This is a genomic window from Calorimonas adulescens, assembly GCF_008274215.1.
GTDB lineage: Bacteria > Bacillota > Thermoanaerobacteria > Thermoanaerobacterales > UBA4877 > Calorimonas > Calorimonas adulescens.
Genome location: NZ_VTPS01000002.1, coordinates 115,343 through 173,013 on the forward strand (window position 1 = coordinate 115,343; position 57,671 = coordinate 173,013).

The following is a 57,671-nucleotide window of genomic DNA, read 5'->3' on the forward strand; positions in this document are numbered from 1 at the left end:
AGTAATTTTGATAAACTTACCCTCTTTTCTTAAGGTCTCGATATCTTTAGTGCCGCAGTACCCCATACCCGAGCGGAGACCGCCTACCATTTGAAATATTATATCCTTTAGTGGTCCCTTGTAGGGTACCCTGCCCTCTATGCCTTCAGGTACATACTTATTTGCTTCTTCTTGAAAATATCTGTCACTGCTGCCGGATTGCATGGCAGACAGAGAACCCATGCCTCTATAGGTCTTGAATCTTCTTCCCTGGTATATCTCTACTTGTCCAGGACTCTCTTCCGCTCCCGCAAACAAGCTCCCAATCATCACAACCCTTGCCCCAGCAGCAATAGCCTTTGTTATATCACCCGAATATTTTATACCGCCATCCGCAATTACTGATATTCCATACTTGTCAGCCTCTTCAGCACACTCCATTATTGCTGTAATTTGCGGCACACCCACGCCTGCCACTACCCTTGTTGTACAGATAGAGCCTGGCCCAATGCCGACCTTTACCGCATCAGCTCCAGCCTCAATCAGGTCTTTTGTACCCTCTGCTGTAGCGACATTTCCTGCAATTAACTCAATCTCAGGAAACAACTCTTTTATCTTTCTTACCGTCTCAATAACCCTACTCGAGTGACCATGAGCTGTATCAACGACAATAACATCCACATGGGCATCATGAAGTGCTTTCACCCTATCAATGGTATCTTTTCCAGTACCTACTGCCGCACCGGCAAGCAGTCTTCCTCTTCTATCCTTAGCAGAGTTTGGATATTGTATGGTTTTCTCTATATCTTTAATGGTAATTAACCCTCTTAAATACCCCTCACTGTCCACCAGTGGGAGCTTTTCAATCTTATGCTGTTTTAAAATCTTTTGGGCTTCATCTAAAGTCGTCCCAACTGGTGCTGTTACTAAGTTTTCCTTTGTCATCACCTCTCCTATAGTCTTTAAATAATTATTTTCAAACCTGATATCCCTGTTTGTAATTATACCCACTAATTTCCCCTTGACAGTCACAGGAACACCGGAGATATGGTATCTTTCCATAACCTCCAGCACATCGCTTATAGTATTGTCCGGAGAAAGAGATATAGGGTCTACTATTACACCGTTCTCAGAACGTTTTACCCTGTCTACCTCCATTGCCTGCCTCTCAATGCTCATATTCTTGTGGATTATGCCTATCCCGCCTTCCCTGGCCATGGCAATAGCTAATTCTGCCTCAGTGACGGTGTCCATTGCAGCACTCATAATAGGTATATTCAGCTTTATCCTCTCTGTTAACTTTGTGCTTAAATTTACATCTTTTGGTAAAATCTCAGATCTGGCTGGAATGAGAAGCACATCATCAAATGTAAGTCCCTCATTCATTACTTTTTTATCCATTCTTTCACCTCATAATAAAAATGATAGGGCTAACCCTATCTACCTAATAAAGGGTTCACCCATAGTTGGAGATTTACGGTCATCCAGTAGATACTCCCGAACCATATTATCAGGATTATACGGAGAACACTTAAGTTTGTAAACAATATATCAGATTTTTGTATATGATGTCAATAGATATAAAAAGGCAGGGACTAAATTTAATCCCTGCCTTTTCATATCTTAATTTAGTAATCCATGTCTGGGTTCGGCATAGCAGGTGTAGGCGGATTCTTTTCAGGTTTTTCCACGACAAGGGCCTCAGTTGTAAGTATCATTGATGCAATACTTGCAGCATTCTGTAGAGCAGAACGTGTAACCTTGGTCGGGTCAATAATACCCGCAGCTATCATATCAGTGAACTCTTCCTTGTACGCATCATATCCATACCCAGGCTGACTATTCTTAATCTTTTCAACTATAACAGAGCCCTCAACACCTGCATTAAAGGCAATCTGTCTTAAGGGTTCCTCAAGTGCCCTCTTAACAATCATTGCACCTGTTTTTTCGTCGCCATCCAGCTTACCCATTATTTCATCCACCGCAGATACACAGTTTACCAATGCAACGCCGCCTCCAGGTACTATACCCTCTTCTACAGCAGCCCTTGTAGCTGATAATGCATCTTCAATGCGGTGTTTTCTTTCTTTTAGTTCTGTCTCAGTAGCAGCACCTGCTTGAATCACGGCAACGCCGCCTGACAGCTTAGCAAGCCTCTCCTGAAGTTTCTCTCTATCATAATCAGAAGTAGTTTCTTCTATTTGGACCTTAATCTGCTGAATCCTGTTCTTTATCTGCTCTTTACTGCCATAACCGTCTACTATTGTGGTGTTCTCTTTGTCAACCTTAACCTGTCTTGCCCTGCCAAGCAGACTTATGTCGGCCGTTTTAAGGTCATAACCCAACTCTTCGGATATAACCTGGCCACCAGTAAGTATGGCTATGTCCTGAAGCATTTCTTTTCTTCTGTCGCCAAAGCCAGGAGCCTTGACAGCAACACATGTAAATGTACCCCTGAGTTTGTTCACAACCAGTGTGGCTAACGCCTCACCTTCAACATCGTCAGCAATAATCAGGAGTTTCTTACCCTGCTGTACAACCTTCTCAAGCAGTGGTAAAATCTCCTGCACATTGGATAACTTCTTGTCAGTAATTAAAATGAGCGGTTCATCTAATGTGGCTTCCATCTTTTCCGTGTCTGTCACCATGTATGGGGATATGTAACCCCTGTCGAACTGCATACCTTCAACGACCTCAAGGTTGGTCTTAAGGGACTTTGACTCTTCTACTGTAATAACACCATCTTTCCCAACTTTATCCATTGCATCGGCTATAAGCTGCCCTATTTCATCATCAGCAGCAGAAATAGAAGCAACCTGTGCAATTGATTCCTTACTCTCTATAGTCTTTGAAATCTTTTTCAGTTCCTCAACCACGGCGTCTACAGCTTTAGCAATACCTCTTCTTAAAATCATTGGGTTTGCACCCGCAGCTACATTCTTTAGTCCCTCACGGACCATGGCCTGAGCCAGTACTGTCGCTGTTGTTGTACCATCACCTGCTACATCGTTGGTCTTGCTGGCAACCTCTTTTACAAGCTGAGCACCCTGATTTTCAAAGGGATCCTCCAGCTCTATCTCTCTTGCAATCGTAACACCATCATTTGTAATTGTAGGTGCACCATACTTTTTATCCAAAACCACATTACGTCCTCTTGGGCCCAGTGTAACCTTTACGGTGTCCGCTACCTTATTTACACCTCTCTCCAGAGCCTTACGGGCCTCTTCACCATATAAAATCTCTTTAGCAGCCATCCTTGATCCCTCCTCTTTATTCTATAATTGCCAGTATGTCATTCTGTCTTAAAATTAGGTATTCTTGATCGTCGAGTTTAACCTCAGTCCCTGCATATTTAGAATAAATAACCTTATCTCCTACTTTTACCTCCAGATCTACCTTTTTCCCATCAATGTACTCACCGCTTCCGACAGCCATTACCTCACCCTGCTGCGGTTTTTCTTTTGCGGTGCCAGGAAGAACTATACCACTTTTCGTAACCTCTTCTGCCTCTATAGGCTTTACTACAACCCTATCACCCAGTGGTTTGATATTCATATTTATCCCTCCTCCAGTATATTGTTAGCACTCATTAATGTTGAGTGCTAATCACATTATATATAATAAAAAATGAAGGATTGGATATCAAACATCATTATGGTCAGTATAACAAACTTATATCCATATTACTCCATATATCACAGGATTACTATTTTTTTCTTATAAAATTCAATTTATCTATTATTATAAAGAAACTATGGCCATCTTCTCTACAATATCAATAAAAACAAAAAAAGGATGTCAATCATCCTTAAAATATTTTTCTTATCAGTATTACCATAAGTAATAAGATAAAAATCCCATAGAAATCAAGAGACCGGGTATCTGTTTTAGAAATATCTGCCAAACCATTTTCCCCCAATGCCTCGTCACTTATGTCATCATTTAGCTTCTCATCAGCGCCATAGTTCTTATATATGTTATAATCCATTCTCTACACCACCTTGCTGATTATTGAATTTGTTCAACTCATCCTGTGCTTTTAATACACTCATGTATGTATAATATTGTTTAAATGTATCTACAGTTTTCTGTCTCTTCGGCTTTAGGAACGGCTTTATGGCATTTAAAAGATTAACCCTTGGGTCATTGTTTTCATTGGTCGTAGCATCCATTATCTTTTTCATGGTAACTAAAAGCCGCTGTTTTTCAGGATCCTCTAACATCTTTTGGATACTTTCCATCAAATCTTTAAGATTTAAATTATTGGGTAACACGTTCTGGTTTTCAGAACCCTCTGTGTTTTTTTCGTTATCTGGCAAAATCAGCACCTCCCTTTTTAGTTGATAGTCGCACATAGTTATGTAAGGGCCCATAGGGGCCCCATTCTTTATATGCAGCCTCCGGAGAGGAGAAGAAAGAGAAGGATAACTAACAGCTGATTCCAATTGCCACTGCCGAATAGTCCTCCGCTTGCACTGGTGTCACTCTTGCTAAAGAGGCCAATCCCTGGTGAAAATAACCAGACAAGGAACAATATTAAGAGTAAGTCTTCCCTGGAGAGCCCAAAAGCTCCTCCGCCCTTAACATCTGCCATAATAATCCTCCTTTCAGATATTGAAGATTAATAAGGGTTAGAATATTAATAGGAAAAGGAGAATAACTAATTGTCTTGGGTCATCAAATTCATCTTTATACATCCCGTATAGAAACAGGAGCAATAGCTGGTCTTGCGGGGTTACTTTTTGTGGTTTCATTGTGTTTTCTCCTTTTCTACTACATAATATGTAGTTGCAGTAGTTTTTGTTAATATAATTCGTCATTGGACTTTATAAGCAGTATCAAAATTAAAAGGCAGAGGATGTTCTTATCTAACGTCTCTCCAAACAGCAGAAATATCAAAAACAGCAGAAGGATATCCTCAGCCTCTACAAACTCTAGAAATGGCATAACATCAACTCCTTTCAACGTTCCTGCTACCATCATATGATTGACTGGTTCCATTGGTTACAGGCAAAATAAAAAAGCACACCCTTTTGAGGTATGCCAGCGTAAAAGTAAGGCCATGTAGGTTTGCCTGTATTAAAAAATAAGAAAATATACCACAGGTACAAATATGGCCGGCAGTAAATTGGCCACCTTTATCTTTGTTATTCCCAGTATATTCAGTGAAATTCCAAAGATAAGCAGTCCACCAACCGCTGTCATTTCATTTATCAGTACATCATTTACAAATGAACTCAAGAGACTGGACAGCAGTACAATAGTTCCCTGATAAATTAAAACAGATATTGAAGACAGGAGTACACCTGCACCAAAGGTAGAACTCAATATAATTGATGTAATACCATCAAGACCGGATTTGGTAATAAGTATAGTATTATCACCACTAAGGCCGCTCTGTATAGAACCTACTATAGCCATAGCACCAACGCAAAATATAAGTGTAGCTGTTACAAAACCCTCTGATACGCTGCCATAATGTTTCAATTTTTGTTCAAATCTCTGGCCTATATTGTTTAAAAATCCATCTATATCAATTATCTCACCCAGTACGCCACCCAGTGCTATGCTCAAAATCATAACGATTGAATTAGTAGATTTTAAAGCAAAAGACATGCCTAACATTGCAGTAACAAGCCCAATGCCCTTCATCACAGTATCACGCACCCTTTCGGGTATCCCTGTCTTTAAAAAAAGTCCAGCTATACTTCCTGCAGCTACAGCAAAAGAATTAATCAACACACCCAGCATCAAATACCCCCCCCTTTTCTGTTTCTATAATAGTAAAAAAGATACAACTGCGCAAATCCGGCCAGTTCTTTAAATCTTTCCCTGGCATACTCACCTATTTTTTTAAAGCTGATCTTTTGATGTATATATATCTCTGTCATAACCCTGTTTACCCATACATCTACAGGAAACGCTTCATATTTTTGTAATGAATAGAGCAGGATGCAGTCTGCAACCTTTTCGCCAATACCTTTAACTTTCATCAACTCAGATTTAGCGGCAAAATAGTCCATCTTTTTGAGCACAGACAGGTCCAAATCACCCCATGCAACCCGCTTTGCGGCATCACATATGTATTCAGCCCTAAAGCCGCAGCGACTCTCCTGAATTTCACAAACCTCCGCATCAGCCAGTACATCAGGAGATGGAAACGTATAATAGGTATCACCATTATACTCTATTGGTTTACCGTACATCCTAGACAGGTTCTCAATGATTCGTTTAATCTGCGGTATGCGGTTATTAGAAGAGACAATATATGAAATCAGGCATTCAAAGGGTTCCTGGTTTAATATGCGCAGGCCGTATCCATACTCCATAGCTTCCTTCATGTAGCCATCAAATTGCAGCCTCCTTTTGATTTCATTATAATCTCTTTCTAGATCAAAGTAGTATATAATATCATCCATATCCTCTTCTGTTACATTGTCAATCAAAATATCCCCATTTAATTTTTTAACCTTGATAACCTTATTCTTTACTACGCCAACAAAACCATCATCCTTACATTCCCAGCGAAAACATTGGCCACTTTCAAAAACCTGGTATGGTTCAAAATTATCGATATATTTTATAAGTATTCCATTATCGGTTCTTATGTAATTCATTTGACAAATGTTTCCCCCTTTTAGCAGCAATCATTAATGACATTGTTACAAATTACTAACATGACATATAGCATCCAGATGCAACATTAAAATGAGTCAATTAAGCTCACAAATTTTAGAGTATCCAGGGTGTCATTAGGTGCCAGGATGTTATTGACCTGCTGTTATGAATTTACTACCATGATTTATACTATCTATTGATAATAACATAAAAGACCTCATAAAAAAAGAGCCCATGTAGGGCTCATTTAAATCAATACCAGCCTTTAACCTTCATTGCTTCAGCAACCCTCTTAACAGAGAGCATATAAGCAGCAGTCCTAAGGTTTACATTGTGTTCTTTGCTAAGCTTATATACAGCATCAAAAGCATCTACCATCATAAGTTCCTCTTTTTGCGATACCTCTTCCTCTGTCCAGTAATACCCATACAGGTTCTGTACCCATTCAAAATAGGATACAGTGACACCGCCTGCGTTAGCAAGTATGTCAGGGATAACCACTACGTCTTTTTCTGTAAGTATCTCATCAGCCTCCGGAGTCGTCGGCCCATTAGCGCCTTCACCTATTATCCTTGCTTTTATCCTGTCTGCATTTTCAGATGTTATTACATTCTCCAGTGCTGCCGGTACAAGGATATCCACGTCAAGATACAGTATCTCATCTTTATCCATAGTGGTACTACCCGGGAATCCGTCAACATTCCTGTGTTCAGTGTTGTACTTTTCAAGAGCCTCTATATCAAGTCCATCCTTATTATATATAGTTACCCTGCTGTTAGAAACCGCAACAATCTTTGCCCCATACTGGCTGAGGAATTTAGCCGCAAAACTGCCTACATTCCCGAACCCCTGGACGGCAACCTTTGCCTTTTTCAGGTCTATTCCCATATTTTTAGCCGCTTCCCTGACTGTAATAGCAACTCCAAGCCCAGTAGCCGCAGTCCTGCCTTTAGACCCACCTATAGATAAAGGTTTGCCTGTAATAACTGCAGGAGAATCTTTTCTAACTATTTTATTGTATTCGTCAAGCATCCATGCCATTATCTGGCCATTCGTGTTCACATCAGGTGCAGGGACGTCAACCTGAGGACCAATAAAGTCTGCAATAGCACTTATGTAGCCTCTGGAAAGTCTCTCCAGTTCACCCTGTGACAGAGTTTTAGGGTCAACTATCACGCCACCCTTACCACCGCCATATGGAAGACCTAATAGCGAGGACTTAAATGTCATCCAGATAGAGAGTGCCTTTACCTCATCTGCGCTTACATTCTGATGGAATCTTATACCACCCTTTGTTGGCCCCAATGCCCTGTTGTGCTGGGAACGATATCCTGTAAACACTCTTACAGATCCATCGTCCATTTTAACAGGAATAGCCACCTCTAAAAACCTCTGCGGTTTTGATAGAATTTCATATACCGCCTCCTCAAGACCCAACCTGTCACAAGCCTCTTTCACCTGTTCTTTTGCTATTTCATACGGATTTAATACCTCTCCCATCCATATTCCTCCTTAAAATTTTTTCCAATATTATTTTAACACACTTAAAATATTAGGTAAATGACATTTTGCATAAGAAAATTTATATTTTGAACTTGATGCATAAATTTCAATACTTTTGCATAATGCAATTTAAAAGTCATAATGAAACGCTTTCATTCGGCTACTTATAATAGCATTTATTTTAATTTTTTGTTATAATTATAAAAAAGCTGAAGGGGGAATCAGCAGTGATAGAATATAGTTTAAAATATGGAAAGGAATATGTGAATATCAGTGTACCAGAAAAGTCAGACATTACTGTTCTTGAGCCGGAAGCCTCATCACCAATTCCTGACATCGAGAGTGCGCTTATCTATAGTATTAATAATCCAATTGAGTCCCCACCATTACCCAATCTTTTAAGTCCAACTGACAAAATAACCATTGTCATAAGTGATGCTACGCGAAGCTGGATCGGAATTAATAATATATTGCCGCCTCTTGTAAATAGTCTAAACTCTTCTGGCATAAAAGATGAAGATATCGTTATATTAGTTGCCCTTGGAACCCATAGATTTCAGACAGAAGAAGAAATTGCAAGTTTGGTGGGGAAAGAAATATATGGAAGGATAAATATAGTACAGCATGACTGTGATGATTACAGCAATTTGCAATATATAGGAACAACCAGTCTTGGCACAGAGGTAGAGGTTAATAAACTGCTTTTAAATAGAAAAGTCATAATTACCGGGGGAATTGTCCACCATGACATGGCAGGGTTTGGTGGAGGGCGAAAGTCTATACTTCCTGGGTGTGTCAGTCGAAAGACTATATTTCAAAACCATGTCCATACAATGAAACCTGATGGTCAGGGGATTGATCCAAGAGTCGGTACGGGAAAACTGGAAGATAATCCCTTAAATATGGATATGGTTGAGGCTATGAATATGGTAGCCCCCATTTTCCTCATCAATCTCGTTGTTGATGGTGACGGCAAAACAATCGGTATCTTCTGTGGCGACCCCTATGCGGCATGGTATGAAGGGTGCAAATTTGCCGACGACGCCTTTTCAATAAATATAGATAAACCATCTGACCTTACAATCGTTTCGTGCGGCGGTTATCCCAAGGATATAAATCTGTACCAGGCTACCAAGTCACTTTTCAATGCGGCAGCGGCTACTAAAGATGGGGGAAATATAGTATTTCTGGCGGAGTGTATAGAAGGCGGCGGCAGTGATAAATTTTATGGATGGGGCAAATATCTTCCTTTTGATAACCTTGAGAAAGAATTACGCAAACACTTTACTATAGAGGGCTATATATTTTACTATGCGGTTTATATAGCCCAAAAATACAGTGTTTATCTCATGTCAAAAGATCCGGATGAAACAGTAAAAGACATGGGGTTCATAACAGTGGACAATATAAACGATACGATTTGTAATATAGTCAATAAAAAGCCTATAAACAGCATATATATTATGCCTTATGGTTCCACAACCATACCCAAAATAACAGATAAATGATACCACCTTGAAAATAAAAAAGATACATGCTGCACCTTTATAAAAAATCTGGTATAGCTGTTGCTATACCAGATTTTTTATTGATACCTGTTCTCTTAACTCTTCTGCCTTATCTGTCTTTTCCCATGAGAGGTCAAGATCTGTCCTACCAAAATGGCCATAGGCTGCCGTCTGTCTGTAAATTGGTTTTCTTAAGTCAAGTTTATCTATAATTGCTGCTGGTCTGAGGTCAAAATTATTATTTATCAGTTCAATAATTTTATCATCCGGTATTCTTCCCGTGCCAAAGGTATCGACCCTTATGGATATTGGCCTGGCCACACCTATTGCATACGCCAGTTCCACCTCGCACTTATCTGCTATACCTGCAGCGACAATATTCTTAGCCACATATCTGGCCGCATAACTGGCTGACCTGTCTACCTTTGTGGGGTCTTTCCCGGAGAAGGCCCCGCCGCCATGTCTTGCATATCCACCATAGGTGTCTACAATAATCTTACGCCCGGTAAGTCCTGAGTCACCTTGAGGGCCACCCACGGTAAACCTGCCCGTTGGATTTATATAGTATTTTGTGTTATCGTCTAAGAACTCCGCCGGAATGACAGGTTTTATGACATATTCTATGATATCTTTTTCTATAGTATCATGGTCCACCTCTGGATGATGCTGTGCCGAAACCACAATAGTATCAACCCTCACTGGTTTATCACCATCATACTCAATGGTCACCTGAGTTTTGCCATCCGGCCTGAGATATGGAATAGTCCCATCCTTTCTAACCTCCGCCAATCTCTTCGCCAGCTTATTGGCAAAGGAAATTGGCATGGGCATGAGTTCCGGGGTCTCATTACATGCATAGCCAAACATCATCCCCTGGTCGCCTGCACCAATCAGATCATATGTACTGCCCGAATATCCCCTCTTCACTTCCAGAGACTGATTTACCCCCAATGCTATATCTGGTGACTGTTCATCAATTGATGTTATTATGGCACAGGTATCACCGTCAAATCCAAATTTTGCCCTTGTGTATCCAATCTCTCTTATTGTCTGGCGAGCTATCTTAGGTATATCAACATAACACTGGGTTGTTATCTCCCCCATAACCAGCACCAGCCCTGTTATAGTAGCCACTTCACAGGCAACTCTGGCATCGGGGTCTTGAGCTATAATCGCATCCAGCACAGCATCAGCTATCTGATCGCATATTTTATCCGGATGCCCTTCTGTAACTGACTCAGAAGTGAATAATTTTTTCATCTTTTTCCTCCTTTAAAATTACATAATAAAACCTCTTCCAAAAGAAGAGGCATATTTCCTTTTCCCCCATCTTTCAGAATTATCCATTCTGCAGGAATTAGCACCATGCAAAGCTGGTTGCCGGGTTTCACAGGGCCTGTCCCTCCGCCACTCTTGATAAGAGAATCTTATCTATTCAATTTACTATGTAATGATAGCATAAATTACTCTTTAAGTCAAACATAAACAATAAAAAGCCTCTGCAGGCTTTTGTATGGTGGAGGGAGATGGATTCGAACCATCGAAGGCCGCGCCAACAGATTTACAGTCTGCCCCCTTTAGCCACTTGGGTATCCCTCCACATTATTCAACTGGAGCTGGCGATAGGACTTGAACCTACAACCCGCTGATTACAAATCAGCTGCTCTGCCGATTGAGCTACGCCAGCATATATATGGTGGGCGCAACAGGGCTCGAACCTGTGACCCCCTGCTTGTAAGGCAGGTGCTCTCCCAGCTGAGCTATGTGCCCATACTACTGGTGACCCCGAGGGGATTCGAACCCCTGTTACCGCCGTGAAAGGGCGATGTCTTAACCACTTGACCACGGGGTCTCTCTTCACACTGGTCGGGGCGGCGGGACTTGAACCCACGGCCTCATGGTCCCAAACCACGCGCGCTACCAACTGCGCTACGCCCCGCTCACACGGCGTTCATATGACATTGTTTATTATACTTGCATTCCAGAATATGTACAATCATGAAATTTAGCCATATTTCATGATTATGTAGCATTAGCTTAATATATCTAATTAAAACTCATTAAATCTTCGTAAAACATTAAACTGAAATTTGTAACCTAATTGTAATATTAATTTAACCCTTTTTAAACTATCTATGGTTATAATAGTTATATGACAACAGTTTATGAGGTGATGGGATGAAATTCTACAAAAAAATTTATGCCATAATGGTCTCTGTATTATTATTGAATTCCTTTACATCCATAGTGTACGCAAGTGACTATCAAATTATCAATGAAAAGACTCAAAGTGAGGTGCTTTCCGAGGGTGTAACTCATACCACTATAGAAAGATTTACCACCTCTGGTTGGCTTGATATAAATATTCTTGAGGTGGAACTTAATAATAAGGATATAGACATCGATGCCTTATATGGGTCGGAAGGGTTGTCTCAGCCGTCCACTGTGTCTTCTATGGCCAGTGAAGCTGGCAGCGTAGCTGCTATAAACGGCGACTTCTTTGATACAAAATCTGGAAGCCCTATAGGTCAGATTGTATCAGATGGTGTACTTATTTCAGGCCCCCCAGATAAGAGTTTGTATGGTAAATTGAGCAGTTTTAATATCGACAGGGACGGGAACATCTTCTTTGAATATTGGACATATAACTTTAGCGTTTCCTTACCTGACGGTACCTCATTACCCATTGCGTCTTTTAATAAAGCCTCCAGTGGACAATATCTAAGCCTTTATGATTACCACTGGGGCAATACACCCGGAGCCAATGGTAATCCAAACCATACTGAGGTTATTGTCGACAAGGATGGAACAGTGCTGGATGTCAGGCCAAATCAGCCTTCAGTGAAAATCCCGGAAGGAGCGTATGCCCTGGTAAGTAATGGTGATACTTCTCAGCAGCTTTCAATGCTGGTTCCTGGAGATAAACTTGTGATTAACCTTGATACTACCCCTGAATACCACAATCTGAAACTGTCTGTGAGCGGTGGCACAATGCTTGTAAAGGATGGCACCATAGCCCCGATAACCCATGATCCCGTACCAAAGCCGACAGCTCGAACGTCAATTGGTATAAATAGAGAGGGAAATAAATTGTTCCTCGTCACTGTTGATGGCAGAAACGGGAGCTCTATGGGCTTACTGGAGAGTGAAATGGCCCAGCTCATGCTGGATATAGGGGCGTATAATGCGATAAATCTTGATGGCGGCGGTTCTACAACTATGGTGATAAGGCCTTTAGGAGAAAAAAATTATGTTACCGCAAATAAACCTTCAGACGGAAAAGAGAGGCGTGTTGCTGATGCCATAGGTGTATTTAACAATGCTGAAGCCGGAGATGTCAGGGGACTAAAAATCAAGGCTGACAATAACGTGTTCGTCGGTACCCGTGCAAAGATAGGGGTATTTGCCTACGACGAGAAATATAATCCTGTAGATGTGGACATGGCCCGTGTTACATTCAATGTAAGTAATGTAAAGGGCAAGTTTGAGGACAACAGTTTTATTCCGCAATCGCCTGGCCAGGCCGTCATCACTGTGAAATATAAAGGTGTTTCTGAAGAATTTAATATAAACGTCCTGGACAAGCCAATAATCTTAAAGTCAAATATATCAACAATAACCACAGACTATAATACAAAGACAGAGATTAAGATATACGGCAAGGATAAAGACGGTTATACAGCAACCATAGACCCTGCTGATATTGAATGGACTATCTATGGCAACGTCGGAAAAATAGAAGATGGCATTTTTACTTCAGGTACTTTAAATGCTTCAGGATATATAAGAGCCGAGTTTGATGGGACATATATCAATATACCGGTAACAGTCGGCAATGCACCACAGACTACTGATGTACCAGACAATATCCGTCTTGAGGATGTGGACCCATATAACAAAAAGATCAATGTAAATAATGACATGAACTCTTACAACATATTTGTTTATGGCGATACCAGCACCAGCACTTTGCTCCAAACCCTGATGCTTTCAAAGGCTGTAGATAAAGCTAACGAGACATCATCTTTTGCCGTGTTTATGGGGAAGAACGCTAAAAAGTTTAACAACTTAAAAATCCCATATATAGCAATAGACAGTCCTGGCCTGTATGAATTCAGAAACTCCAGTTTCATAGTCATGGATTCATCAAAAGGAGGACTGAGAGCAACTGATGCCAGCCAGTGGTTTGCTCTAAAGGACTATTTAAAGAACGCAAATGGTGAAAATATATTTCTTGTTTTAAATACACCTGTTTGGGGAAGCAGTGGATTTACAGACCAAAGAGAGGCAGCTCTACTAGAAAACACTCTTAAGGACTTTAAAAACTCAACAGGCAAAAATGTATGGATTCTATATCAAGGTGGACAAAATTTTTATACTGCTTTAAACGATGAAATAAGGTATCTTGGCCTCAGTGGTACTAAAAATGCCGTAAAGAGTGATGTTTCAACAATGCCCTATGCCCTGATTGAGGTAAATGGCAATGAGGTCTACTATCAAAAGAACAGCCTGTTTGAATAACCTTTGATAGAGCGGAGAGAAATATCTCCGCTCTATTTTACACCAGTTTTTTGTTTGACATAGCTCTCCTCTGCAATTTTCATTATCTTCTCATAATCCTCTGATGAAAGGGCATTTCTAAGTACTTCCCTTACTGCTTTTTCTTCATCCTTCGTAACCCCATCCTCGTAAGTCTTCAATATAAAAGCAATGTCTTCTTTTTTCAATTTAGTCAATATCATCATGCTTTCATATTTTTCCTGCGCAGGTATACTTTTAATCATCTCATTTAGTTCTATAAAATTTATATCCATGTCCTGTGTGTTTTTACCATCTATGTTATTTCCCTCCACCCTTTTTTGTACCTCTTCCCATTTTGGCCATGGAATCTCAGTAAGAGGAAACTGTTCTCTAATGCCACTGACAATATCACTATCCCTTACCCTCTGAGGTGGAATATCTTCCATTGAACTGTTACATAAACTATCTTCATCCTTCTGTAATTCCTCTTTGTCGGACTCGTCAGAACCTGCTGTATCAATCAATTTTACGTTGTCTTGGACAACAACACATGGGTCCTCTCTTCTTTCTGTCAAATGCACTGATGTACTTGTGTCACCTATCCTCATATCCAGCATAAATATAATAGAGACACAGGTTATTAGCACCAGAGCTGGTGCGCTGTATCTTTCGGTAACCATTATAACATCCACCTCAAGATAAAGTATTGATAAATATTGCTCATATTATACATTACAAGGGGTGATTTTAACTTGGAAGTCAGAGTAAATTATAGGAATAGAGACTCCAGTACCATGATATCAAAGTTTCTTAAAAATTATGTGGACACAAGGACTATAATACTGTGTATAGGTACTGACAAATGGATAGGTGACTCATTAGGACCGTTTGTTGGATATTTCTTGAAAAAAAACCTTTATCCTGGCCCGGTATATGGCACTTTAGAAAATCCAGTACATGCCATAAACCTGTATGATACACTAAAAGAGATAAAAAAAAGGCATCCCTATAGCAATCTTGTCGCTGTGGATGCCTGTCTTGGCGAACCTATTAACGTCGGTAAAATAGTATTAAACAATAGACCTATTTATCCTGGCAAAGGAGTTGGCAAAATGATGCCAGCTGTAGGAGATATTTCAATAGTCGGTATAGTAGATGAATACAATTCTTACAACCTCCACAATATAAGATTAGATTTAATCGTAAATATGGCTGAGACTATATGTAATGGCATACTGCAATCCATAGATGCGAACAATTATCTCAGTTATTTGTAAGCCGTTATTAAAATTTAGAATGAACGCAGTGCTTCAAAAATCTTATTGATACCAGCGATCTGATCTTTTATGTTATTAATCTGCTCGTCCAGTTTCTTCATGGTGACATCATTGTTGCTAAGAACTTTTTCTAAGATGCTGGTAACCTCTTCAGAGGAGGATAGGATCTCCTCAATTTGAGCCGAAACCTCCTCGCTGGCTGCTACAACCTGCTCTGTCTCATGTTGAGTATTAAGCGAACTCTTTTCGTTCTCCTTGGCCACCACTGAAATTTCTGTAAACGCACTTTTAATGTCTTCAAATACCTCTGAGACTCTTCTGAACAAATCTTTAACCGCATTTACCTCCATACAGGCAGCCTCAGACTCTCCAACGCTTTTTTGTATGCTCTCAGTTGTATTGTTGGCAAATAGAATTATATCATTTATTATATTACCTATCTTTTCGACGCTTTCACTGGACCTCGCTGCCAGTTTTCTTATCTCATCTGCGACTACCGCAAAACCCTTGCCAGCTTCTCCCGCCCTTGCAGCCTCAATAGCAGCATTTAGAGAGAGCAGGTTGGTCTGATCAGCAATTTCCTCAATCACTGTTAAAATTCCTCTAACATCATTGACCTTGTTCTCCAATTGTGTAAGTGTACTGGACTTTTCCTTTGTATCCTTAATGCTGGAATTCAATATGTCAATCAAAGAAACTATCTTCTCTCCATCTTGCGATAACATGTCAATCTCCGTATTCATCTTGTCCCGGGATCTACTTACAGTAGACAGGACTCTTTCCGATGAGGCTGATAGTTCATCGTTTATCTTAGAAATGCTTGTCATGGAATTAGATACATCGGTTATGGCCTGGCTTATTTGGTCAATGCTTTCACAAAGTGTCCTGACATTTTCTGTAGCCTGGCTTAATCCTTCTGTACTCTCCCTGGCAGCTTTTTCTACATCTTCTATGGTCGACGTCACTTTCTCTACCTTACTTTCCACATCACCAGCATTCTCCTTTATGTTTTTAACTGACCTAGAAAGGTTTAAATATACCATGAGACTACCAGCCATTGCCACCAGCGTACCTATCAATACTACCACCAATGTGATTTTTGAGATACCATCTACATCTCTATCTACTCTGTCAAACTCAGGCAAAAAGCTCTGAGTGATCATGTAGTTGATGTTAGCAGCATCTGTTGCTATCTTGTCTGCTTCTGTCCTCATAAGGCTTGTGCTTATAACATCAGTCTCAGGATTATAATAGGTGCTGACCCGTCCAACATTGTTTTTCAGCTCATTTAAATTATTTTTCAGGTCATCCAAAAGGGCTTTTATGTCCTTATTATTCAATTTGGATACAAGGGCATCAATATTTTTAACGTTTCCTTCTACATACTCGATGGATTTATTAATTTCCTGAGATGTCGCACTATGAGATTGATATCTGTAGACCGACGATGAAAGCAGCTGGGTGTTCAAGGTAAGGTCAATTGTAACTTTTGACTGGCTGGTTATGGTTTCTTTAATTGCGTCCACATTCTGTCTTATCCCCTGGGTTGCAAAATAGTTGAAAACTGATATCCCAACAATAATGAGAAATAATAAGACCAGAATCAAAGATATTTCTCTTCTCAAGTTCATTTTAAACATAAAATCCCCCCCTCAAGTATCATTATAATTCAAGGGGGAAATTTTAACAACAATAATCTTCTTTTTTATATCTTTTTTATATATTATTCGACATTTTTACTGTGGATTCCCTTTCTACAAGCTTGTGTGGGAGTAAGATCATTTTTTCCACTTGTTCCCCGGCAATTTGTTTTATCACCATTCTCGTTGCTACTGCTCCCATATCATACGTTGGCTGATTAATAGATGTCAGAGACGGTTGATAGTAAGCAGAAAAGCTGATGTCATCAAAACCCATTATAGAAATATCTTCTGGAACCCTATAGCCCATTTCTGTTGCGGCCTTCATGGCTCCTATTGCAGCAACATCATTGGTAAGAAGCAATGCATCAACCTTTTTATTATTTAGCAATTCTTTTGTCTTTACATAACCGCTCTCTATGCTAAAACGGCATTCTGACACTACATCCTCATCAAACTCATGGCCATGATTTTTCAATGCTTCTTTGTATGCCCTCAGCCTCTCTTCCTGAAGTAAATCATCCACATCCGGTGCATATAGCATACCTATTTTTACATGACCATTGCTTATAAGATAGTTTATTGCCTCAGTGACAGCATTGTAATTGTCTATACTTACCATTGGGATGTCCAGTTCCCTTGAATATAGATTAATAAAACACGTTTTAATCTCTGCATTCTTAAACCAATCAACATGCTCAGACTTCAATTTTCCTGTCATAAACACGAGCCCATCTGCCTGTTTATCTGCCATAAGATTCAGATATTCGATTTCCTTGTCCAGCTCGCCGTGAGTGTTACATAAAAGCAATGTATACCCATACATATTGGCAATCTCTTCTGCCCCTTCAACTATTGCGGCATAATAAGGATTTGCAATATCTGGTATTATCATGCCTATTATGTTGGATTTACGCAGCACAAGGCCCCTTGCCAGTTGATTCGGCCTGTACCCCGTTTCCTTTATTGCATCCAGCACCCTCTGTTTTGCTTCATCAGAAACAGGCTTACTGTCATTAATGACCCGTGAAACGGTTGATATTGAAACTCCAGCTCTTTTGGCCACGTCTTTTATTGTTATTTTAATGTTGATCATCCCCCTTCGTACTCTTACTATAATTATAGGAAAAGTTTTTCCTTGTGTAAAGTATTTTTTAAAAAAATTAATTAAAAAAATAACCCCTTGCAGGGATCACTTATCTTGCCGTTCTCCTTCTTTATTTTTATCATACATAAGGGGTAAAAAGGCAAATACAGCATATAAAAAACCGGTAGCTATGACAAAAAGAGCAACAATGGCCATTATTCCCGTACTCATATAACCCACCCCAATCCTGATACATTATATGAGACGAGAGACCATCTTATCACAAAAATTATGAACTGAATCTATATAACATAATTTCCGATTACTTCCATAGACCTGTTGACTATGTCACGGTTAACTCTATGTCATATGTGATGGTAAAATGCAAGCAAGAAAAGAGGGGTTTTCTCGCCCGTCTTAGATACAACATATGGCTTTTATTGTCTTCTCATGGCTATGCTAAGGCAAACTCCCAAGCCACCGTATAGAATCAAACATATAATAATCAACATAACAATAGAACTAATGCTCATTATTTGCTCCCTCCCCGCTTTGGGGTAAAATACTTAATCAAGATGTCCCACCATGTGCCAACCTGAAAATCTGAAATGGGATTAAAATGGTCTCTCAATTTCTTAGTACCAAAATAGTACCCAAGGAATATCGTTTCAGACAATCCTGCCAGCACAACCCCATAAGCATTTACAAAATGGTCCACAATCTGTCACCTTTTGTCCTATCTATCACTCCTGATGCAAAAGCCTCTACCATTGACATGCTGGATGTAAGGCCTCCAAAGAATAAACATCCGAAAAACAAAAGCCCAAAAAAACATGGAGCAAAAGGCATCATAGCTATACCCTTTGGAAACACTACAAATGCAAGGCCCATGCTCTGGGTAACCACTTCTTCAAATGGAACACCTTGGACTGTAGACATATAGCCTAATATAGAAAATACGGCTAAACCTGAAATAAAAGCAAATCCCGTATCTGCAAATGCAGTGATAAATGCGTTCTAATGTAACACCTCTCATCATTAATATTACCATCATTGCAAACAACAGTGGCATCAAGATCTTGGAAGCACGCTCTAAAGGGATACCCGCTGGAAGTACAGCTATAAGGTACGGTATCAGAAACGCTCATCCACCATTTTCATATGCAAGATATGGAAAGCGCCATATATTTCCAAGCCCTATTGCCGGGCCAATAGCGGCAAGCACAAATCCAATCCTTGAACCCCATTCTCTCCTGGCTTCATTGTTCATAACCTTCCTCCACTTCTTTAAATATTTTTAACCCATACTGTAACTGAATCTGCATGACTAAATCATTTAACTATTGCCATCCACCAACGCCCCATCCTTGTCAGGCCTCGCTGTGCGCATTTGCCAGCCGCCCTTTAACCCGTTTAGCCCCTTCACCAGCTTGTTTGCATCAATTTTATTATCAAATACTCCAATAATTGAAGAACCAGAGCCGCTCAGGAAATAACCAAGGCAGCCAGAGGCTTTGAACATATCCATTATTTTACGTGCTTCAGGAATAATAGGTAACCTGTATGGTTGATGCAACCTGTCATTAAAGGCCTCCTTCATCAGTGAAAAGTCTGATGTGACAAAGCTCTTTATTAACAAGGAGGCCCTGCTTATATTATAGACAGCATCGGCATAGGAGATTGATCTGGGTAAAACTGCTCTGGCTCTTTCCGTACTCAAAGGAAACTCAGGGACCATGATGGCAAATATCAGGTTGTCCGGTACGGGTACCTGTGTGGATTTTATCTTTCCTCCGTCCAAATAGGATATATGGAATCCCCCCTTCAGAGCCGGTACTACATTGTCAGGATGCCCTTCTATCTCACAGGCTATACTCAATATTTCATCCTCGCTCAAGGTATCATCCATATATTTATTTGCCAGTATGAGTCCCCCTATAATACACGCTGCACTGCTGCCAAGTCCTCTGGATGCTGGTATATCTCCATATATGCTGCATCTTAACCCTGTAGGTATCTCCATTCCCTTGTACTCGAGTGCTTTCCTGAAAGCTAAATATGCAAGATTATCTTCAGGCTCTCCGTACCTGAGTTCTACAAAATCATATATGTCCAAGGCCAGGCCAAAGCAGTCAAAACCGGGTCCAAGGTTTGCAGTGCTTGCTGGCACTCTCACCCTCATATCATGCCCTCCAAATCCTCAATAATCTCTTTCCCGCTTCCAGATACATGCCTAATATGCAAAGATAACCCGGTGGCTGTGTCTGGGTCCTTAAGGCCGTTACCCGTCAAAATGCAGACTACCGTAGAGCCCTGTGACACACGTCCCTGCTCAACCTTTTTAATAAGTCCTGCAAGAGAAGCTGCAGAAGCCGGTTCAGCAAATATCCCTTCTGCTGAGGCCATATATCTGTAAGCCTTAAGTATATCCTCATCAGTCACGCTGTCAATCTCTCCTCCTGATTCACCTGCTGCATTTATAGCCTTATCCCAGCTTACAGGATTTCCTATCCTTATGGCTGTAGCTATGGTCTCAGGTTTTTCTATCACCCTTCCCTCCACGATAGGAGCCGCACCTGCCGCCTGAAATCCCATCATGTGTGGCAGTTTGTCTATTTTACCATTATTGAAATATTCCTTAAATCCCATCCAGTAAGCAGATATATTCCCTGCATTTCCGACCGGGATAAATACATATTCAGGGCATCCTATACAGTCACATATTTCAAATGCAGCCGATTTCTGTCCGATCAATCTATATGGATTTAATGAGTTTACTATGGTCAGTTTAAAACGATCAGCCATGTCCCTCACCAGCCTCAAGGCTGAATCAAAATTACCATCAATGGCAAAAATATTGGCCCCATAGGCTATAGCCTGGGCCAATTTCCCCTTGGCTATTTTCCCGTCTGGTATAAGTACAATGGCCTTAAGGCCTGCCCTGGCAGCATATGCTGCGCAAGACGCTGATGTGTTGCCTGTAGATGCGCACACAACTGCCCTTGCGCCGTCTTCCATCGCTTTGCTGATAGCAAGGGTCATCCCGCGATCCTTGAAAGACCCTGTAGGGTTTAATCCATCATATTTGAAGTATAGGTTTATTCCAAAATCTTTTGATATGTTTTCAGCGTATATAAGTGGGGTATTCCCCTCCAGCATAGTAATAATTCTGGTCTTCTCATTCACCGGCATATATTCCCTGTATTCCTCTATTATCCCCTTCCACATTATGTTATTGCATCCCCTTCTAAAATAATGTTAAGTCAAATTATAACAATGAATTAATATAATATGTCAGTAGTATCCCGGCATCTAATACTCATCTTGAACCTTTAATATTCACGTCTGTATTTTACCGTATAAACCTCCAGTCGGCATCCATTCATCAGCCCATTTCAGTGATGCCTACAGATTTTTATACACCATGCAGTAGATTTGCATCTCATATACAGGCTCAAGAATACCTATTAATCCAGCACAGGTAGATATTTGTCTATGCTGGATACAGAGTCCATGAACCCCATATTATTCAAATATATTCTCAGTTTCTCTTCTGTCATCCTCTTTGTTATAAATGCTATATCACTGCTTTCAGGAAGGCACGACATCCTTATATCGTCGAATATTACCGAAATATCCTCCATGGCCTGGCCGCTGTCCCCTGCTTTAATCCTTACATAAAACCTCGTCTCCATCTCAGAATATGGTCTTACACTGCAATCCTCAAACCGTGAAAATTTAACCTTATGTCCCTTCAATATATCCATGATATCACCTATAACAGCCGTGGCAGTAGGGAACTTACCCGCACCAGCTCCTGTAAACATAAGCTCCCCTAAAGAATCACCTTTAATCTTTATACCATTAATTACGCCACGCACATTATTTAGAAAATTGTCTCTTTCAACCAGCATAGGGGCCACCATACTGTATATAAAATTCCCAGCTATACGGCTCACCGCCACAGGTTTTATCGAATAACCCAAAAGCCCGGCCAGCTTAAAATCTCCAATATCTATATCCGTTATCCCTCTTGCCGGAATGTCCTCCACATTTATCTTTCTCCTATATGCTAAAGAGGAAAGGATAGTTATCTTCCTCCTTGCATCAAAACCTTCCACATCATTGGTAGGATCACTTTCAGCATATCCTTTTTCCCTTGCCTCCGCAAGGGCTCTATCATAGTCAATACCCTCTTCCATGCGAGACATAATATAGTTGGATGTACCATTTAATATCCCGCATATCTCATATACCATGTCATTGGATATATAGTCAATCATAGGCTTGATTATAGGTATCCCGCCTCCAACACTGGCTTCAAAAGCTATCTCCACTCCATTTTCTTTAGCCTTGAAATATAGCTCACTTCCTTTTACAGAAATCATGTCCTTGTTTGCCGTAACCACATTTTTACTTCTCTCAATGGCCCTTTCCACATAGGTATAGGTGGGTTCGATTCCCCCCATCACCTCTACCACCAACCTGATGTCCCCGTCCTCCAGTATTTCTTCAGGATCGTCTGTAATTAAAGGATACGCCTCATCCATCCTGTGTTTATTTATGTCTTTAACCAATATCTTTTTTACTTTTAATTCCTCGCCAAGCAACGAACTCATCAGCGCTCTGTTCTTATTCAGCAACTCATATACACCCTTGCCAACTGTACCAAATCCCAAAAGACCTATTTCCATACTCCCACCCCTATTGTTCAGCAATTATTTCATTTCTGATTACACCAGGTATCTCTGCAAGCTTTGAAATCAGCTCATTGAGCTTTATCTTCATGTTCTTAGTATCAAATGAAATGGTAACATTAGCAATCTGATTTAGTGGTATGTTTTGATTAATCGTCAGTATATTGCCACCTGCCGAAGCCAATATATTGAGGACATTGGAAAGTATGCCAGGCTTATGTTCCAACGTTAAAGATAAGGTTATAATCTTTGCAACCCTTGCATCAAAAAACGGAAATATAGAATCCTTGTATTTGTAATACGCACTTCTGCTTATGCCAATTTCATTTACAGCATCTTTGATTGTCTCAGCCTTTCCTGATGCCAGCAGGTTTTTTGCCGCCATTACCTTTTTAAAAACTTCAGGAAGAGCATCGGCTTCAACAATGTAATACTCTGCATCCTGTTTCATAAAAAATCCCCCAGTCTTTTATATAAATACATTTGTGCTTTATATATGGATATAGTATAGCATTATATAGACAAGAATACAAATTCTAATATCTTTATTGACATTATTCATATTTACTATCTTCTTTATTTCTAACATTAGCTTATAATTACTTTATCTCTCTGGAAAACTAAAAATACAAACATATAATATAAGTCCACCTCCCGAATAATACATAATTCTAAGGAAAAGATAATAACGGGTGATACAATGGGTACTATAGAAGAACTAAAAAAGTTGATGGAACACCTCGAAAAAGCAGAGAAAGATAAGGAAATGGCAGAAAAGGAACTCAGAAGGGTAATGGCAGACAGCCTTGAAAACATCAAAGACATTTATTTAGCTCTTCAGAGATATGTCCTTAAAGACAATATAATATTAAAAAGTTATGATGGCAGGACATTCAGCATTGGAGAAGGAATCTTAATAAGTGACAAAGGCATAGAGGAAAAAATTGTATTAAAACCAGACAGGAGGCTTATATTATATAAATTATCAGGCAATAATGTGATGGAAACTGACTTAGATGCAGGCAACATTGAAGAATATATCTCTATAGACAATCTCTTTGCCAATGTTATGGATACCCTCACGACAACCATACAGAAAAACGAAAAAGAGGTCCTGAGGTATTCAAGCATGATAACCAAGATTGAACGATATACCCAGGACCTGAAAAACATAATTACAACGCAAGACAATTGAAAGCCATTATTTTGATTACTTTACATGGTTTCGGAGTTTCCCTATGCCCTCTATTTCCACCTCTACAATGTCTCCCGCCTCCATTGGGCCAATTCCTGATGGGGTACCTGTCATGATTATATCCCCAGGAAACAGGGTCATACAGTGGGATATGAAAGAAACCAGCTCCTTGACCTTGAAAATGAGGTTGGATGTCCTTGTTTCCTGCACAACTTTACCATTCAGATATGTCCTAAGCGATAGGTCATCCGGGTTTAGCTCGGTCTCAATAAAAGGACCGAAGGGCAGGAATGTGTCAAAAGATTTTGCTCTGGTCCACTGACCATCCCTTTGCTGCAGGTCTCTTGCGGTCACATCATTGCCGCACGTATAACCCAGGATATAATTATCAACATTGCCAATGTCAACATCCTTAGCCCTTTTACCAATAACCACAACCAGCTCGCCTTCATAGTCTACCCTTGATGACTCCGAAGGTCTTATTATTTCTTCCTCTGGGTTTATTACAGCACTGGTTGGTTTAATAAATAAAAGTGGTTCGGAAGGCAGCTTATGATTCAACTCCTCAGAGTGCGACTTATAATTTACCCCTACGCATACAGCCTTGGTAATGACACTGGGTGCAAGTATCTTGAGATCCTTTAGATACTTTTTTGTAGCATCCCTCCGATACGAGCCGTATATATCCCCATCTATAGGATATACGATCTCCCCCTCAACCACACCATAAAAGATTTTGTCGGTATCCATGAACCTTCCTATCTTCATACACATCTCCTCCCCTTTAATTCCCATCTTTACTACATTATACAATATCTTCCTGATCTCTACAAACAAACCCATAGATACCCCTTAGTCTCCCAAAGAATCCATCAACTCAAAAAAACCAGGGAAAGATATAGAAACACATTCCGCATTATCTATATAAGTGTTACCATCTGCTACCATACCTGCTACTGCTGCTGCCATAGCTATACGATGATCCTTTAATGAATCAATATGGCATCCATGCAGGTGTGTATTTCCTTTTATGACCATACCACCTTCAATTGTTTTAACCTCTGCCCCAAAGCTACGAAGCATGTCGCTTATAGCTGCAATCCTGTCGGTCTCTTTTGCACGAAGCTCTTCAGCATCTCTTATTATCGTAACACCCTCAGCAAAGGCAGCCGCAACCGCAATTATCGGTATCTCATCTATAAGGCGCGGTATCATAGAGCCCCCTATGATGATACCATGCAGGTTGCTGGTACTGACAGTTATGTCAGCCACCCTTTCTCTATTCCACAAGCGCTGGTTAGTTATTTGTATATTGGCTCCCATGGCCATATATGCATCCAGTATACCTGCGCGGGTAGGGTTTATGCCAACATCCTTTATTGTTACACATGAATCGGGGCAAAGCATAGCTGCAGTTATGATGAATGCAGTCGATGATATATCACCGGGTACATCTATGTGGGTGCCTTGCAGCGCTTGTGCTGGGTATATGGTGACGGTTCGCTGTTTTTCAAAATTCAGCGGACTATATGAAATATGTGCACCCATTGTCTCTAACATGAGTTCAGTGTGGTCACGGCTTGGATGAGATTCTATAATGGTTGTGGGACTGTCAGCATACAGGCCAGCTAACAGTAAGGCCGACTTTACCTGAGCGCTGGCAACCGGCATATTATAGTTTATACCATGCAGCTTCTTACCAACTATTGTAAGCGGGGCATGCCGGCCGCCGTCCGGGCTGTTTATATCGGCTCCCATCTGTCTTAAAGGCTCTACTACACGCAGCATAGGACGACACAGTATTGACTCGTCCCCCGTCAAACAGCTAGTAAAAGGCTGAGCAGCCAATATACCGGACATTAGCCTGATAGTGGTACCTGAATTTCCAACATCAAGCAAGCGCTCTGGAGGCTTGAGACCGTACATACCAACACCTTTAACCTGGACATGATGGCTATCTATATCAATGGTTACACCTAATTCCCTGAAACACGATACGGTGTTCAGGCAGTCTTCCCCTGTAAGAAAACCATCTATAGATGTGATGCCATCTGCTATGGCTCCCAACATTATAGCTCTATGGGATATGGATTTATCACCCGGCACAGTCAGATGGCCACGTATATGACTCTTTTTATATATATTAGCCCTCATCACTACCTCCCATGAATGTCTTATAACCAGAGCTTGGATAAATTCGTAGCACTTAAAATTAGTTTATACCAAAGCCATCGCCAGTGCAATATCACCATAGTTTAAAAAGGTGAGGTTCTCCTCACCTTTATTCCTCAATAAAACCTTTTTCAAATTTTTCAAGGACCATTGGCATAGATGTATATTCGAGTTCGTCCAGGGGCAGCCTGTGAGGCTCAAAGGGTCCAAGCTGCCTCAATATGTCAGCTATTTCAAGGCCCTTTTGTCTCGCTCTGTCAAAGGCCATATCACCAAACATATCCTGCGGACCGAGTAACTTCCCATTGCATATCTGATAACCTGCAGCTACTACCCGTGGCGGGCCGTCAAACCTTGTCGGCATTGCCTGTTTTATGGATACTGGTATAAGTGGGGCATTGTGAGACCCTCTCATCCATCCGGCTACGATATGTGGATTGGCAAATGGTTCCAGCGCCTCGCCTACAGCAGGGAAACCATTCTGCGTCCTCACTATCATCACAGGATCATCCTTCCCTACGTACCGCCCTGCAATATAGTTCATGGTCTGTGTTGACGACACAGCGACAATTTCGCCATCCCTGGTATAGACTGATTTAATGCAATATCTGCCGTGTGAACCTATGAATACGAGCAGGTCGTATATGTCCTCCGGCGAGTTTAAATAAACCTTTTTATGTTCCTTAAGGTCAAGGACCTCAAAGACGAAACCTTTATGCATCTTTGGGTCTATAACCAGTCCGATAGTGTTGAAGGGGTCGGCAAACATCTTATAAAGTGGCAGGTTCCATGCACCCGGTTCTGTCTTATCTGCCATAAATATCAGTACAGGTTCGCTGGCTCTCTCTTCAAATTCCATTTCCGCCGCCCCAGGCCCCATGCCTTTGATATTTCCTGAAAAGGTATCCTTTAAAAGATCCTGGCCTGCTCCATAGAGTTTCAATTCTTTTGCGACCTCTGTACAGGATTTGAACGTGTCCCATGCAAGCTGGTGTATCGCATCACTATCCACACCCTTTTCGTGGGTCATTATAAGTTGAATATCATCACCTACAGACAACACATTAAAGTCAATCAGGAGTTCTTTATTAGCATCCAGGTATTCCCTGGCCCTGTCCAGGAGTTTTTGGTGTACCGATGAATGACCGACAAACCCACCCACATCTGCTTTGATAACACTTAACGTTAATTTAGACATACTATATCTCCACACTCCTTTATAAATGTTACTTTATTCATATATATTCGATAAAAAAAATAAAATTCCTCCTCTTGTAATATAAAAAGTATAACATAAAAACGTTATCATGATAAAAAATAAAAAAGACGGTAATATTGCCGTCTTTTTATCAATTAAAATTTTATATCACCTGACATCTACAGAATATGGCACACAACATCAAAGGGCATCTTTACCCGGTACCTGGATGTTATTGATTCTCCTCATAGCTTTATCCATGTTCACTCAAAACCATGGGTTAACCATCAAAGAGACACATCTCAAGCATCCACCGCCGCAAACATGAGCTCTGCCTCGCATACCAGCCTGCCGTCTACAGTTATCTTGCCCCTGCCCTTGCCCATACCCATCTTCATGGCTGAAAACTCAATCTCTATCCGCATCTGGTCGCCTGGCTCCACAGTACCCCTGAATCTGCATTTGTCAACTCCTGTTATCATCAATAGTTTATCCCTGAACAATTCAGATTGCTTCAGTGCACAGGCACCAAGCTGAGCCATGCTTTCTATCATGAGCACACCCGGCATGGTGGGCTTTCCGGGAAAATGCCCCTGAAAGAAATAATCGTTAATTGTAACATTCTTTATTCCAACTGCCTTTTTACCATCTTCTATCTCCAGAATCCTGTCCAGAAGCAGAAATGGATACCTATGAGGTATCAACTTCTGGATCTCATTTACATCCAACATTTTCATCCTCCTATACCTTGTCACTGAGCTGTTTATATAAAATGTCGGCCAGGCCAAACCCGCCTGCTTCACTTATCTTTTTTGCGTACTCATCATCAAGCATGGATGTAAAGATATCCATTCCAAAAGAGTTATTATACAGGTCATCCTTCGGTATTGTAGCCCTCATATTCCTTAAAACCATGGATACAAAAATGGATTCAAAATCCTGACAGGCCTTTTTTAACTGTTCATCGTCCTTTTTCTCCAAAGCATTCTTTAGTATGGTCTCAAATTCATTTGTTTGAGCAATATTATTCTTATAATTAGAACTTTCAAAGGCCGATAAGCCATTTATTATGCTTATCAATCATCCCACCTACCTCTTCAGGTTATTTGTAATGCTTAACATTTCGTCTGCGGTCTGGATTGACTTAGAGTTTACCTCATAAGCCCGCTGAGCCGTTATAAGATTTACCATTTCCTGAACAACCTGAACATTGGATGTTTCTAAAAACCCTTGTAGGATATTGCTGGTGGTGTTTGTTTCATCTTCATATAAAGGCTCACCAGACGCAGCCGTCTGCGCATACAGATTGTCCCCTAATGCCTCCAGTCCATTTGGATTTAAAAATCTTGCTGTGCCTATCCTGGTTATTTCTTCCACAGTGCCATCGTCATTTTTTACACTTATTATACCTGACTTAGAAATAGATATATTTTTCTGGTTGGCGTCAAAGTATATTTCAGCTCCACTGCTGTCCAGGACAGGATAACCATCTGATGTGGTAAGCATGGCTGTATCCCCATCAACGCTCAATTTAAAGCTACCATCCCGGGTGTAGAGTTCCCTACCATTGGGGTCCAACACGACAAAAAATCCCTCTCCATCAATAGCCAGGTCCAAGGGATTATCTGTCTCCTGGAGGCTACCCTCGCTGAAATCTTTTACCGTCGCCGATGGCCTCACACCATGGCCCACCATGAGATTGACCGGTCTCCCCTCATCATATGCTAGCTGCTGGTATAAAAGGTCTTTAAACTCTACCCTCTCCTTTTTATATGCCGTAGTATTCACATTGGCAAGATTGTTTGATATTGTATCAACGTTAAGCTGTTGGGCCTGCATTCCTGAGGCTGCTGTCCACATTGCTCTTATCATCTGTTCTACCTCCTTATACCCTTCCAAGGTCGTTTACTGACTTTTCCAGAGTAGAATCCATAGTGGTTATTACACGCTGATTTGTCTCATATTCCCTCATCAGGTCAATCATGTCCACCATCTCATTTACAGGATTAACATTGGATGCCTCCAAAAAACCGGACTTTATAATCGGATTTAGCACCGTATTACCCTGTCCCTGGCTTACAAAGAGGTTATCACCTTCTTTTCTCAAGACTGTCTTGTCTGGAAATTCAAGTACCCTTACAGAGTCGACATACTGCCCGCCTACATATATGCCGCCGTGAGAGTCAAATGTAATATCTCCCTCCGGCAGGTATATATCTCCATTTGACCCCTGTACCCTGTAGCCTTCACCTGTAACCAAATAGCCATTTGCGTCTCTCTTAAAGCTCCCATCCCTTGTATATCTCACACCGTTTGGTGACATCACCTCAAAAAAACCATCACCATCGATACTGAGATCCAAAGGATTTCCTGTACTCACAATATTGGCAGCCTGGAAGTCGGTAAAGATTTCCGCAGGTCTTACTGTAAAAAATAACCTGCCAATAGGAACTGTATTTATCCCCGAGTTAAATATTACTTTTTCATCTGCAGCCTCTTCAACCATAAGATCTTTCTTAAAACCTGTAGTATCAACATTTGCCAGATTATTAGAAGCAACATCTAGTTTCCTTGTCTGATTTACCATGCTGCCAGCTGCAATATATATCCCGCGAAGCAATTTATACCTCCTCTCCCGTTATAATTGCACTCGTCCCAACCCTGTTCTTATTCATATTGTCCAGGGCATCCAACGCCTTTCCCGTACCTAAAGCAACACATGAAATCGGGTTTTCGGCAATAAACACCGGAATTTTTAAGTTATCCTCCATAAGCTTGTCCAATCCATTCAAAAGTGAACCACCACCAGTCATTATAATACCCTTTGTGCTTATATCCGCAGCAAGTTCAGGTGGGGTTTTCTCCAAGACATCATGTACAGCACCAACTATCTGAAACACTGGGTCTGATAACGCCTCTAAGGTTTCGTTGCTGCTGATGACAATATTTTGAGGCAGCCCGGTAACCAGACTGCGCCCCCTTATTTCTACAGTAGATGGCGGATCTTTAGGATAGGCACATCCAACTGACTTCTTTACCTCTTCTGCCGTGCGTTCACCTATCATCAGCTTGTGCTCCTTCTTCATATACTGAATTATAGCCTCATCAAAATTGTCTCCGGCTATCTTTAATGAGGTACTTACCACTGAACCACCGAGGGAGATAACAGCTATATCTGTCGTCCCACCGCCTATATCCACCACCATGTTGCCACTGGGTTTAGATATATCCATACCTGCACCTATGGCAGCCGCTATAGGCTGCTCTATGAGATATACCTTCCTTGCCCCAGCCTGCTCTGCAGCTTCAATAACAGCTCTTCTCTCAACACCTGTAACCTTAGCTGGTATAGCTATCATGACCCTCGGCCTGAAAAAGTTTCTTGACCCGCATGCCTTCGAAATAAAGTATCTCAACATTTTTTCGGTTATTTCATAGTCTGATATTACACCTTCCCTTATTGGTCTTATGGCAATTATGTTGCCAGGAGTCCTGCCTATCATCTTTCGTGCTTCTTCACCCACTGCCAGGACCTTTTTGCTGTCCCTTTCAATAGCAACCACTGACGGTTCCGTGAGGACTATTCCTTTACCTTTAATATACACAAGGACTGTGGCGGTCCCAAGATCAATTCCTATATCCAGACCCATGCCAAACATAGTATTACCCACCCTTCATTTTATCTCATTCTCTATATTCTATAAAACATCCAAAAATCCTCTTTTATTTGTAGTTAATTATTCCATCTTTATAGTCTCTCTGGAAGTCTTCCTTCAGATAATCAATAAATCTATTTAAAAGGACAGCAGCCTCAGCCCTGGTAAGTTTGTCATTCGGGTTTACCCTGCCCCTACTATCCCCTTGCAGTATATTCATTCTTGTTGCAACATATATAGAGTCCCTTGCCCATGATGGTATACTGTCATCATCAGCATAACCTGTTGAATAACCATAGGTGGGTGCAAGGCCCTCTAACCCGGCAGCACGTACCAAAATAGTGACGGCTTGAGCCCTCGTCAGAAATTCGTTTGGGCCAAACCTGCGTGGAGAAATGCCATCTATGAGCCCTTTTTCATATACATTCTTGATATATGGATAATAACTACTGTCAACCGGCACATCATCAAAGGGGGATGCCTCTTGAGTTTGATTCCTAGTCATCCTGGTAGTCCTGGTTGTTGTGGTTGTCTGAGGTAACATGTCAGTAGCCTTTGACACAGCCATAACAAAATCAGCTCTGGTTATAGGTATGTTTGGATAAAAATACACTGTATCCTTAGGAAAGACATTAAGGCTTGAAAGCCTTTCAATATCTCTTTCAGCCCAATGCCCGGATATGTCTCTATAGTCTGTTATATACAATCTCTCTTGAGTAACGGGCTCATGCAGCGTAAATTCTATGGAGTCAATATTCCTCTTCCTATTGTCAATGGTAATGCCATCGCCTGTATCCTTTATGGTTGGCAGGTTATAGTTGATGACCACCGTACCATCCTTTTTCTCCTGCATCAGGTAACCACCTTTAAAGCTTATCCATGTAGGGTCGTTTTCTATATAGTCCAGCGTCTTTTCCATCGTATATGAGAGATACTCATGAAAATTTCCATTCCACTCTATCTTTTCGCTATCATCAGTGCCTTCTCTGGAATAACTGATTGCCTGGCTGATGTCCATGGTCTCGGTAGAACCCCAATAGTGGTCATACCCTGTCGTCTTACTGTCTATGTCAACAATAACTTTTCCGAGATTTCTGTTTATAGTATAAATCTTTCTTCCAGTCCAGTTGCCTGCAAAATAGTCTACAGCCGGCTTGTTGTCAATTACCCGTGACATGCTCAAGGAATAGTCATCCAGTGTATAGGTATCGCTGCCAACCTTTATCGTTTCGCTATAATTCCTGTCCAAAGTTGAGGTCTCTATGGTCTGGTGTTTTGCGCTATCAAGGTCAACCACCGTTGTAATTGTATAACTCCTCGTAAGTGTAGCATTCTTTTCTGTATTTGTAAGGGAGTACCGGTATGAGGTCCTACCCCTGCTGGAGGTGATTTTAAGCGTACCTGTCATTAGTATAGGCTCGCCAGTGATAAACACATATTCCTGATATTCATACCCATCAGATATGCCGCCTTCTATCCCCGGTACCTGTGCATATGCTACACCTTGAAAAACCATTAAAAAAATTAATATAGTCAATACTAATCTGTTCATCGTTATTCCTCCCCGCAGACTATCAAAAGTCCATTCAGTGAATCGTCGAGAAGGATATAGAGCTGAGTCCCATTCTTTATATCATCCATTGAGGATATCCTTCCATTTTTTATAACTAAAGCATCCTGAGTCCAGACGTATCCCTTTGATGGTCCTGGCGCCCACTTATCTGTGAAGCTGCTGTATTCCAGCATGTCAGTCAGATTGGCCAGGCTGTTTTTACTCATGGAATCAAACCTGGCAGTGACAAAACGGATGTCATCGCTGTTATCATTGCCAAATATAACCATACCAATTACCTCGTCACCGTCCATCGCTGCATAGAAATACTCGTTCTCATACACCGGGTGCCTTTCGTACCTGTCATTCAAAAATTCCTCCGGTGAAATCACCGTGGCATCTCCAAGGCGGTCTATAATATACGTATCATCGCTGATATAGAGTTCCCCTAAGTCACTCACTCTTTTCCAATCATTTCCATTAAGCTCATACATCTTGTCAGCCTCAAATGTGGTAGAGTTTATATGGTCGATGCGACCCCACACTATCCTTACAGCTGGCTGAGAGTCAAGTACCATAACCAGCGGCGCTACATTGCTGCTGCCCATCCTATCCAGCAGGGTAAGGACTGTCTGATCTCTCTCCAGAGAATCAATGGTCACCATCTTGCCATCCTTTAATATTACACTGCCATCCCCTATATACACATCAGTATCAGGCAGTGTAAACCTGCCTGCCACCTTGTCCACACTGTCTATATCATCAACATATTCTTTCATGTGCCCATTTTCTACAACAATTCTATATGCCATTTCTTCTCCATATTCCATCCTTGTAATCACATAGACGTAGTCACCGATATAACTCTGTACATCACTGCCTGGCATATTATCATCATATATCTGACCTTCTCTCGAAACCGCCAACCTTAAAGATGGTGTATCACTCCATCTAAAATTATCAAACCTCTGTGCATCATCCAGTTGAAGTTTATTACCTACAACAGATGATAGCCTGCCTCTGTACAGATAGGCATATTCCATGTTGTCTTCAACCTTTTCTATAGAACTGACAGTACCGTCATTATTGAGATAGGCTTTAACCAGGTCACCGGGTTTAACATTGACAGAAACATAGGATGGGATAGGCAAGCTGTTTGTATTTCCACTATCATCCCTTATCAGTATGTGTCCACTGTCAATTTCCACAACGCTGCCTGAGTAATAAAACCTGCCCGGCTCAGAGTATCCAGGATTTTCAACCTCACCGTTTATGGCAAGTTCAACAATATCCCCATACTCTTCAGTAAAAGACACATACTGCCCAGGCATAAGCTCGTCCTCAGAAACTCTTTTGCCATCCAGGGTAATGTTCGTATAAGGTGTGATCCTGTAGCTTCTTTCTCCAGCATCCGAACGTATATTCACAGTACCCTTATCAGCAGAAATGACCTCCCCATTCTGTATTGATTTACTCACCTTTTCATTTCCTAAAACCTCTATGAGGTAAGGTGTATTACCCTTCATATATATGTCTACATTCTGAGAAATTTTAAGTCCATCGGTAACTGAGCTGTTATTTAAAACCACAATACCGCGTCTGTCGTCGGTGGATATGGTAAATGAGCTACCGTCATCCGCCCTCATGATGTAGTCAGTGCTGTTGTGTATTATTCCTGTCACGGTAGCCTTCATCTTTGTTATTCCAAATTTTTCCGGATACTTATCCAGAATCCTTCCCAGTATCACTGCCACCTGACCACGGGTAATCATGCCTTTGGGGTTAAAAGTCCCTCTGCTATTTCCCACCATTATTCCGTCTTTAAGGACTGGTTCTATAAATGGAATATAGTCTCTATTAAATAAACTGCTGTCGTCAAAGCTATATGCAAGCTGCTGGTCCATGCCATATGCGGGGGTATACCCCAGTGCCCTGCCTATATATGCAGCGAACTCTTCCCTTGATGCCTTGCTCTTCCATTCTTCTGTATATATATCCCCTGGTATAATATAACCCTCATTGGCGGCAGTAAATAAATATCCAACTGCCCATTCGCTTGAGTCTATCATATTTGTGTAATATTCGGCTGTCTTCTGGTCTAACATCTTCTGGGCATCTGCTTCTTTCCCGGCCAGTCTCAGTGCAATAGCTATAGCCTCCTCCCTGCTTATCTTTTCCTCCGGGTGGAATTTTCCGTCCCCTACCCCCTTCAGCAGAGATAGAGCGGTAACTCTGACAGCATCCCGGTAAGACCATGCTGGTATCTTGTCGTTGAATTTGACACTGTTCAGGAGGAGCTTATACCCCTCAAATCCATAGTACACTGCTCCAGTCGTTGATGCAGCAAGAGCACTTTTAATAGGCGAAAAGAACAATATGGCAGCCAGTAAAAAAACACCAAGTCGTCTCATGTCTATCTATCTCCCCAAAACAGCATATATACCAGGAGTACTGATTGATGCAGCCTGTGCCTGGCCAGAACTTATTAGATCCCACTCTCTTTCATCCTCATTGAAGTAGTAGAGTGAAGCCCCATCTGATTCCTTATATACTGGATATATATAGAACTCATTAAAATAGTTAATTGGAGAACTCTCACCATCTATATTACGGTTTGCATCAATTAAAAATATGGGCGACAGTGCTCTTTCCCCTCTCTCTATAAATTTTGAGTAGTTCCCGCGGTCACTTCCTGTAAGCTCTTTAACCGTAAGCACGACGTAATTACCGCTTTGTCTGCTGGATGAATATGAAGTCCCCGCATTACTGTCAAAACCCTTTAAAGAAAACACTATGCCGGTCTTAGGGGTATTTATTGAAACCCACCTGTCTACTGTTTTTATAAGGTGCTCAGGTATATTTATCTTGAGATCCAATGGCTCTGACGGGTCCATATCCAGCTCAAACCTGAAATCTCTTTCGCTGTTACCCAGCGTAATTACTGCAGTACCACCAGATATACTCACATGATTCTCATCCGATGTGTCCTCATAATCACTGCTTGCCTTACTGTCAAAGGTAGTAGCACTGTCTTCTGCAGACTCTGAGATGCCGTACGAGTTTATTGCTTCCAGTTTAAAATAGTACTGCGTATCTCTATCAAGACCCTTTACATAATACTCATTATCCTCGGTAGTTGCAATAAAGTGATAATCGTCGTCACCTGACTCTCTTGCATATATCTGATAAAAATCAGCGCCTCTTAATTGGTCCCATGTGAGCTTTATGGTGTCTCCGGCAACTGCTTCTGCTTTAAATCCAGTAGGGCTGGCCGGCACAGTCTCAATGAATTCAAACCCATCCCTCAATACTGCCTCTCCATATGCGCCGATGTTCTTCACTACTACATCTACCTTGCCTGCAGGATGTGGTGGTGTAGTTACCTCTATGGTGGTATAGTTTATCCTACTGACATTTTCCGCCTCAATATCATCAAAGAATACCCTTACATCCTCCATAAAGTTATCACCTTTTATTGTTATCTTCTCTCCACCAAGAGTGGACCCCTGAGAGGGTTCTATGGAGGTAATGACAGGGTTGCTTTCTACATCAAGATAAGTAAAGGCACTCTTCAGCACCGCACTGTTATCTCCGTCATTATATACCATTACATCCTGCGGTATCCCTATCAAAGCAGGGTCTCCGGCAGGTGTATATATCCTTATCATGTCGCCATTTTCAGATATATATTTGATTTCAGCCTCTCTCCCGCCAATATATACCTTCGCATTGGGTCTGAAATCACTGCCATATACAGTCACCGGTGTTCCACCATTTATGCTGCCTGATCCAGGATAGATGTGGTCTATGGTTGGATTTGTAAGGGGCTTTATAAATGTAATGGTGCTCTCAGCAATACCACCATCAGGGTTTATCACCTGTATCTTTTTAGGCCCTATGGATGACACCTGTGGTACCTTTATAAGTATGCGGCCAGAGCTTATCACATCTATATTATAATCCGTCGGGTTACTGGCATTCTCTCCAGGATTCAAGGTAAGGTCTATTGTCCTTGTGCCATCATAGATTCTCACTATGCTCCCCGGGTTTACCTCATTGCCGGCTTCGTCTACAACCCTCATGGAAAATCCAGAACCGATTATCTCTGCACTTCCACCCGTTATAGGGAGTATCGAAGGTACAATCTGAGCAATTTGCGGCTTTGACTGTATATAAGTAAACCCGTTTTTAAGGACGGCCAGGCCTGTATCAGGGTTAATAACAGATACATCTACTGGGCCAGCCACTGAATAAGGAGGAGTAATTACAGCAAGCTGATTATATTTTACATAATCAACCCTTTGGGCCTTCTGGTTGCCAAAATACACCTCAGGCAGAAGATCGCCATTTTTCCTAAAATCATCGCCATTTATTGTCACAAGGTCACCCCCAAAGGCACTGCCTGTATTTGGAGTCACTGAAGTGATTGTTGGGCTGCTTGAAGGCGATACATAATTAAAGCTGTCTATTTTTATGAAATTGCCACCATCCTTATTGAGTACCATGACATTCACCTGGCCAGGCCCATGGGGCGGCGTCTTAACCGTTATCACCTGGTTATCCTCATCAAAGCTTATAATGTCAGCTTTCAGGCCACCAAAATAAACCTCCAAGTCCTGCCTGAAATCAGAACCTGTAATCTCAACCACTGTTCCACCTTTTGTGCTTCCACTTGCAGGTGTAATATTTTCAATTTCAGGCTTGCTGTCAGGTATCTGAAAACTAAATTTCACAGAATTGGATACAGCAGTATCAGGATTTTCAACATACACGTCGTAACTACCTGCTATTGGCTTTTCATCATCAGGTATAAATGGCATAACAAAGCTTATAGTATTCGGATCCCATACATAGACACTGTCCTCAACCCTATCCAGCCTGCGTCCGCCCACGATCACTGATGACTGCTCACTGTAGACCTGCCTACCGTCTTCATCCTTTACTGGATTATTGTTTTCATCCATGAGTGGGGTGCTCATGACAAAGTCAGACCCTTTTATCCATACCTCTGTACCTTTGCCACCATGGGAAGGCACTATGGATGTTATCTTTGGACTTGTAGTCATTATAGTATACTCAAACCCATCCTTTACTGTGGCCACAGCGCCCTCGGCATCTCCAGCAGTAAGGCTTATCACCTGCAGAGTCTTTTTGCCTACAGTACCGGGAGGAGTCACTATAGAGATCGTACTTCCGGTAGCGCTGCTGACTTTAGCAGGTTCACCATCTATAGTCACATATACACTCTTAGGGAACGTGCCTCCCGTTATGGTAACCTTCGTGCCTCCCTCCACAGGACCGCGGGAAGGCTCTATCCTATCTACCTTCATCTTATATGTAGGATTGGTATACTTGAACGCAGCCTCCAGTATAGCCTTACCCCCGCTGGCTATTATATCCATGTCATAAACTGTGGGATAGTCATCTAAACCTCCAAAGCCCGGATAATCGGGATTGACCATCTTAACATCGGCATAACCCAGTATCTTTGTCCCGCCGGCCGGAATATACCCCTTAATCCTTGTACCAGTCTTAAATCGCCTTCCATCAATGACATTTCCCTTATCATCATAGACACCAGTAACATTGATTATCTGATTCCCTATCCATACTTTAGGGAAAATCGGGTTTCCATTCTCATCAGACATCACCAAAAAATCGCTGCCGTTTATCGATACATATATCTCATCATTTATTGAACCTACGGCAGGCGTTATTGACGAAATCTCAGGATTTGATATATACTCAAATGCACCCTCTTTTACTGTCCTGCCTCCCTCACTGTTCACGATAATGATATCTTTTTCCCCAAGAGTATCGCTGGACGGTGTCTTTATCTTCAATGTAGAGTTTATTGTGCCATTACTTTCATATATAGACATTGATACGGTCTGGGCAAGGTTTTTAGCTGTTTCTTCCCCAATATACACCTTTGCTCCCGGCCTTATATCCGTACCCTCAATTGTTATCTCATCCCCCCCTAACCTTGAGCCCATATAAGGATGCACAGCAGCAATCTGTGGCTCAGTAAGGTCTGGTTTATATGTAAATCCATTTTTTACAACTGCAGACTCACTGGTCTCCAAAAGCACGTTCTGGAAAGTATACCTTGACTCTATCTGAGGGTCATCATGAACAATTCCCGCCACGGTATGTGTATTCACGGCCACATCTACCTTGGTATCTACCCTGGGATTAAGCGTAACTATAGGCGTCTTGGCAGTTATAATCTGGTCCCTCGAACCTGTCTTAAAGTTTATACTCTCAATATTTGACTCGTTACCTATCGTCAGTTTCACAGTCTTTTCAATATATACATCATTGTTTTGATATTTGCCCTTATAATGTACCACATATTCCTTTGCCACAGGGTCAAAAAATTCAGTTAGAGGTTCCACATCATACCAGTTGTCTCCATCTGCTGGTAAAAGACTGCTGATATTGATATTTGAGATGTTTCTGCCAACTATACTCACCTGCTTCTGTTCAGTTTCCCTTGCCTCCTGAGGATTTATCTGCTCAGGATATATGGTGAGGGCATTGGCTACAGAGATGTATGTAAATCCACCTATCTTCCTTACCTCGCTTCCATCCACGGGATTATAGACATATACATCCTTAGCCCCCTCATCAGCTGATGGTGGAGTAACAGCCGTTATAAATGTCGTACCGGGGTTATTTGGGTCAACGGATATAGAGGTTACACTGGCTCTATTTTGGGAATCATGGCCACCTATAAAGACCTGCATACCCTGTACAAATCCTGTGCCATATATTCTTATCTCCGTCCCACCATCTGTGGTACCGGAGTTAGGCTCTATACGGTCTATGGTAAGCCCTGCAGGTGTATAGACCACCGTAAACTCGTTTTTCAATGTGACCTGGACATCATTTCTATATACCCCATCCTGTACTATCTTTTTTCTTATGGATATATCCTTATTTGTCCTATCACCAGCTTCAGGTACAGTTACTGTCATAGTATCCAAAGAATTGGTATTGTTTATTTGAATGTTATTTTCATCCACCGGGATGCTCGATTTAGCAATAACTACAGATGCAACATCAGAAACACTCTCGGGCAGGTTCGTACCCGTTATGGTAAGCTTATCACCAGGATAAGCTCTTGTCTTATCGATATTCTGTATATGCGGCAACTCATTGAAAATAAAGCCTTTACGGATAGCCAAACCATTATTATTGTTTCTTACGCTCACCTCGTAGACAGTTGTACCATCGTTTACTATCTGCTCCGGTACCTCTGCTACAATCCTCAAGCTGTCTTTTGATAAGAGTTTAACCTCTCCCTTTAGCGAGGAAAGACCGCCCACGCCATCGGTGCCACCAATCATCAGTTCCTTCAGGTCAAAATTTTCACCATCAATAATAAGCTGTCTTACCTCTTTAGTACCTGTAATATTGCCCAAACTGTCCCGTATGAATGTGGTCTCCACATTAAGATAAACATCACTTATTACAGGGTCTTTAACAAAATTGAATTGAAGTGTGTCGCTGGTAGTTGAACCGTCTGCTGAGACTTTTATATTATCTATAATTATGTTGGCTATGCCAGTATACAGGGGTGCTTTGTTGCCTTCAGTATCTTTGAATTCATTTGTTGGAGGTATATAGATTATAATTTGTTTCCTTGTAGTCGAAATAGTAGGATCTGTTTTATACAAAACCCCATTGTAATAAAATTCCAATCTGACAGTAGTTCCTGCATCAAATTCATGGTCCGCATCAGCACTGACTGTTATCTGGCCACCATGTCCTGAAGACACAAGATTGGTGTCTATGGATACAACATGGTCTGCGGCATATATATAGCCCTGCGGAAGTAAAGAGAACAATATAGACATGATTACAATTAGACAGAGAGCCCTCCTCATAGGTTGTTCCCCCTTAGCAGCATTTCATATGACTTTCAACAATAATTGACACGTGTATCGTACTGACAATATCCACACACCTGAATATATATCGACAGGAAACGATATAAAATTAAGTCCATTTTCATTATACCATCTTCCACTCTGGTTGTAAAAAAAATGCTGCACATAAAGTGCAGCTATATGAATTGGGTTGGGGCATCAACTTTCATGTTTTATATTACAACTATCGACAAAATATCACAATAGGAAAATAGTCTCATTTATTTAATCAATTACGTTTACATGTATGTTGTTTCTTTCAACACATTTCTTAAGCGGATTTATTACCTGCTGGTTATCAAAAGCCGACCGTAAAGATTTTCCGACTATTATCTCATTCACTTCATTGTTTTTTGCAAACTCTGCCAGTGTTTCGTATATCTTTTTACCAGACAGTATACTGACACTTCCACCCTGGGCCTGGGCTTTGTTAAATAATTCCAAAAGTATGTCATGCTCTTCTAAATGCTTGTGGAGGTCATCGTCTTTGTTTACATAGACGACAGAAAACTCTCCCTTCATCTCCTTCGCTCTGTCGTGGCCAGCTTTAATGAGCCTTTCACAGCTCCTCTGAGGAGTAATACAGACCATTATTCTGTATTTACTTCCAGAGTTAAAGTTGTCAATCATTTAAGCCACCCTCCCACTTTGTGGTTATATTAACGCAAAACTCCTCATAAGCAGGTAACGAAACACCCCTTTCTTGTCTTTATATACCTTGAGTACATCCTCATATTTTAACCTTACCTTGTCCAGTTCTTCATCTAACGGCGGTCTATTGCCATACAATGTTTTCTCGCATATATTTATAATATCGGTCAGTTCAACTACGCCTTTTGCTCTAAAGGAATATTCTCTGAGCGTCTCACCATCCATTATGTTTATACCTGTATGTTTTAAGACGTTAATTATCTTACCACTATAATACAGTACCAGCTTGGTTTTAGAAAGCCTTTTTATTAAAAAATATGATCTTAAATGCGTTATTATTATAATAATACATACTGTCAATGGTATAACCAGCCAGTAGTAAAGATTTACCCTCTCTACATTCGGTCTGGATGGTGTACCTTGAAGTTCATCTACATTTATATCAGGTCTAATCTCTTTATCAGGTATTACAGGTTCTTCTGGTATTACATTCAACTGAGTAGATACAGGGGTATAATTAAAACCATTATAGAGAGGCGTTGGGTCAAAACTCATCCAACCGAAATTATTAAAATACACCTCCACCCATGCATGAGCCATAGAATTCCTTATAAAGTACACTGTCCCGCTATCTGCTTCAGACGGCATGACATAGCCCTCCACATACCTTGCTGGTATCCCCTGTGTCCTTAGCATGATTGTCATTGCAGTAGCAAAATATGTGCAATAACCTTCCTTCAAATCAAAGAGAAAGTAATCCACAAAATCCCTGTCTGGAGGAGTCTTCGGTACATTCAGCTCATATTTCATGCTCCTCAAATAGTTCTGTACTGCCATAACCTTGTCATACGGGTTATCCATGCCTTCGGTGATTGCTGCAGTAAAATCCCCTATACGGGATGGCAATCCTTGGGGTAGATGGAGATATTTTTTAACCTCAGCAGGATAATCATAGCCCGACGCCCTAATTTTTGCAAAATCTACATAGGGAACTGCTGATGTCACCTCATAACTTTTTTCTCCTGCATTTGCTGAACGCACTTCATAGTCCTCATCTATATAATAACCGCTGTTGCTATTTAAATCAATCGATAGGGGAGGATATGAAGTAAAAATTAATTCCCCTGGGCTATATTTTGTAATTTCCTGGACGATAGAACGGAATGATACCTGATCATCAAAGGGCTGTTTAATATGGCCGTTATCATCCATATAGGTCCACCTGTATTCCCCCTTATGCCATCCTTTGCCGTCGTATTCATCATACACCCTGCCTCGCAAATAGGTACTTTCAGGTGAAATCACCTTCATCACAACATTTTCGTCCACATTCCTTGGACCGCCCAGCTCCACATACTCCTGTGTGTTTTCGACATTTCCGGTAGATGTGGTGTAGTTTTTAAATATTACTGTAGCGAGATCTTTTATTTTATCAATCTCAGCAGGTTTAAAAGCTGGCGGTAAAAAATACGACAGGACAAAGGTACAGGCAACCAGTGAGCATATCCACACGTTCGAATGAAGATTTTTAAAACCGTCAACGAAATATACTGATAAAAATATCAAAACTAAGGCCAAGAGATATGCCGCAGTATTAGCCGCATCGACCCCAATATATGCCTGAGAAGCAAGTAGAGAAAATCCCCCAAGTCCTATATAAAATATATATTTCTTATCCTGTATCAGAGAATAGGTGCAGTACCCTATAAGTATAAAAGAGATAAACATAAGTATATACGCATATCTAATGTTGATAGGATAATCACCATATATAAAGCCGGCAGTCCATATCAAAAATGTGGCAATCCCCCTCATAATATTAGGTATATACCTATAAAACACTATAAAAAACACCGGTACTATAATAATGCTTCTCCTTAAGAATGGAAACTCGGAAAAAAGAACAACGGCTGCCGTAAGCATAAGTGATGCCGCAGCAATATAATTTACTGCTCTTACTCCCATTATAGCGATTCCAGTAGGTATATCTATCATAAAGCTAATTAAAAATGTAAATATCAGCCTGGCCTTTTGACTCTTCAAAGATACCCCTCCATCTTGAAGGTGTAATTATCCTTTCTTCCGGCCAATTCTCGTCTTCAGCCACGGTAAAGATCCAACAATCAAAGGCGTGCTGGATCTTCAAAATATCTGCATCTACAGCCGGAGCAATGATAACATCCGGCCTAAAGTCCACCGATGATATCATGCGGTACAGCCCCTCATAATCCGACCCATCAAATTTAATATCAACAGATGCCTCAACTAATTCTTTAAAATCCATGCCGTTTTTTATAGCATACTGTCGCCACTCCTTGTTCGCACTCAAAACCTCGCATTCTATCCCATGCCTATAAAAGGAACTGACAACAGTAAGTAACAGGCTTAATGCATTCTCCTCGTCCATGTCATTGTACATGTTCTGCCTCATATCACACAATACCCTCAGGCCATTTTTTGTGGCGTCCGGGTACTCTTTAACCTGCAGCTCATCCAGTTTTGCCGAGAGTTTCCAGTGTATCATTCTCAGATTATCGCCTGGAACATATTTTCTTACGTTGTAAGAGATGCCGTTGCCATGTCTCTTCAAAAGTGTACCTGTGCCATTGTCATATCTCAAAAGATCCAAGATGAAATCACCGTTAAATATTTTAGGATAGACAGTAACCCATGACATTGAAGGTATCTCAATAAACCATTTAAAAAGCTTAAAGGGTTCTAATGATTCGATGTGCACAGGGCCAAGGTCGTATCGTCCTCTCTTTTCAAAAGTCGTCTCACCCTTGAGGGCAAACTGCCTGAAGGGACCTATATAACTTATCCTATCCTCAAATTCAAGCGACTTTATTGATACCAATACATTAAAGACGGGTAAAAAGCTGTCATTTTGCAATACAACCTCATATGTAAACCTCTCTCCCCGAAATATATCTTGCTTTGCAGCAAAAACAATGGCAGACATTTTCTCTTTTGTATAAATGCTATAGAGGTACTCTAAGAGAATCAAAATACCTGTACCGTAGAAGATACTATAAAACGTACGTGATCCCAAGAGTATAATAAACAGAATAGATAACAGCAACAGGCTATACATGTACCTCACCACGAGGCACCTTAACATTCCTTAGTATCTCCTCTATAACCCCTTTAGCGCCAATTCTATCAAACTTTACTGTTTTAGTAAGGACCCTGTGTGGCAGCACATACAGGGACATTTTCTTTACATCGTCAGGTATAACATAATCACGCCCCTTTATATATGCATAGGCCCGGCTTGCCTTTGCAAGTTGCAGGGCTCCTCTCGGGCTCACCCCAAGGCTTATAAAATCATTTTTTCTCGTGCCATCTACAATATCCAGTATATACTCCTCAACTTCATCAGACATATAAACCGTCTTGGATTCAATTATCATATTTTCAAGGTCTTCTGAAGATAAAACCGGTTCTATCTCATCCAGCGGGTCTCTAACCATATATTCCTCTATAATCTCTCTTTCCTCTGACCTCTGAGGATAACCCATGGATATCTTCATCATAAACCTGTCCATCTGTGACTCAGGTAGGGTATACGTACCCTCAAATTCAATAGGATTTTGTGTCGCAAGCACCATAAATGGGTATGGCACCCTATATAGTGTCCCATCCACGGTTACCTGTTTCTCCTCCATAACCTCCAGAAGGCTGGATTGTGTCTTTGGAGTGGCGCGGTTTATTTCATCTGCAAGCAGTATGTTCGTAAAAACCGGCCCTTTAATAAACCTGAACTCCCTGGTGGCCTGATTATATATGTTCAAGCCCGTTATATCTGTTGGCAGCACATCCGGTGTAAACTGCAACCTGTTAAAGCTTAAACCCAAAGACTTGGAGATGGCCTTTACCATGGTTGTCTTTCCAACCCCCGGTATATCTTCAATGAGGATATGGCCCTCACCTATCAAGCATGTTAGAATCAACTCTACCACATTTCTCTTGCCCTTTATAGCTTTGCCCACACTCTTAATTACTTCCTCTATTTTTTCTTTCAAGCGGCTCACCCCGGTATATTTAATATTGTTAGTCTTCACGTAAAATTATATTTATCTTGTAGCCACAGTTCTTGCAGACTCCCTTTTCAAATCCAACCACCCTTGTCCTGTATCCCCTCTCAACTATAATGGAACGGCATACCGGACAGTAAGTATTCTGATCTGATCCAAATACATTACCTACATAGACATAGTTTAAATACCTGCTTGCTATCTTTTTTGCCTCCATTATAGTTTCTACTGGTGTTGGAGGTTTTTCCATCCTGTACTGTGGAAAATATCTAGAAAAATGCAGAGGCATGTCTTTACTTATGGATGAAAGCCACATTGCCATTTCCTCAATTTTTGACATATCGTCGTTTAGGCCTGGGATTATCAGATTTGTAATTTCCACATGAGTGTGACTGGATGATATCTCGATAGTCCTTTTTACATTCTCAAGTTTTCCCTTGCATATGCTTTTATAGAACCAGTCTCCACCTTTTAAGTCTATATTCATTGCATCTATATACGGCAAAAGCTCTTTTAACGGTTCCTCTTCAATATAGCCATTGGTCACAAGTACATTCTTAAGTCCGTGTTCTTTCGCAATTTTGGCTGTATTTAACACAAACTCATACCAGATAAGCGGCTCATTGTAAGTGTATGCTATCCCTATATTGTCCTTATAGCTTTCTGCTATTTTAATTATATCACTTATACTGCTGTTTTCCATAATGGGTACCTGCTGCGATAATTCCCAGTTCTGACAAAAGCTGCACTTAAAATTACAGCCAAAGGAAGAAATGGACAGGATAGATGAGCCGGGATAAAAGTGATAAAGAGGCTTTTTTTCGATAGGGTCCATCGAAATGGCAGAAATTTTCCCGTAGTTTAACGAATAGAGTCTCCCTCCGATGTTTTTTCTTGCCTTACAGGCCCCCACGCCTCCATCCACAATATGACAATGGACAGGGCAGAGATAACAATATACTCTCCCCCTGTCCTCTTTTTTATAATACATGGCTTCATTCATGCCTTACCACCTCAAACCGGTATAGCTCGTAGTCTTCATTGGGCACTATCCCCGCCTTACGCAACGCTATATTTATCTGTTCGTCTACAGAATCTACTCCCTCTAAATCTGGCAAAAGCACACCGGTCCTAAAGCCTTTTTTAACAATTACCCCGTATCGCTTAGGATCTAAAAAACTCCTGTCTTTTACTGGTTCTGGTTTGGAAAGAACGTCAACCGAGTATACTATTGCACTCAGTTCATCTTCAGTCACTGGATAAAACCGTGGATCCTCCGTACCGGCACTTACAGCATTGTGAATAATTTCTTCCGCTATATTTTTCCTCACAGGACTTATGGTACCTATACATCCTCTAAGTTCCCCTCCTTTTTTTAGAGAAACAAATGTACCTGCCCTTTTATTATACATTTCCTCTGGCAACCCTTCCGGCACAGGTATAATCATATGCCTGGTAATGTAATACTCTAAGCTTTGCTTTGCAAGGCGAACATATGGATCCATCTTTTTATCTGCCTCCATGCCATTATTCTTATAATCATCTTTCACAATAAATTCTGCAACACCGTATCCAACGCCAAATGGTCCCTCATGAGATATAATCCGTGGCACCACATTGATACTGTCCAATATACCAAGCATGATGAGTATAGACCTGAAGCCACACTCAGCTGCTTCTTCAATAAGACCTTTATCCATACCCAGGATATCATCAACCTTCATTTGACCCAGCAGCTCTAATATCCTTTCATCAAAAATTTTCCCTTTCGGGGTATACCCATTTGGAGAATTCATGGTGAGCTTGTGGGAAAGGTCGCCGCTGGCTATGACAACTACGTCATCTTCCAAGGATTTAATCACTTTTTGAATAATTGTACCAAACCGATAGAGTTCTTCAAACCTCAAAAACCCATAGGAGATGTGGACCAATTTAAACTTACTGTATTGTTTTGCCACAAAGTATAAAGGGACTATCGTTCCATGATCCAGTTCAAGGTCAAGGCTGTACCGTTCTGAAAGTTTTTCGTCTGCCTTAAGGCATCTTATGCCATGGCTGTTTGCCTCCTCTATAATCTTTTCTGCCATTACTATATTGTTTTCAAAAGACATATTAACATTATGTGCCCCAAAATAGCTGAGGTCTCCCAAGAGCTCTTGCATACCGTGTACGCATACCGCATCCCTGAATACATAGCCATGGGGTGAAATGATAAGGATTGTCTGCGGCTTTAAAGATGAAATTTTTTTCGATACCTCATCCATCGCATCAATAGTCTTCTGTATCCTTTTTTCTTCCCCCTTCCCAACCTCTGGAATAATAATGGGCGGATGAGGAGTCAAAAAGGAAGCAAGAACCTTACCCATAATGTAAACCTCCTTATTCTATCGTTTCAAAATATTTGTTTATCCCGAGATATATTGCCCAAGCTATCTTTTCTTGATACACATCATCAAGCAGGAGTCTATACTCATCTGGATTGGACATAAATCCGCATTCCACTATTACTGAAGGCATGTCTGTATTATTAAGCACATAGTAGCTGCTGGATGTTGCCGCCTGCCTTTTGTTCCCTCTATCCAGTATTTTTATCAACTGTTCTTGAATGCTCTCCGCTAATATTTTACCATTTTTTGAACCGGAATGGTAAAATGTTTGCGCTCCAAAATATTTTGATTGTGAAAAACTATTGAGATGTATGCTTACAAAAATATCCGCATTATTTTTTCTGGCTATTTCCATGCGTGCTTTCATATCGCTGCTTTTAGTCCTCCCCAAGGCATTATTATCATTTCTTGTAAGGACAGCCTTGCCTCCTGATTCATTTATTAACCTCTTCAATTTTTTTGCAATTTTCAGGTTTATTTCCGATTCTTTAGTGTAACCTATCGTCTTACCGGGGTCCCAACCACCATGACCCGGATCAATAACTATCACCTTTGATGTTGCTGGAAGGCTGAAGGTCGATATAGTCTGTGTCTTTATGTAAAATGTCGAAAGAATGATAAGGAAAAGTGATAGATATGTAGCGATTTTGATATCAGACAAGTACATATCTCCTTTCTTGAAATATTCCTATGGTAATTTTATGCTTGGTAGTAAACAAAATTGATATTGATACATAGCATATATTAGCAAGAAAGGAGGGAATTAAATTGATAACAAGAAGAATAACCTATATAGTAAGGCCTGGTGATACCCTGTTTTCTATTTCCAGAATGTTCAACGCATCCGTGGATGACATCGTCAGAGAAAACAATATTATAAACCCAGCGTTGATATACCCTGGAATGCAGCTTGTTATTCCTTTAAGAGGTGTATTGTATACCGTAAGGCCTGGCGATACGGTTTATGATATTGCCATGAGGTTTGGAGTACCCTATGAAGCCATAATCTATGCCAACAATCTGGTCTACCCATATGTGATATATCCAAATACTACTATATTTATCCCCGGTGGCAGAGAATCAGGTACGGATGGTATACCACCTCGCCCAAGCACACAGTACCCATTCCCACCTTATTATGGATATCCCTATCCACCATGCTATGGATATCCCATGCCATGCCCGCCATTTGGAGGATACCCGTTTCCTCAGCAACCGGCACCAATCCCCACGCCAACACCACCGTCTGTTCCCACAATGCCAGAACCAGGCGAATATTTCACCTATACTGTAAAACCAGGGGACACACTGTATGAGCTTGCAATGCTCTTTTGTACCACAGTAGACGCTATAGCAAGGGCTAACAATATCAAAGACCCCAATAAAATTGACGTTGGTCAAAGACTAAGAATTCCTGTATCGGAAGGGAGGCTCAGATATTATACTGTGAGGCCAGGTGACAGCCTTTATGAAATTGCAAAAAGATATAACACCACCATTGAATCCATTGCAAAGGCAAACGACATCGCAGACCCGGCAAAAATTTACCCCGGCCAGAGGCTTGTCATTATTGTCGGCTGCAAACCAGACCCATAAAGGATTCCTTTTTGTATTGGCTTATATATAAAAGGCGGCAACAGCCGCCCTTTATATGTTTATCTCCCTCAATATTTTATCTCTCAAAAAATTTGCATTTTTCTTTATATAGTTTGATTGCTTTCATTACCTAATCATAGGCCATAGTATCTTCATCAATCAGCTCTGTAAGGTGCTCCTTCAGCTCTTTACATTCGTTATAAGTATAATTGAGAAGGTTAATCCCCATTATCCCAAGAGATACTCCCAAACTTGAAGCCATGGCAGACACGTTATTCCTGGGCCTTGTATACTATACTGCCTCTTTTTATCACGGTATTTGAGAGGTTTACCCCTAGATGATAGGGGATGTAATTGAGGTTTGGGGCATCAAAGATAACCACATCACCAGCCTTCCCTTCTTCTATACTACCTATCAGTTCTCCCATACCAATTGCACAGGCTGCATTAAGTGTTGCAGCAGTCAATATCTCTTCGGGAGTCATTTTTAGTTTTATTGCCGCCATATTCATAACAAGCTGCATGGATTCTGTTGGTGAGCTGCCTGGGTTATAGTCTGTAGCCAGGGCAACTGCCATGCCCATCTCTATCATGTCCCTTGCCCTGGCAAATTTTTCTTCAAGGCTAAAGGATGTCACCGGGAGCAGGACAGCAATAACATCGGCTTCTTTCATCTTCATCAGACCTTCATCGGTTGATGCAAGCAGGTGGTCTGCGGAAACTGCTTTAAGCTCTGCAGCTAGTTCCGCACCGCCCATTGGATTTATCTCATCAGCGTGTATTTTAAGCCCTAAACCAAGTTCTCTCGCCCTCAATAGTATGTATTTAGAATCATTAATATCAAACACTCCTTCTTCACAGAACACATCGCAGTACCTGGCCAGGCCCTCTTCTGCCACTTTCGGCAGCATGTCTTCAACCACCAGGTGGACATATGCATCTTTGTCGCCCATGTATTCTTCTGGTACAGCATGGGCACCCATAAACGTAGGTACAATGTCTATTGGCTGGAGTGAATCCAGGTTATGAATAAGCCTTAGAAGCCTTAGTTCCTGTTCGGTATTTAGTCCATACCCGCTCTTTACCTCAGCCGTCGTCGTACCGTATTTGAGCATTCGCCTCAGCGATTTTAGTATTTGTGAGATTATAGCACCATCACTGGCTGAGCGTGTTGCTTTAACCGTACTTAAAATTCCTCCCCCATTCTTAAGGATTTCAAGATATGTCATACCATGCAGTTTCAATGCCATTTCATTCTCTCTTGAACCTGCATGGACAAGATGTGTATGAGGGTCTACAAGCCCTGGGGTTACAACTTTCCCTTCGGCATTTATTGTATTCTTTGCTTCTATCCTTGAGGATTCCCCCTCTGCCACCTCTACTATAATTCCATCATCAATGGCTATATATCCATTTTCTATTATCTGTATATCACCCATTTCTCTACCCTTTTTAGGGGTAGAACCAAGGGGTGTAGCTATTGTAGCACACTTTATAAGGGTGTCTACTTTCATGGCTTACACCTACTCATATATATAGTTTTCCAGTATTTGTTCGTTCCTAAAGCCATGAAGCTGCAAATAACTAACAGCGGTTTCTAACAGGGCCTCAGAAGGAACCAATCCAACTATCTCTGTCTCTGCTATGCTGACACCATATCTTGAAGCCTCAGCTTTAATCAATTCATAGACCCTGTGTAATGGAGTCTTTTTATAGTCAGTCATATTCATAGATACCTGCACCATCTTCTTATCCTCAAGATTAACCCCGACGGCCTTTACATATCTGAATCCTCCACTAGAGTTCCTCACAGCCCTTGCAATGTTCTTTGCTATGTCTAAATTCTGTGTGTTTAGGTTCACATTGAAGGCTATGAGCGGCGGCCTGGCCCCTACCGCTGTGACTCCGCTCTTTATGTTAACCTCTCTTGGTCCAAAGTCTGGTTCCCATCCTGGTTGTTTTATCTTATCAAAGAATCCCTCATACTGACCCTTACGTATATAGGCCAGGTCTTCTCTCTCCGGTTTTGTCGCAGCCGCCTCATAAAGATACACAGGAATATGAAGTTCTCCTCCTATTTTTCTGCCCAGTTCCTCTGCAAGCTCAATACATTCCTCCATTGTGACATCCTTCACCGGTACAAATGGTACCACATCAACTGCCCCCATCCGTGGATGTTCTCCAGTATGCTTTGACATATCAATAAGTTCTACTGCCCGTCTGCAGGCATTATATGCCGCCACAGCAACCTCTTCAGGTTCTCCAAGAAAGGTTACGACAGTCCTATTGTGGTTGTAGTCCGTTGAAACATCTATAAGCTTCACACCATCTATCTTTTTAATTTCTTCCACTATGGAATTTATCTTTGTCTTATTCCTTCCTTCGCTGAAATTTGGCACGCATCCGACCAGCCGCATTTTACAAGCCTCCTTTGCCTTTCTATATAAGACAATTTTACCACAATTTTTCTCCATACTGAACCAGGAAAACATTTTTCTTAGGTAAAAATAAGGGGGAAACTCCCCTTTATTCTCCCAGCATAGGTATCTTTATGCCTCTATGCCTTGCGGTCCTTACAGCTATATCATACCCGGCATCTGCATGTCTCATAACTCCGGTACCCGGGTCTGTGGTAAGGACATGTTCTAACCTCCATGCAGCCTCATCGGTACCATCAGCACATACGACCATTCCAGCATGAATGGAATATCCTATGCCTACACCGCCGCCATGATGTACTGATACCCATGTAGCGCCGGAAACTGCATTGAGAAGGGCATTTAATATGGGCCAGTCTGCTATGGCATCGCTGCCATCCTTCATTGCTTCTGTCTCCCTGTACGGAGAGGCTACAGAACCAGAATCTAAGTGGTCCCTGCCTATAACTATGGGTGCTTTAAGCTCGCCGTTTCTGACCATCTCGTTTATGGCCAGGCCGAACTTAGTCCTCTCTCCATAACCAAGCCAGCATATCCTGGCGGGTAATCCCTGGAAAGCCACCTTTTTTTCAGCCATCTTTATCCAGCGTGCCAAAGACTTATCCCCGGGGAATAGTTCTAATACTTTCTGGTCTGTCTTATATATATCTTCAGGATCTCCAGAAAGTGCTACCCACCTGAATGGCCCCTTGCCCTCACAGAAAAGGTCTCTGATGTACTCTGGAACATAACCAGGTATATCAAAGGCATTGGTAACACCCTCATCATATGCCATACGCCTTATGTTATTGCCATAATCAAACACAATTGCTCCACGCTTTTGCATCTCAAGCATAGCCTTCACATGTTCCGCTATGGCCCTTTTAGACCTTTTGATATACTCTTCAGGATTAGATTTCCTAAGCTCTAAGGCCTCCTCAAAGCTCATGCCGTTTGGGACATAGCCATTTAACGGGTCATGAGCTGATGTCTGGTCTGTTACAATATCTGGTATCAAACCGCGCCTTACAAGTTCTGGATGTACATCAGCTGCATTTCCTACAAGACCGATAGAAAGCGGCCTACCTTCCTCTTTTGCCTTCATCGCCATTTCTACAGCCTTATCTAAACTATCTGTCATCACATCCAGATATTTAGTCTTAAGTCTCTTTTCAATCCTAGACCTATCTACCTCTACTATGAGGACAACACCATCATTCATAGTAACGGCTAAGGGTTGTGCACCACTCATGCCACCCAGGCCTGCTGTGAGTGTAAAAGTACCTTTAAGGGTACCATCAAAATGCTTTTTAGCACAGGCAGCAAATGTCTCATAAGTCCCCTGGAGAATACCCTGGGTCCCAATATATATCCAGCTTCCTGCTGTCATCTGTCCGTACATGGTAAGTCCCTTTGCCTGCAGGTCCCAGAAGTCTTCCCATGTAGCCCATGCAGGCACCAGCATGGAGTTGGATATAAGGACTCTGGGGGCTCTGGTATGGGTCTTAAATACCGCCACTGGCTTACCTGACTGTACCAAAAGTGTCTCATCCTCATTCAGGTTTTCCAGACTTCTTACTATTGCGTCAAAACACTCCCAGTTGCGAGCGGCCTGGCCAGCACCTCCGTAGACAATAAGGTGTTCCGGGTCCTCTCCCACCTCAGGGTCCAGGTTGTTCATAAGCGTCCTGTATGGAGCTTCAATCTGCCAATTTTTGCAGTGCAGCTCATTCCCCCTCGGGGCTCTTATAACTCTTGTCATAACATCCCCTCCATAATTTTAAATAATATTTGCAGCAATAAAAGGACTCCTAAAAACTTTTCAAAATGTACGCATTTGCCCACAGTATTTTCAAGTCATTCCCGTCTTTCATTTAGTGGTGGAAATGATTCATATATAAAATTAAGACTCTCTTTAATTTTACCACTGTAACTAATATTGTAACAGTCTATCTTGAGATTTTCTTCAACAGCCCTCTAAAAAATAACTGAGATTATTTTGTCCTTGCTATATTAAGTCACAGGGTTTTTAAAATTATGAAGGATTTTTACAAGAAAAGTAGAATTATATAAGTAAAAGTCGAAGAGGAGGATCAGTATTATGGAAAAAGAATTAAATGTTATTAAATTTGCCATGAGTATGGAACTGGAAGGTGAATCCTTTTATAGCAACTATTCCAAGAGTGTTAAAAATCCAGGTGCTAAAGACCTGTTTGAACAGCTTACAAAGATGGAAGAGGCACATTACAAATATCTAAAAGCTCAGTATGATAACCTCTCCAATGGTAAGCAGGTAGACAAGCCAGTTAGCGATTTTGAGAGTCCGGAGCTATTCAATAAGAGAATGGAACAGCAAGGTACGGCATCATCTTCTTTTGAAACCAGCACCTCTGATATAACGCTTTTAAGGATGGCCTACCTAATAGAAAATGACTTTATGGACTTTTATAAAAAGGCTGCAGAAAATGTTGACGATGCCGGTGTGAAAAACCTGTTTTTAAGTCTGGCTGAATGGGAAAAAGGCCATAGGGAAGCCTTAGAAAAGCAATATAAAGAGATATTTGAATCAAACTGGTATAACATGGGGTTTTATCCATTTTAAAAAGAATAGCCACAAAAGGCTATTCTTTTATCAATACTGCCCTTATGGGGCTTGCCTCAGCCCCTTCTATTTTTAGAGGAAGTCCAACAAAGAAATATTCACCAGGTTCCACTAAATACAGGTCAAGTCCTTCCACTATTGGAATGCCAGCACCAAGAAACACCTTGTGTACAGGGAAATCGTCATTTATATCAACTGTTATATAGTCAAACCCAAAGGCTTTTATTCCCTTATCTCTCAAATACTCCGCTGCCTCTCTTGTCAAATGTGTAAAGTGGTCTATAAGTTTTTCTCTATGAATATACTCCGAGTTATCAGTCTTAATTATTAGAATATCCCCTTTCTCTATTTCAAACTCATAGAGGTCTTTAGGTCTTATGACTTCAGTATTCTCAATATAAAACAGCTTTGCTTTTCCGCAAAGTTTGTCTATACCAAGCTCATTTACAGGTTGACCGTCTTTTATGAAGTGTTTTGGAGAATCCACATGTGTGCCACAGTGAGAACCTATAGCAAACATGGAGAGAATATATTCAAACTTATCTGTCGTATTATTGAGCCACTTTAAATTAAAGTGAGGGTCTCCCGGATATACAGGCATACCCTGCCATATCCTCATGCTTACATCATAATAATTCATTTTCCTAATTCAGACAGGTATTTTTCTGCATTTATTGAAGCTATTGCCCCATCCGACATAGCAGTCACCAGCTGCCTTACACTTTTTCTTCTTACATCTCCAGCTGCGAAGACACCAGGTATATTTGTCCTCATCTCTTCATCCGTCAATATATATCCATTTTCATCAAGCTCAATAACTCCCTTAACAAATGCAGTATCAGGTACATTGCCGATAGCTACAAATATGCCGTCCAGTTTTAGTTCTTTTGTCTCACCGGTTTTTAAATTTTTTACAATTGCTCCTTCTACAAACTCATTCCCTTTTATTTCTTCTATCACGCTGTCCCATATAAATTCAATCTTTGGATTCTTAAAAGCCCTCTCCTGTTCTGCCTTTGTAGCCCTAAGCTCATTTCTCCTGTGTATTAAATATACCTTTTCTGCATACCTGGTCAAAAAAACGGCATCCTCTACTGCCGTATTGCCACCTCCCACCACTGCAACTGTCCTGCCATTGAAAAAGGCACCATCACATGTGGCACAATACGACACCCCCATACCCCTGAGACGTTGTTCGCTTTCAATGCCTAACTCCCTCGGATATGCACCCATAGCCAGGATGACCGTCCTGGCTTCATACTGTTTATCTCCAACAGTAACTTTCTTAGGACTGGAATTAAAATCCACTGAAGTTATTTCACCATATGTTATATCAACACTATATTTCTTCACCTGTTCTTCCATTTTCATTGCAAGGTCAGGTCCTGAAATAGACAGATACCCCGGATAATTTTCAATGTTATATGTGGTCGCAGCCTGACCACCCAGTGCCTTCTTCTCAATTATAAGGGTTTTTAAGTTCGCCCTACCTGAATAGAGACCGGCAGTAAGCCCTGCAGGCCCCCCACCTATTATTATCACATCATACACAATAACCACCTCCATTTACTTAATTGACTGTTTATATTATATATGATATACCCTAAATATACAAAGTATAGATTAAAATGTAAAAAAATAGACAAATAATTTGTTTGCTGCCTGTTCTTATTTTATATATCCCTTTCTCTTGAGTTTATCTATGTGCTCTTCAAGTTTTTCCTCAATGTTTATCCCGTATGTCTCTTCCATGACAAACATCATGGAGACAGCTACCTGTGCCACATCTAAGAGTTCAGTTGATATGCGGTCTATAACCTCTTTTTCGCTCATATCCACCCTTTCGCCGTTCAAGCCCCTGAATTTACCTATGGCCTGAGCCAATTCCCCGGCCTCTTCCATTAGTTTCAAGGCAGTGGACTCTATGCTTGGAGTGAGATTGTTGAGTTTTGGCAAACTTAATACCTTGTAATCACTATTTTTCATAAAATCACCTTTTCTATATGAATAATATTATTATATCAGGGAAACCTAATTAATAGAAGAGGCTTATAACAGCCGGGCCAAGACTGATATATGTTCTACGGGATGTATATTAGTCGGGCAAAGGTTATTATGGGTGGCATGATTCATACTAGCCGGAGCGAAGATTGCTACGTGTGTCGAGCTTATGCATATCAGTCTCTTGATTGATATGTGTGGGGCAGATATATATAGCAGTCGAGCCAAGACTATTCAGGGTGTCGATTAGATCTGGTAAAAATTGAAGAACAATTTTTAACTTTCTTCTGTTTCTGCAACAGCCGAAAGATTGTTGCAGGAGCACTAGATATCCTTAATAGTCGGTCAAAGGTTGATGATGGGTGTTGTAATTATCTGCTGCTGCCGAAAGGTAGTATCAGGTAGTGAGAATATCTATATCAGCCGGAGAGAAGGTTGTTATAGGCTTCTTCAGTTTAATAAAAAACCCGGGCAAAAACTTATCCCGGGATTTTTTTCTCCAACTTATCTATCCTCTTATACAGTTCAATCATTCTCTTTATAAGATTTTTTTCAGCCAGCGCCGTCATAAGCTGGTCCTGAGCGTGTATTACAAGGAAATTAGGTGTTTCGCTCGATTCACCCTGTACCAGCATGTTCTGGTATTCATGACCTGCATAAAACTCTTCGTCGGCTTTTTCCAGGTGTCTTTCAGCCTCATCGAAATTGCCACCTTCCGCAGCGTCCAATGCTTCATAGGCCTCACCCCGTGCATTGCCTCCGTGAAGCACCAGGTTGTATATTATCTGTTCTAAATCCATTCGCACCACCTTTTCGTTCATTGTTTTGTTGCTTTCTCAGTCTTTAGAAGCTGTGCTTCGTACATCTTAAAGAAGGGATAGTATATCAGCCCGGCAACAAGTAAGTCTACAAGCTGCAAAACTATGGCTTTCCAGTCGCCTCCGCTGGATATAAAACCACTGAAAAATACCGGCACAGTAAATGGGAGCTGCAGAAGTGGCCTGGCCACAATATTTGCGGCAAATGCGATATAATTTATTGTTACCACTACAGCCGGTGCAACCATAAACGGTATCATCAAAATTGGGTTTAATACAATTGGTGCACCAAATATTACAGGTTCATTTATATTGAATATAGCTGGAACAAAGGCTGCCCTGCCAATAGCTTTAAGCTGTGCCGATGCTGACAGTAAAAACATTATAACCAAAGGCCATGTCGTACCTGAACCACCAAGATGTGTAAACACATGGAAAAACGGCTCCGTTACTATTCCTGGAAGAGGCTGACCTGCAGCAGCAGCTTGCGCATTGGCTGCAAGCTGATTCATCCAGAATGGATAAGCTATGGAAGAAACCACATTCATTCCATGGATACCCAACGACCATAAAAGCATCATGAGGATTATCTCCGCCAGAGCTGCAGGATAACTGTTAGACGCTG

Annotated in this window: 54 protein-coding genes, 5 tRNA genes and 2 riboswitches (2 of these 61 running past the window's edge); of the genes, 6 read left to right on the top strand and 53 right to left on the bottom strand. The window is 41.1% G+C overall.

All coding sequences use genetic code 11. The annotated features are described in order from the left end of the window. From guaB to FWJ32_RS02325, 10 genes are all read right to left on the bottom strand, one after another. Positions 1-1,380 carry the 5' portion of an IMP dehydrogenase gene (guaB, locus tag FWJ32_RS02280; protein WP_149544360.1) on the bottom strand. The gene continues 87 nt to the left of window position 1, outside the view, so only the first 1,380 of its 1,467 coding nucleotides appear in the window; it begins with the start codon at positions 1,378-1,380; the stop codon falls past the left edge of the window. A 42-nt stretch (positions 1,381-1,422) separates the two neighbouring features. Further along, positions 1,423-1,523: riboswitch (purine riboswitch) on the bottom strand. 84 nt (positions 1,524-1,607) lie between these two features. Continuing rightward, complete coding sequence (gene groL, locus FWJ32_RS02285) at positions 1,608-3,233, bottom strand: chaperonin GroEL (RefSeq protein WP_149544361.1); 1,626 nt, start codon at positions 3,231-3,233, stop codon at positions 1,608-1,610. Between the two features lie 16 nt (positions 3,234-3,249). Further along, positions 3,250-3,534 carry a co-chaperone GroES gene (groES, locus tag FWJ32_RS02290; RefSeq protein ID WP_149544362.1) on the bottom strand — a complete coding sequence of 95 codons (285 nt, stop codon included), beginning with the start codon at positions 3,532-3,534 and terminating at the stop codon, positions 3,250-3,252. A gap of 253 nt (positions 3,535-3,787) precedes the next feature. Then, positions 3,788-3,967 (bottom strand): hypothetical protein, encoded by a 180-nt coding sequence (locus tag FWJ32_RS02295; protein ID WP_149544363.1) that lies wholly within the window; start codon positions 3,965-3,967, stop codon positions 3,788-3,790. Continuing rightward, a complete protein-coding gene (locus FWJ32_RS02300; RefSeq protein WP_149544364.1) occupies positions 3,957-4,298 on the bottom strand; it encodes a hypothetical protein in 342 nt (113 codons plus the stop codon). Before FWJ32_RS02300 ends, FWJ32_RS02295 begins: the two co-directional genes overlap by 11 nt. A 68-nt stretch (positions 4,299-4,366) precedes the next feature. After that, complete coding sequence (locus FWJ32_RS02305) at positions 4,367-4,573, bottom strand: hypothetical protein (protein WP_149544365.1); 207 nt, start codon at positions 4,571-4,573, stop codon at positions 4,367-4,369. A gap of 209 nt (positions 4,574-4,782) precedes the next feature. Continuing rightward, positions 4,783-4,926, bottom strand: coding sequence for a hypothetical protein (locus FWJ32_RS02310; RefSeq protein WP_162523471.1), 144 nt, complete (start codon positions 4,924-4,926; stop codon positions 4,783-4,785). A 132-nt stretch (positions 4,927-5,058) separates the two neighbouring features. After that, entirely contained in the window at positions 5,059-5,730 is a 672-nt protein-coding gene (locus FWJ32_RS02315; RefSeq protein ID WP_149544367.1) for a DUF554 domain-containing protein, read from the bottom strand. Beyond that, the gene (locus FWJ32_RS02320; protein ID WP_149544368.1) at positions 5,730-6,596 is read right to left on the bottom strand and encodes a DNA glycosylase; all 867 of its coding nucleotides are present in this window, start codon (positions 6,594-6,596) and stop codon (positions 5,730-5,732) included. The genes FWJ32_RS02315 and FWJ32_RS02320 overlap by 1 nt, the downstream gene beginning before the upstream one ends. A 253-nt stretch (positions 6,597-6,849) precedes the next feature. Then, on the bottom strand, positions 6,850-8,097 hold the full coding sequence (locus tag FWJ32_RS02325) for a Glu/Leu/Phe/Val family dehydrogenase (protein WP_149544369.1): 1,248 nt from the start codon (positions 8,095-8,097) through the stop codon (positions 6,850-6,852). Positions 8,098-8,327: 230 nt separating this feature from the next. Between FWJ32_RS02325 and FWJ32_RS02330 the strand changes: the two genes are divergently transcribed. Beyond that, positions 8,328-9,608 carry a nickel-dependent lactate racemase family protein gene (locus tag FWJ32_RS02330; RefSeq protein WP_162523472.1) on the top strand — a complete coding sequence of 427 codons (1,281 nt, stop codon included), beginning with the start codon at positions 8,328-8,330 and terminating at the stop codon, positions 9,606-9,608. Positions 9,609-9,671: 63 nt separating this feature from the next. On the opposite strand, the gene metK is transcribed toward FWJ32_RS02330, so the two are convergent. From metK to FWJ32_RS02360, 6 genes are all read right to left on the bottom strand, one after another. Then, positions 9,672-10,868, bottom strand: coding sequence for a methionine adenosyltransferase (gene metK / locus FWJ32_RS02335; protein ID WP_149544371.1), 1,197 nt, complete (start codon positions 10,866-10,868; stop codon positions 9,672-9,674). Positions 10,869-10,931: 63 nt separating this feature from the next. Beyond that, positions 10,932-11,031, bottom strand: a riboswitch (SAM riboswitch). A gap of 91 nt (positions 11,032-11,122) precedes the next feature. Next, positions 11,123-11,207 (bottom strand) — tRNA-Tyr (locus FWJ32_RS02340). 12 nt (positions 11,208-11,219) lie between these two features. Then, positions 11,220-11,295: transfer RNA gene (locus FWJ32_RS02345), tRNA-Thr, on the bottom strand. A 7-nt stretch (positions 11,296-11,302) separates the two neighbouring features. After that, positions 11,303-11,378 (bottom strand) — tRNA-Val (locus tag FWJ32_RS02350). Between the two features lie 7 nt (positions 11,379-11,385). Further along, a tRNA-Glu gene (locus FWJ32_RS02355) sits at positions 11,386-11,460 on the bottom strand. Positions 11,461-11,471: 11 nt separating this feature from the next. Next, a tRNA-Pro gene (locus FWJ32_RS02360) sits at positions 11,472-11,547 on the bottom strand. Between the two features lie 239 nt (positions 11,548-11,786). Between FWJ32_RS02360 and FWJ32_RS02365 the strand changes: the two genes are divergently transcribed. Continuing rightward, positions 11,787-14,129, top strand: coding sequence for a phosphodiester glycosidase family protein (locus FWJ32_RS02365; protein WP_149544372.1), 2,343 nt, complete (start codon positions 11,787-11,789; stop codon positions 14,127-14,129). A gap of 32 nt (positions 14,130-14,161) precedes the next feature. Here the strand turns inward: FWJ32_RS02365 and FWJ32_RS02370 are convergent, their stop codons facing one another. Next, positions 14,162-14,809, bottom strand: a complete 648-nt coding sequence (locus FWJ32_RS02370; RefSeq protein WP_149544373.1) for a hypothetical protein — start codon at positions 14,807-14,809, stop codon at positions 14,162-14,164. Positions 14,810-14,881: 72 nt separating this feature from the next. Between FWJ32_RS02370 and yyaC the strand changes: the two genes are divergently transcribed. Beyond that, on the top strand, positions 14,882-15,406 hold the full coding sequence (gene yyaC / locus FWJ32_RS02375; RefSeq protein ID WP_238988759.1) for a spore protease YyaC: 525 nt from the start codon (positions 14,882-14,884) through the stop codon (positions 15,404-15,406). Positions 15,407-15,420: 14 nt separating this feature from the next. Here the strand turns inward: yyaC and FWJ32_RS02380 are convergent, their stop codons facing one another. The 10 genes from FWJ32_RS02380 to FWJ32_RS02425 form a co-directional block, all read right to left on the bottom strand. Further along, entirely contained in the window at positions 15,421-17,046 is a 1,626-nt protein-coding gene (locus FWJ32_RS02380; RefSeq protein ID WP_149544374.1) for a methyl-accepting chemotaxis protein, read from the bottom strand. 76 nt (positions 17,047-17,122) lie between these two features. Continuing rightward, on the bottom strand, positions 17,123-18,142 hold the full coding sequence (locus FWJ32_RS02385; RefSeq protein WP_149544375.1) for a LacI family DNA-binding transcriptional regulator: 1,020 nt from the start codon (positions 18,140-18,142) through the stop codon (positions 17,123-17,125). A gap of 96 nt (positions 18,143-18,238) precedes the next feature. After that, a complete protein-coding gene (locus tag FWJ32_RS13670; RefSeq protein ID WP_275266205.1) occupies positions 18,239-18,364 on the bottom strand; it encodes a hypothetical protein in 126 nt (41 codons plus the stop codon). A gap of 206 nt (positions 18,365-18,570) precedes the next feature. After that, positions 18,571-18,666 (bottom strand): MetS family NSS transporter small subunit, encoded by a 96-nt coding sequence (locus FWJ32_RS13800; protein ID WP_149544376.1) that lies wholly within the window; start codon positions 18,664-18,666, stop codon positions 18,571-18,573. A 169-nt stretch (positions 18,667-18,835) separates the two neighbouring features. After that, a complete protein-coding gene (locus FWJ32_RS02400; protein WP_149544377.1) occupies positions 18,836-19,141 on the bottom strand; it encodes a hypothetical protein in 306 nt (101 codons plus the stop codon). Between the two features lie 136 nt (positions 19,142-19,277). Further along, positions 19,278-19,403: a hypothetical protein gene (locus FWJ32_RS02405; RefSeq protein ID WP_149544378.1), complete on the bottom strand. Its 126-nt coding sequence runs from the start codon at positions 19,401-19,403 to the stop codon at positions 19,278-19,280. Between the two features lie 66 nt (positions 19,404-19,469). After that, positions 19,470-20,315 (bottom strand): homoserine kinase, encoded by an 846-nt coding sequence (gene thrB, locus FWJ32_RS02410; RefSeq protein WP_149544379.1) that lies wholly within the window; start codon positions 20,313-20,315, stop codon positions 19,470-19,472. Further along, positions 20,312-21,361: a threonine synthase gene (gene thrC, locus FWJ32_RS02415; RefSeq protein ID WP_203227549.1), complete on the bottom strand. Its 1,050-nt coding sequence runs from the start codon at positions 21,359-21,361 to the stop codon at positions 20,312-20,314. Before thrC ends, thrB begins: the two co-directional genes overlap by 4 nt. A gap of 239 nt (positions 21,362-21,600) precedes the next feature. Continuing rightward, complete coding sequence (locus tag FWJ32_RS02420) at positions 21,601-22,827, bottom strand: homoserine dehydrogenase (RefSeq protein ID WP_149544381.1); 1,227 nt, start codon at positions 22,825-22,827, stop codon at positions 21,601-21,603. 10 nt (positions 22,828-22,837) lie between these two features. After that, positions 22,838-23,281: an ACT domain-containing protein gene (locus FWJ32_RS02425; RefSeq protein ID WP_149544382.1), complete on the bottom strand. Its 444-nt coding sequence runs from the start codon at positions 23,279-23,281 to the stop codon at positions 22,838-22,840. 249 nt (positions 23,282-23,530) lie between these two features. Here FWJ32_RS02425 and FWJ32_RS02430 point away from each other — a divergent pair, with 249 nt between their 5' ends. Next, on the top strand, positions 23,531-24,025 hold the full coding sequence (locus FWJ32_RS02430) for a hypothetical protein (RefSeq protein WP_149544383.1): 495 nt from the start codon (positions 23,531-23,533) through the stop codon (positions 24,023-24,025). Between the two features lie 15 nt (positions 24,026-24,040). Here the strand turns inward: FWJ32_RS02430 and FWJ32_RS02435 are convergent, their stop codons facing one another. The 18 genes from FWJ32_RS02435 to FWJ32_RS02520 all read right to left on the bottom strand — a co-directional run bounded on the left by FWJ32_RS02435 (position 24,041) and on the right by FWJ32_RS02520 (position 48,273). Continuing rightward, positions 24,041-24,793 carry a fumarylacetoacetate hydrolase family protein gene (locus FWJ32_RS02435; protein ID WP_149544423.1) on the bottom strand — a complete coding sequence of 251 codons (753 nt, stop codon included), beginning with the start codon at positions 24,791-24,793 and terminating at the stop codon, positions 24,041-24,043. A gap of 84 nt (positions 24,794-24,877) precedes the next feature. Then, positions 24,878-26,179, bottom strand: coding sequence for a 3-phosphoshikimate 1-carboxyvinyltransferase (aroA, locus tag FWJ32_RS02440; RefSeq protein ID WP_149544384.1), 1,302 nt, complete (start codon positions 26,177-26,179; stop codon positions 24,878-24,880). A 127-nt stretch (positions 26,180-26,306) separates the two neighbouring features. Continuing rightward, positions 26,307-27,395, bottom strand: coding sequence for a fructose-1,6-bisphosphate aldolase/phosphatase (gene fbp / locus FWJ32_RS02445; protein ID WP_149544385.1), 1,089 nt, complete (start codon positions 27,393-27,395; stop codon positions 26,307-26,309). A 302-nt stretch (positions 27,396-27,697) separates the two neighbouring features. Next, a complete protein-coding gene (gene fabZ, locus FWJ32_RS02450) occupies positions 27,698-28,123 on the bottom strand; it encodes a 3-hydroxyacyl-ACP dehydratase FabZ (protein WP_476727221.1) in 426 nt (141 codons plus the stop codon). Between the two features lie 13 nt (positions 28,124-28,136). Further along, on the bottom strand, positions 28,137-28,475 hold the full coding sequence (locus tag FWJ32_RS02455; protein WP_149544387.1) for a rod-binding protein: 339 nt from the start codon (positions 28,473-28,475) through the stop codon (positions 28,137-28,139). A 9-nt stretch (positions 28,476-28,484) separates the two neighbouring features. Continuing rightward, complete coding sequence (flgG, locus tag FWJ32_RS02460) at positions 28,485-29,267, bottom strand: flagellar basal-body rod protein FlgG (protein WP_149544388.1); 783 nt, start codon at positions 29,265-29,267, stop codon at positions 28,485-28,487. Positions 29,268-29,280: 13 nt separating this feature from the next. Then, positions 29,281-30,015 carry a flagellar basal-body rod protein FlgF gene (flgF, locus tag FWJ32_RS02465; protein WP_149544389.1) on the bottom strand — a complete coding sequence of 245 codons (735 nt, stop codon included), beginning with the start codon at positions 30,013-30,015 and terminating at the stop codon, positions 29,281-29,283. Between the two features lies 1 nt (position 30,016). Continuing rightward, entirely contained in the window at positions 30,017-31,054 is a 1,038-nt protein-coding gene (mreB, locus tag FWJ32_RS02470) for a rod shape-determining protein (protein WP_149544390.1), read from the bottom strand. A 64-nt stretch (positions 31,055-31,118) separates the two neighbouring features. After that, positions 31,119-32,603 carry an S-layer homology domain-containing protein gene (locus FWJ32_RS02475; RefSeq protein ID WP_149544391.1) on the bottom strand — a complete coding sequence of 495 codons (1,485 nt, stop codon included), beginning with the start codon at positions 32,601-32,603 and terminating at the stop codon, positions 31,119-31,121. 2 nt (positions 32,604-32,605) lie between these two features. Continuing rightward, entirely contained in the window at positions 32,606-35,014 is a 2,409-nt protein-coding gene (locus FWJ32_RS02480; protein WP_149544392.1) for an S-layer homology domain-containing protein, read from the bottom strand. Between the two features lie 6 nt (positions 35,015-35,020). Then, positions 35,021-40,495 (bottom strand): IPT/TIG domain-containing protein, encoded by a 5,475-nt coding sequence (locus tag FWJ32_RS02485; protein WP_149544393.1) that lies wholly within the window; start codon positions 40,493-40,495, stop codon positions 35,021-35,023. A 267-nt stretch (positions 40,496-40,762) separates the two neighbouring features. Next, positions 40,763-41,167: an adenine nucleotide alpha hydrolase family protein gene (locus tag FWJ32_RS02490; RefSeq protein ID WP_149544394.1), complete on the bottom strand. Its 405-nt coding sequence runs from the start codon at positions 41,165-41,167 to the stop codon at positions 40,763-40,765. 24 nt (positions 41,168-41,191) lie between these two features. Then, on the bottom strand, positions 41,192-43,231 hold the full coding sequence (locus FWJ32_RS02495; RefSeq protein ID WP_149544395.1) for a transglutaminase TgpA family protein: 2,040 nt from the start codon (positions 43,229-43,231) through the stop codon (positions 41,192-41,194). After that, positions 43,188-44,309: a DUF58 domain-containing protein gene (locus FWJ32_RS02500; protein WP_149544396.1), complete on the bottom strand. Its 1,122-nt coding sequence runs from the start codon at positions 44,307-44,309 to the stop codon at positions 43,188-43,190. Before FWJ32_RS02500 ends, FWJ32_RS02495 begins: the two co-directional genes overlap by 44 nt. Then, the gene (locus FWJ32_RS02505) at positions 44,275-45,213 is read right to left on the bottom strand and encodes an AAA family ATPase (RefSeq protein WP_149544397.1); all 939 of its coding nucleotides are present in this window, start codon (positions 45,211-45,213) and stop codon (positions 44,275-44,277) included. Before FWJ32_RS02505 ends, FWJ32_RS02500 begins: the two co-directional genes overlap by 35 nt. Before the next feature lie 28 nt (positions 45,214-45,241). Then, positions 45,242-46,228 carry an AmmeMemoRadiSam system radical SAM enzyme gene (gene amrS / locus FWJ32_RS02510; RefSeq protein ID WP_149544398.1) on the bottom strand — a complete coding sequence of 329 codons (987 nt, stop codon included), beginning with the start codon at positions 46,226-46,228 and terminating at the stop codon, positions 45,242-45,244. Beyond that, positions 46,221-47,591, bottom strand: a complete 1,371-nt coding sequence (gene amrA / locus FWJ32_RS02515; RefSeq protein WP_149544399.1) for an AmmeMemoRadiSam system protein A — start codon at positions 47,589-47,591, stop codon at positions 46,221-46,223. Before amrA ends, amrS begins: the two co-directional genes overlap by 8 nt. A gap of 13 nt (positions 47,592-47,604) precedes the next feature. Beyond that, a complete protein-coding gene (locus tag FWJ32_RS02520) occupies positions 47,605-48,273 on the bottom strand; it encodes an N-acetylmuramoyl-L-alanine amidase (RefSeq protein WP_238988760.1) in 669 nt (222 codons plus the stop codon). Between the two features lie 107 nt (positions 48,274-48,380). Here FWJ32_RS02520 and FWJ32_RS02525 point away from each other — a divergent pair, with 107 nt between their 5' ends. Further along, complete coding sequence (locus FWJ32_RS02525) at positions 48,381-49,208, top strand: LysM peptidoglycan-binding domain-containing protein (RefSeq protein ID WP_149544401.1); 828 nt, start codon at positions 48,381-48,383, stop codon at positions 49,206-49,208. 272 nt (positions 49,209-49,480) lie between these two features. On the opposite strand, the gene hutI is transcribed toward FWJ32_RS02525, so the two are convergent. The 3 genes from hutI to hutU all read right to left on the bottom strand — a co-directional run bounded on the left by hutI (position 49,481) and on the right by hutU (position 53,387). Then, complete coding sequence (gene hutI, locus FWJ32_RS02535; RefSeq protein WP_149544403.1) at positions 49,481-50,722, bottom strand: imidazolonepropionase; 1,242 nt, start codon at positions 50,720-50,722, stop codon at positions 49,481-49,483. A 9-nt stretch (positions 50,723-50,731) separates the two neighbouring features. Beyond that, a complete protein-coding gene (gene ftcD / locus FWJ32_RS02540) occupies positions 50,732-51,625 on the bottom strand; it encodes a glutamate formimidoyltransferase (RefSeq protein WP_149544404.1) in 894 nt (297 codons plus the stop codon). A 109-nt stretch (positions 51,626-51,734) separates the two neighbouring features. After that, on the bottom strand, positions 51,735-53,387 hold the full coding sequence (hutU, locus tag FWJ32_RS02545) for a urocanate hydratase (protein ID WP_149544405.1): 1,653 nt from the start codon (positions 53,385-53,387) through the stop codon (positions 51,735-51,737). A 339-nt stretch (positions 53,388-53,726) separates the two neighbouring features. On the opposite strand from hutU, the gene FWJ32_RS02550 reads away from it, so the two are divergent. Then, entirely contained in the window at positions 53,727-54,227 is a 501-nt protein-coding gene (locus tag FWJ32_RS02550; RefSeq protein WP_149544406.1) for a ferritin-like domain-containing protein, read from the top strand. Positions 54,228-54,246: 19 nt separating this feature from the next. On the opposite strand, the gene FWJ32_RS02555 is transcribed toward FWJ32_RS02550, so the two are convergent. From FWJ32_RS02555 to FWJ32_RS02575, 5 genes are all read right to left on the bottom strand, one after another. Next, entirely contained in the window at positions 54,247-54,846 is a 600-nt protein-coding gene (locus tag FWJ32_RS02555) for a cyclase family protein (RefSeq protein WP_162523474.1), read from the bottom strand. Positions 54,847-54,863: 17 nt separating this feature from the next. Beyond that, positions 54,864-55,778 carry a thioredoxin-disulfide reductase gene (gene trxB, locus FWJ32_RS02560; protein ID WP_149544408.1) on the bottom strand — a complete coding sequence of 305 codons (915 nt, stop codon included), beginning with the start codon at positions 55,776-55,778 and terminating at the stop codon, positions 54,864-54,866. 117 nt (positions 55,779-55,895) lie between these two features. Further along, positions 55,896-56,213 (bottom strand): MazG-like family protein, encoded by a 318-nt coding sequence (locus FWJ32_RS02565; protein ID WP_149544409.1) that lies wholly within the window; start codon positions 56,211-56,213, stop codon positions 55,896-55,898. 494 nt (positions 56,214-56,707) lie between these two features. Further along, positions 56,708-57,028 carry a PTS sugar transporter subunit IIA gene (locus tag FWJ32_RS02570; RefSeq protein ID WP_149544410.1) on the bottom strand — a complete coding sequence of 107 codons (321 nt, stop codon included), beginning with the start codon at positions 57,026-57,028 and terminating at the stop codon, positions 56,708-56,710. A gap of 17 nt (positions 57,029-57,045) precedes the next feature. After that, on the bottom strand, positions 57,046-57,671 hold the end of the coding sequence (locus FWJ32_RS02575) for a PTS sugar transporter subunit IIC (RefSeq protein WP_149544411.1). The gene runs 688 nt beyond the window's last position; 626 of the gene's 1,314 nt are visible here — the last part of the coding sequence; the start codon falls outside the window, past its right edge; it ends in the stop codon at positions 57,046-57,048.

Excerpts from the sequence above, each read along its gene's own strand:
- FWJ32_RS02480 (WP_149544392.1), bottom strand. The coding sequence starts at position 35,014 with ATGAGACGACTTGGTGTTTTTTTACTGGCTGCCATATTGTTCTTTTCG.
- FWJ32_RS02430 (WP_149544383.1), top strand. The coding sequence starts at position 23,531 with ATGGGTACTATAGAAGAACTAAAAAAGTTGATGGAACACCTCGAAAAA.
- hutI (WP_149544403.1), bottom strand. The coding sequence starts at position 50,722 with ATGAAAGTAGACACCCTTATAAAGTGTGCTACAATAGCTACACCCCTT.
- FWJ32_RS13800 (WP_149544376.1), bottom strand. The coding sequence starts at position 18,666 with ATGAGCATTAGTTCTATTGTTATGTTGATTATTATATGTTTGATTCTA.
- mreB (WP_149544390.1), bottom strand. The coding sequence starts at position 31,054 with ATGTTTGGCATGGGTCTGGATATAGGAATTGATCTTGGGACCGCCACA.
- FWJ32_RS02565 (WP_149544409.1), bottom strand. The coding sequence starts at position 56,213 with ATGAAAAATAGTGATTACAAGGTATTAAGTTTGCCAAAACTCAACAAT.
- thrC (WP_203227549.1), bottom strand. The coding sequence starts at position 21,361 with ATGTGGAAGGGGATAATAGAGGAATACAGGGAATATATGCCGGTGAAT.
- groL (WP_149544361.1), bottom strand. The coding sequence starts at position 3,233 with ATGGCTGCTAAAGAGATTTTATATGGTGAAGAGGCCCGTAAGGCTCTG.
- FWJ32_RS02315 (WP_149544367.1), bottom strand. The coding sequence starts at position 5,730 with ATGCTGGGTGTGTTGATTAATTCTTTTGCTGTAGCTGCAGGAAGTATA.
- aroA (WP_149544384.1), bottom strand. The coding sequence starts at position 26,179 with ATGAGGGCTAATATATATAAAAAGAGTCATATACGTGGCCATCTGACT.
- FWJ32_RS02370 (WP_149544373.1), bottom strand. The coding sequence starts at position 14,809 with ATGGTTACCGAAAGATACAGCGCACCAGCTCTGGTGCTAATAACCTGT.
- FWJ32_RS02365 (WP_149544372.1), top strand. The coding sequence starts at position 11,787 with ATGAAATTCTACAAAAAAATTTATGCCATAATGGTCTCTGTATTATTA.
- FWJ32_RS02555 (WP_162523474.1), bottom strand. The coding sequence starts at position 54,846 with ATGAGGATATGGCAGGGTATGCCTGTATATCCGGGAGACCCTCACTTT.
- FWJ32_RS02305 (WP_149544365.1), bottom strand. The coding sequence starts at position 4,573 with ATGGCAGATGTTAAGGGCGGAGGAGCTTTTGGGCTCTCCAGGGAAGAC.
- metK (WP_149544371.1), bottom strand. The coding sequence starts at position 10,868 with ATGAAAAAATTATTCACTTCTGAGTCAGTTACAGAAGGGCATCCGGAT.
- FWJ32_RS02325 (WP_149544369.1), bottom strand. The coding sequence starts at position 8,097 with ATGGGAGAGGTATTAAATCCGTATGAAATAGCAAAAGAACAGGTGAAA.
- flgG (WP_149544388.1), bottom strand. The coding sequence starts at position 29,267 with ATGATAAGAGCAATGTGGACAGCAGCCTCAGGAATGCAGGCCCAACAG.
- amrA (WP_149544399.1), bottom strand. The coding sequence starts at position 47,591 with ATGGGTAAGGTTCTTGCTTCCTTTTTGACTCCTCATCCGCCCATTATT.
- FWJ32_RS02310 (WP_162523471.1), bottom strand. The coding sequence starts at position 4,926 with ATGCCATTTCTAGAGTTTGTAGAGGCTGAGGATATCCTTCTGCTGTTT.
- groES (WP_149544362.1), bottom strand. The coding sequence starts at position 3,534 with ATGAATATCAAACCACTGGGTGATAGGGTTGTAGTAAAGCCTATAGAG.
- FWJ32_RS02475 (WP_149544391.1), bottom strand. The coding sequence starts at position 32,603 with ATGAACAGATTAGTATTGACTATATTAATTTTTTTAATGGTTTTTCAA.
- FWJ32_RS02435 (WP_149544423.1), bottom strand. The coding sequence starts at position 24,793 with ATGAAGATAGGAAGGTTCATGGATACCGACAAAATCTTTTATGGTGTG.
- FWJ32_RS02420 (WP_149544381.1), bottom strand. The coding sequence starts at position 22,827 with ATGGAAATAGGTCTTTTGGGATTTGGTACAGTTGGCAAGGGTGTATAT.
- amrS (WP_149544398.1), bottom strand. The coding sequence starts at position 46,228 with ATGAATGAAGCCATGTATTATAAAAAAGAGGACAGGGGGAGAGTATAT.
- hutU (WP_149544405.1), bottom strand. The coding sequence starts at position 53,387 with ATGACAAGAGTTATAAGAGCCCCGAGGGGGAATGAGCTGCACTGCAAA.
- FWJ32_RS02500 (WP_149544396.1), bottom strand. The coding sequence starts at position 44,309 with ATGTTAAGGTGCCTCGTGGTGAGGTACATGTATAGCCTGTTGCTGTTA.
- FWJ32_RS02380 (WP_149544374.1), bottom strand. The coding sequence starts at position 17,046 with ATGTTTAAAATGAACTTGAGAAGAGAAATATCTTTGATTCTGGTCTTA.
- FWJ32_RS02485 (WP_149544393.1), bottom strand. The coding sequence starts at position 40,495 with ATGAGGAGGGCTCTCTGTCTAATTGTAATCATGTCTATATTGTTCTCT.
- ftcD (WP_149544404.1), bottom strand. The coding sequence starts at position 51,625 with ATGCGGCTGGTCGGATGCGTGCCAAATTTCAGCGAAGGAAGGAATAAG.
- FWJ32_RS13670 (WP_275266205.1), bottom strand. The coding sequence starts at position 18,364 with ATGAGTACGGGAATAATGGCCATTGTTGCTCTTTTTGTCATAGCTACC.
- FWJ32_RS02320 (WP_149544368.1), bottom strand. The coding sequence starts at position 6,596 with ATGAATTACATAAGAACCGATAATGGAATACTTATAAAATATATCGAT.
- FWJ32_RS02385 (WP_149544375.1), bottom strand. The coding sequence starts at position 18,142 with ATGATCAACATTAAAATAACAATAAAAGACGTGGCCAAAAGAGCTGGA.
- thrB (WP_149544379.1), bottom strand. The coding sequence starts at position 20,315 with ATGAGGGTGAGAGTGCCAGCAAGCACTGCAAACCTTGGACCCGGTTTT.
- fbp (WP_149544385.1), bottom strand. The coding sequence starts at position 27,395 with ATGTCTAAATTAACGTTAAGTGTTATCAAAGCAGATGTGGGTGGGTTT.
- FWJ32_RS02570 (WP_149544410.1), bottom strand. The coding sequence starts at position 57,028 with ATGGATTTAGAACAGATAATATACAACCTGGTGCTTCACGGAGGCAAT.
- FWJ32_RS02550 (WP_149544406.1), top strand. The coding sequence starts at position 53,727 with ATGGAAAAAGAATTAAATGTTATTAAATTTGCCATGAGTATGGAACTG.
- FWJ32_RS02405 (WP_149544378.1), bottom strand. The coding sequence starts at position 19,403 with ATGAACAATGAAGCCAGGAGAGAATGGGGTTCAAGGATTGGATTTGTG.
- FWJ32_RS02425 (WP_149544382.1), bottom strand. The coding sequence starts at position 23,281 with ATGAAACAGGATGCAGAGTATTACATTGTTGAAGCCGATGCTCTTCCT.
- FWJ32_RS02490 (WP_149544394.1), bottom strand. The coding sequence starts at position 41,167 with ATGATTGACAACTTTAACTCTGGAAGTAAATACAGAATAATGGTCTGT.
- FWJ32_RS02295 (WP_149544363.1), bottom strand. The coding sequence starts at position 3,967 with ATGGATTATAACATATATAAGAACTATGGCGCTGATGAGAAGCTAAAT.